The organism is Pseudomonas sp. FG36, assembly GCF_057809275.1.
The window spans coordinates 1-57,671 of sequence record NZ_JBMDJQ010000025.1; the positions used below are offsets into that span (position 1 = coordinate 1).

Genomic DNA, 57,671 nt, shown 5'->3' on the forward strand with positions numbered 1-57,671 from the left:
CCCCACCATGTCAAGGTGGTGCTCTAACCAACTGAGCTATGTGCCTGTCGTGTGGTGCGCATATTAGTGATCGACTGCGCACCTGTAAAGCGTTTTTTTCAAAAAAATCAAAAACTTTGCGAAGTTCATCCGAACCGCCCCGGCGACCTGCGGGCAAGGCTTTTACCGGCCGATCTCGCATGCGGCTCGCCCGCTGGAAGCGACCAAAAGCAAAAAGGGCGATCCTTGCGGATCGCCCTCTTCAGATTTGGTAGGCACAATTGGACTCGAACCAACGACCCCCACCATGTCAAGGTGGTGCTCTAACCAACTGAGCTATGTGCCTGTCGTGTGGGGCGCATTCTACGCGATCCAGATACCCTGTCAACTGTTTTTTTCACGCTAAGCTACTGAATCTTAAACTATTTATAGAAAGGCCGAGGTACAGGGGGGCGTAAAGGATTTTCACCGGACGACTAGCGGGTGTTTATTATTATTGATAGCATCGGTACATTCGTTAAAAATATAAAACACGAGGTTCCTTGAGCATGGCAAACACCCCCTACCCCCAGTCCTACTACGCCGCCTCGGCCAACCCGGTGCCGCCACGTCCGGCGCTGCAGGGTGAGGTGGAAACCGATGTGTGCATCATCGGTGCCGGCTACACCGGCCTGTCCAGCGCCCTGTTCCTGCTGGAGAACGGCTTCAAGGTGAGCATCGTCGAGGCCGCCAAGGTCGGTTTCGGCGCCTCGGGCCGCAACGGTGGCCAGATCGTCAACAGTTATAGCCGCGACATCGATGTCATCGAGCGCACCGTCGGCCCCAAGCAGGCGCAACTGCTCGGTCAGATGGCCTTCGAGGGCGGGCGCATCATCCGTGAGCGCGTGGCCAAGTACGACATCCAGTGCGACCTGAAGGACGGCGGCGTATTTGCAGCGCTGACCAGCAAGCAGATGGGCCACCTGGAATCGCAAAAACGCCTGTGGGAACGCTTCGGCCACAACCAGCTGGAGCTGATGGACCAGAAGCGCATCCGCGAAGTCGTGGCCTGCGACAGCTATATAGGCGGCATGCTCGACATGAGCGGCGGCCATATCCACCCACTGAACCTGGCCCTGGGCGAAGCCGCCGCGGTCGAGTCGCTGGGTGGCATCATCTATGAGCAGACCCCGGCCGTGCGCATCGAGCGTGGCGCCAACCCGGTAGTGCACACCCCGCAAGGCAAGGTGCGCGCCAAATTCATCATCGTCGCCGGCAACGCCTACCTGGGCAACCTGGTACCGGAGCTGGCTGCCAAGTCGATGCCCTGCGGCACCCAGGTGATCACCACCGAGCCGCTGGGCGAGGAACTGGCCCGCACCCTGCTGCCGCAGGACTACTGCGTCGAGGACTGCAACTACCTGCTCGACTACTATCGCCTGACCAGCGACAAGCGCCTGATCTTCGGCGGTGGCGTGGTATACGGTGCGCGTGACCCGGCGAACATCGAGGCGATCATCCGCCCGAAGATGCTCAAGGCCTTCCCGCAGCTCAAGGACGTCAAGATCGACTACGCCTGGACCGGCAACTTCCTGCTGACCCTGTCGCGCCTGCCGCAGGTCGGCCGCATCGGCGACAACATCTACTACTCGCAGGGTTGCTCGGGCCACGGCGTCACCTACACCCACTTGGCGGGCAAGGTGCTGGCCGAAGCCCTGCGCGGCCAGGCCGAGCGTTTCGATGCGTTCGCCGGCCTGCCGCACTACCCGTTCCCGGGCGGCCAGATGCTGCGTGTGCCGTTCAGCGCCATCGGTGCCTGGTACTACAGCCTGCGCGATCGCCTGGGCTTCTGATGTAAAGCCATCGCGGGGCAAGCCCGCTCCCACAAGGCCAATCTTGTGGGAGCGGGCTTGCCCCGCGATCATTTCAGCCTCACCGTCCGAGGCTTGTGACAGCCTGCTTCGCCGCGATCTCCTGCCCCGAACGGGCCAGTTCATCCGCCGCCTGCAGCCAGCGCTGGCGATCCACCTGGGCCGGCAATTGCCGCGGCGATTGCACCAGCACCGCCCAACGCCCTTCCTTGCTCCACGCCGACTCGAAATCGTCGAAAGCCATCAACTGGCGCCGATGCATGCCCGAGCGCAGCAATACCCGCTGCTTGTAGCGGTCATAGCCGATCAACACCGCATAGCGCGGCTCGCTCCACCAGGCCGAACCTTCCTGATAACGCAGCAGCACCGGATAACCGGCCGCCACCTGGGCGAGCAAGGCATCCAGGTGCCTGTCCAGCGGGTAGACGACCCTGCCGTATTCACGGGCAACCCGAGGGATGCCGTCTTCCAGGGACTCGGCGGCGGATGGCAGGCCCAGCGACTTGTCGAGCAGGCCCGGCGTGATCGGCGCGCCCTGCTGCGACAGCACGGCGGCCAGGGCCATCGAGCCACTGTGGTTGGCGTTGCCGCCGTAGAAGGGAACGCTGCTGATCTCGACCCGCTGCGGCAGGCCCTTGAGCGCGGCCGGTGGCGCGCTGGCGCAACCCGACAACGTGGCCGCCACCAGGCAGGCGGCCAACAGGCGACGTGGGCCCAGGGCCCGGGACGTGATGAGTTTTTGCAACATGGACACTCGCATGATCCAGCGCCAGGCAGGCGGTGCCCGGCCATGAGTGCCGATCATAGGGCGCGGGCGGCTTCGGGTATAGCCCGGGGAGCCCTTGGAACGAAACGGCCCGAGCACTAGACCTTCGGTCAATGGAGCGTCACAGGTAACAGGCTAGACTAAAGCAGTGTCTGGATGGCGGGCCTGGCTCGCCAGAGAGAAGGAGGCACACATGAGCCTGACAATGGCGATTCTAATGCTGGTTGGCATGTGGCTGAGCGTCGCAGCCGCCATGCTCTGGGGCGTACTGCGCATCGTGCGCCGGCATGCGCACCCACATCACCTGCCCCCTCAAGCCCTGGTCAAACCACAACCTGTGCGCCGTGCGCGTCGGCATGCCGGGGCGCATTGAACTGAAGCTTTCCTGAAACGCATCGCGGGGCCAGCCCGCCGCCACAAGCTACATGTCTTGTGGCGACGGGCTGGCCCCGCGATGGTTCACGCCAGGTCAGCCCTCGGCAGCCTCACGCTTCAAGCGCGCCCGGCGAGCCATGATGTTGAGGATCTCGATCGCGGTCGAGAACGCCATGGCAGCGTATACGTAGCCTTTCGGCACATGGGCGCCGAAGCCTTCGGCGATCAGGGTCATGCCGATCATGATCAGGAAGCCCAGGGCCAGCATCACCACGGTCGGGTTGTCGTTGATGAACTTGGCCAGCGGGTCGGCGGCCACCAGCATCACGATCACGGCACTGATCACGGCGATGATCATGATCGGCAGGTGCTCGGTCATGCCCACGGCGGTGATGATGCTGTCGATCGAGAAGACGATGTCCAGCAGCAGGATCTGGAAGATCGCCGCGGTGAAGCCGATGGTCACGACGTTGCCGGCCTTGGACTCTTCCTTGGCGCCATGTGGGTCGACACTCTCATGGATCTCCTTGGTCGCCTTCCACAGCAGGAACAGGCCACCGGCAATGAGGATCATGTCCTTCCACGAGAACGTGTGGCCGAACACCTCGACCACAGGCTCGGTCAGCTGGACGATCCAGGCCACGGTGCTGAGCAGCGCCAGGCGCATGACCAGGGCCATGCTGATACCGATGCGCCGCGCCTTGGAACGATAGGCCTCGGGCAGCTTGTTGGTGAGGATGGAGATGAAGATCAGGTTGTCGATGCCGAGCACGACCTCCATGGCCACCAGGGTGGCGAGGGCTACCCAGGCGGTGGGGCTTGCGGCGAGTTCCAGCAAATATTCCATTGGTCAGTCCTGCTCTCAGATGTCCTGGGTGTCTTTCTTGTCGTCTTCGGCCTTGGCTTTCTCGCCATCGCTGCCGATGGCGTCGCTCAAGGCCTGCTGGGCGGCGTCATTGGTCTTGTCGATGGCCTGCTTGGCCGTTTCAGCGGCCTGGTCAAGCATCTGCTGGGCGGATTTCTCGGCCTGGTCGCAGCCAGTCATGGCGAACAGGGCCAGGGCCAGCACCAGCGGTGTGCCAATGGATTTGAGTTGTAGCATGAGGTCCTCGCTTGTCGAATGCCGGGCGGCGCTTCATGCGCCTGATGGGGTGGCATTCTAGTGGGGCTGAAACATCCGGAAAATTCGTATTTTCAGCGTGTATACTTCGGCTTTTCCGAATCGAGGCGAACATGCTCAACTATCGCCAGCTCCACTATTTCTGGGCGGTGGCCAAGACCGGCAGCATCGCCCGCGCCAGCGAACAGCTCAACCTCACCCCGCAGACCATCAGCGGCCAGATCAGCCTGTTCGAGCAGACCTGGAACCTGGAGCTGTTCCAGCGCGTCGGGCGCCAGCTGGAACTGACCGAGACCGGGCGCCAGGCCCTGGTCTACGCCGAGCAGATGTTCCAGATCGGCGGCGAACTGGAGGCCATGCTGCGCGCCGGACCGCAGGAGCAGATCCTGTTTCGCGTGGGCGTGGCCGACGTGGTGCCCAAGTCCATCGTCTACCGCCTGCTGGCACCGACCATGGAGCTGGAGGAAGTACTGCGCATCAATTGCCGCGAGGACAAGCTCGAACGCCTGCTGGCGGACCTGGCGATCCAGCGTCTGGACCTGGTGATTTCCGACAGCCCCATGCCCAGCCACCTGGACATCAAGGGCTACAGCCAGAAGCTGGGCGAGTGCGGCCTGAGCTTCTTCGCCACCCCTGCGTTGGCCGAGCGCCTGAAGCTACCCTTCCCCGCCTGCCTGGACGACGCGCCGCTGTTGATCCCAGGCCAGGAAACCGTGCTGCGCAGCCGCCTGCTGCGCTGGCTGGCCGAGCAGCAGGTGCAACCGCGGATCGTCGGCGAATTCGACGACAGCGCGCTGATGCAGGCCTTCGGCCAGTCGGGCAGCGGCATCTTCGTCGCCCCCAGCGTGATCGCCGAAGAGGTCTGCCGCCAGTACGGCGTGCGCCTGATCGGCCAGACCGAGGCGGTGAACGAATCGTTCTATGCCATTTCGGTGGAGCGCAAGGTCAAGCACCCGGGGATCCTGGCGATCACCGAGGGCGCGCGGCGCGAGCTGTTTCACTGGTAGGCCCGCGCCTACAGGAGCCAGCGCGGTCTGTGGTAAAGTCGCGCGCTTTCACGTAACTGGATTGCGCTGCACATGACCCCCATCCTCCGCCTCATCAACCGCACCGGCCTGGTGACGCAGATCTGCATCGGCCTGGTGGCCGGCATCGCCCTGGCCCTGCTCGCCCCCGACGTGGCCCGCGACCTGGGGTTCCTCGGCAAGGTCTTCGTCAGCGCCCTGAAGGCTGTGGCGCCGATCCTGGTGTTCATCCTGGTGATGGCCTCGATCGCCAACCACCGCCATGGCCAGGAAACCCACATCCGCCCGATCCTCTGGCTGTACCTGCTGGGCACCTTCGCCGCCGCGGTGGTGGCCGTGGTGGCCAGCATGCTGTTTCCCTCGAACCTGGTGCTGAGCACCGGCGAAGCCACGCTGAGCGCCCCCGGCGGCATCACCGAGGTGATGCAGAACCTGTTGCTCAGCGCCGTGGACAACCCGGTCAACGCATTGCTCAACGCCAACTTCATCGGCGTGCTGACCTGGGCCATCGGCCTGGGCGTGGCCCTGCGCCATGCCGGTGACACCACCCGCACCGTGGTCGAGGACCTGTCCAACGGCGTGACCCTGATCGTGCGCATGGTGATCCGCTTTGCCCCGTTGGGCATCTTCGGCCTGGTCAGCGCCACCCTGGCGCAGTCGGGGCTGGATGCACTGCTCGGCTACCTGCACCTGCTGGCCGTGCTGATGGGCTGCATGCTGTTCGTGGCCCTGGTGATGAACCCGTTGATCGTTTACTGGAAGATCCGCCGCAATCCCTACCCACTGACCCTGCTGTGCCTGCGCGAAAGCGGCATTACCGCGTTCTTCACCCGCAGCTCGGCGGCCAACATCCCGGTCAACCTGGCGCTGTCGGAGAAACTTGGCCTGCACGAGGACACCTATTCGGTGTCGATCCCGCTGGGCGCGACCATCAACATGGCGGGCGCTGCAATCACCATCACCGTGCTCACCCTGGCCGCCGTGCACACCCTGGGCATCCCGGTCGACCTGCCGACCGCGGTGCTGCTCAGCGTGGTGGCGGCGGTCTGCGCCTGCGGCGCCTCGGGCGTGGCCGGTGGCTCGCTGCTACTGATCCCGCTGGCCTGCAGCCTGTTCGGCATCCCCAGCGAGATCGCCATGCAGGTGGTGGCGGTCGGCTTCATCATCGGCGTGCTGCAGGATTCGGCCGAGACCGCGCTGAACTCCTCGACCGACGTGCTGTTCACCGCCGCGGCCTGCCAGGCCATGGAGCGGCCCAGCACCTGAAGCCCCAGCCGTGCCAGCTCCCACGCCACATGGGAGCTGGCTTGGCCGGCGACGCCAGCAGTGATTGCTTAAGCCCGGCGCTTTACCTAGGCTAGTGGCCTTTTCCTCGCAATGAGACAGGGCCATGTCAGAACACGAAAGCACCCGCGAAGGCCGTTTCAACAGCATCGAGATCCGCGTGCTCGGCTCACTGATCGAGAAACAGGCCACCAGCCCGGAAACCTACCCCCTGACCCTCAATGCCCTGGTCTTGGCCTGCAACCAGAAGACCAGCCGTGAACCGGTGATGAACCTCTCCCCCGGCCAGGTCGGTCAGGCCCTGCGTGCCCTGGAGAACCAGGAAATGGCCCGGCTGCAGATGGGCAGCCGCGCCGACCGCTGGGAACAGCGAGTGGACAAGGGCCTGGAGCTGGTGCCGGCGCAACTGGTGCTGATGGGCTTGATGTTCCTGCGCGGCCCGCAGACCCTCAGCGAACTGCTGACGCGCAGCAACCGCCTGCATGAGTTCGAGGATGTCGATCAGGTCCAGCACCAGCTCGAGCGCCTGATCTCGCGTGGCCTGGCCTTGCACCTGCCGCGCCAGGCCGGCCAGCGCGAAGACCGCTACACCCACGCCCTGGGCGACCCGGCCGAGATCGAGGCGATTCTCGCTGCCCGCCAGCAGGAAGGCGGCACGCGCGCCAGCGCGGCGGACGAGCGCATCGAGGCGCTGGAAGCACGGGTCGCTGCGCTGGAGGCGCGCCTGGCCCAGCTCGAAGGTTGATTCAGGGCTTTTCCGCGTCGGGGAAGTTACGGCAACTCTTGCGCTCGGCCAGCTCCCGCTCACTGGGGCGCTGGTCGACGAACACGGTGCGGCCGTCGGCGTAGATTTCCAGGTAGCCCCAGTGCAGGTCCCGCTCGGTCTGCCCGGGCTTGGGCGGGACGAGCCACCAGGGTTCGCGGCTGATCAGGGTCATGGCGGGCTCCAGCGAATGTCTGGGGTAACTATAGACAGGCCGGCCAGACGGGGATTATTCCTCAAGGAGCAATTATGAAGTGCCAGGAGCACCGATTCTCCCCGCCAGCCGAACGAACTAATCTCGATCCTGCAAACCAAGCCCACCGACCTTGAGGATTGACCACGATGTCTCGCCCACCACTGCCCCCCTTCACCCGTGAAACCGCCATCGAGAAAGTCCGCCTTGCCGAAGACGGCTGGAACAGCCGCGACGCCGCCAAGGTGGCCCTGGCATACACCACCGACACCCACTGGCGCAATCGCGCCGAGTTCTGCAGCAGCCGCGAAGAGGCCCAGGCCTTCCTCACCCGCAAGTGGAACCGCGAGCTCGAATACCGCCTGATCAAGGAGCTCTGGGCCTTCACCGACAACCGCATCGCCGTGCGCTACGCCTATGAGTACCGCGACGACAGCGGCCAGTGGTACCGCGCCTACGGCAACGAGAACTGGGAGTTCGCCGAGGACGGCCTGATGCGCAATCGCCACGCCAGCATCAACGAACAACCCATCAGCGAAGCCGAGCGCAAGTTCCGCTGGCCACTGGGGCGCCGTCCGGACGATCACCCAGGCCTGAGCGACTTCGGTTTCTGAAGACCGACACCGGATCAGCGGGGCCGCTCGACGGCCTCGTTTCAGGTTTGGGAAACGGACTACGCGGCCTGGGGAAACAGTGAGCGCAGCGCTGTGCCAGACTTTGCGGCGAATCCATTTCAGGACAGCCCGATGACCCTCCTTGATGCCTTTTTACAGCGTCGACGCTATGATGCCTCCCATGTGCGCAAGCGGTTTCGCATTGCGCGGAGGTGTCCAGCGATGGCTGCAAAAGCGAAGAAGGTCTCCGAACGGGACCTCGATACCCTTGAACAACAGATTCCCCAGCACGCCAGCGAGGCTACGCATTCGGCCTACCTGCGTGCCCTGCAGGCCAGCCAGCGCGGCGTGCTGTGTGTCGATGACGGTGAACTGGTGCGCGTCGGTGCCGATGGTGCCCGGACCGTGCTGGGCCAAGCCAGCCCCCGGCGCAAGGTCCGGGTCGGCGAAATAATCAGTGTACGCAGGGTCGATGACCAGACGGCCGGCGGGCGTGCCTAGGCTGCGTGTTTTTGCGGGCCCCAACGGCTCGGGCAAGAGCACCATCAAGGCCAGCCTGCCTGCGGCGCTGACACGCCTTTTCGTCAATGCCGACGAACTCGAGCAAGAGGCAAAGGACAGCGGCTTCGTCGACCTCGCCCCGTTTGGTATTCAGGCCACTCAGGCCGAACTGCTGACGTTCCATCTCGATCATCATCTGATTGCCTCCCGGCAACTGGCCATGCACGCCCGGCAACTGCAACTGCTCGACAACCGGATCGACTACCGTGCAGTGCCAGTGGACTCGTACTTCGCCTCGGTGATCGCCGATTTCATCCGCCAGCGCCTGCTGGAGGCGAAGCAGAGTTTCACCTTCGAAAGCGTCATGTCGCACCCGAGCAAGATCGAATTCATGCGCCTGGCACAAACCCAGGGCTATCGCACCTACCTCTATTTCGTCTCGACCGAAAACCCGCGGCTCAATATCGAGCGGGTCGCCATTCGCGTGCGCGCGGGCGGCCATCCCGTCAGGGACGATCTGGTGCGCAGCCGCTACGAGCGCTCCCTCGACCTGCTCCCGGAGGCCATCGCCGCCAGCCATCGTGCCTATGTGTTCGACAACTCCGGGCAGAGCGCGGTGTGGCTGGCGGAAATCACCGATGGCGTGCAACTGGAGTACCGCAACGAAGAGATACCCGACTGGTTTTTCGAAGCCTACGTGGATGAAGTGGAGCAGCAAGCAGAGACCTAGGGGTCTGTACGAAATGTGTCTGCGCGAAGGCCAGACAAGGCGAAACGGGGGGAGGAAGCGCAGTGTACTGGAGTACATGAGCATTCCGCGCCCCGTTTCAACGCAGTATGAGCGAGTGCAGATACATTTCGTCGAGAGCCTGGCGCAGCGCCGCTGACGCGACGCTGCGCCATTGCCTCAGGACGCCAGGATAAAGTCCGCCGCCGTCACGCTGGTCGCATCCCCCACCCCGACCAGGCGAATGGAGTCTGGCCCACCGAAACTCACCAGCGTATCGGCGCCCACATCGGCAATGCTGACACTGACGGCAAAGGTCGCTGCGGTAATGCTCAGCGCCGTGATATCCAGCCGGTCCTGGCCGCCTGCCGGGGCGGCGTCGAAACCGAACACCTGGTCGGTGCCGAAGCCCGCCGCGAACTGGAAGATGTCGTTGCCGTCGTTGGCGACCAGCGTGTCGTTGCCAGCCCCGCCACTGACGATGTCGTCACCGGCACCGCCATCGACGAAGTCATTGCCGTTGCCACCCTGCACCACATCGTTGCCGCCCCCGCCCAGCACTGTGTCGTCACCATCGCCACCGGCCAGCACATCGATGCCGACGCCACCGTCGAGGTTGTCGTTGCCGGCCCCGGCCTGCAGCGTGTCATTGCCGACACCACCATTGAGCGTGTCGTTACCGTCACCGCCGTCGAGGCTGTCATCGCCACCACCACCGTTGAGGCTGTCCGCGCCAAGGCCACCGATCAACTGGTCGTTGCCGGCATCGCCATTGAGCGTGTCGTTGCCCGCGTTGCCGATGAGGGTGTCGTTGCCGCCGTCGCCGGTGAGCGTGTCATTGCCGACACCGCCGGTGATGACGTTGTTCAGCCCGTTGCCGGTGCCGACGAAATTGCCGACGCCGGTGTAGGTCAGGTTCTCGACGTTGGCACCCAGGCTGTAGCTGGCCAGCGCGGTCAGCACGGTGTCGATGCCACCACCGCCCGCCTCGACCACCACATCCGAGGCTGAGTCGACAATGTAGGTGTCGTTGCCGGCACCGCCCACCATTCGGTCACCACCTGCCCCGCCATCGAGCCGGTCGTTGCCGGCAGCACCCGTGAGGGTGTTGGCCAGTGCGTTGCCGGTGCCGGTAAAGTTGCCGCTACCGGTGTAGGTGAGGTTCTCGACATTGGCGCCCAGTTGGTAGCTGAGCAGGCTGGTCTGCACCAGGTCGGTGCCGCCACCGGCCACCTCGATGACACTGTCGCCGGCAGTGTCGACCACGAAGGTATCGTTGCCGAGGCCGCCGTCCATGGCGTCCGCGCCAAGGCCACCGTTGAGGGTGTCATTGCCGTCCTCGCCGAACAGGAAGTCACCATCATCGCCGCCGTTGAGGATGTCGTTGCCCGCCCCGCCGAACAGCTGGTCGACAGCGCCCAGGCCATTGAGCGTGTCGTTGCCGCCCAGGCCGCGCAGCACATCGTTGCCGGCGCCGCCGGTGAGGGTGTTCGCCGCGTTGGTGCCCACCAGCGTGACGCCGCTCAGCAGGCGCACCGCGGTGGTCGCCGCGGAGGTCACCGTCTCCTGCGCGCCAAAGCCGTCGGTGTAGCGCACGATCACCCGTAGTTGCTGGTTGCCCTGGGCGAAGCCCGGGGTGTAGCTCGCTGCGGTGGCGCCGGCGATGTTGACGAAGTTGCCAGCCACGCCCTGCTGCCACTGGAAGCTGAAGGCTCCCAGCCCGTCGAGGTCGGCGATGCCGGCAGTCGAGGCGGTCAGCAGTTGCCCCTGGTCCGGCGTGGTGTCGCTGATCAGCACCGTGCCGGTCGGCGCGTCGTTGACGTTGGCCACCGGGCCGAGAATGTCGCTGGCGGCGCGCTCGGCCACGCCAAAGGTGTCCACGTAGCCCACCTGCACCCGCACATGCTGGCCAACCTGAGGCTGGCCAAGGGTGAAGGTGCTGGCGGTGGCACCGGCAATATCGACCCAGCCCCCACCGTTGTTCATCTGCCACTGGAAGGTGAACGGCGCGCTGCCGATGCCGTCGGCGTCGACGATGGTCGCCGGGTTGGCGCTCAGCACCTGGTTCTGCACCAGCAGCCCGGCCACGGCGGGCCCGCTGCTGGGCGCGCTGTTGGCCGAGGAGTCGACGATTTCCAAGGTACCCTTGGCGTCCTGGTACACCGCCCGCACCCGGATATTGAGGCCAGCGACATCGTCCGCCACTCGATAGGTGCTGCCAGTCGCCCGCGAGGCTTCGCCGGCGGCGACGACAGTGATGTCCTCATAGACGCCCGTGCCGGGGATGCTCTCGACCTGCCAGTAGTAAGCCACCGGCCCGTTCAGCGCATCGCTCGGGTTGGCCGCGCCCTGGTTGTCGGCATCGTGCACCGCCAGGTTGCTGACCCGCAGCAGCTGCCCGGCCACGGGCGTGTCGTCGCGCAGACCGCTGGCATCGTCGACAATCGCCAGGTGACCGGTCGGGCCGTTGTTGACGGCGCTGCCCACGCCCGAGGCCTGGGCACCGTCGGCAAACTGCAGGCGCTCGATACCGGTCAGGCGATCGACGCCGTCGCGTCCGACCACCGTGTCGGTGACGATCACCGTGTTGCCCTCGACGACAATGCGGTAGTCGGTGGCGATGCCGGAGAACAGCGCGGTGTCGTACTGGTCGGTACCGCTGAGGATCTCCCGCACGATCACCAGCTGTCCGGGGTTGTAGGTGCCCTTGAGCATCAGCGGCACCATCGGCTCCATGCTGTCGAACGAGGCGATTTCTGCCCCGCTGCCGTCGTTGTTGGCGCGCACGCTGATGCGCACGTTCAGCCACTTGTCGCCATCGAGGATGTCGTCGCCGCCACGCCCTTCGATCAGGTCGCTGCCACTGCCGCCGAGGATGATGTTGCCGCCATCGTAGAAGGTCGCGCCGGCGGGCAGCAGCCCGGCAAGGCCGTTGATCAGGCTGATGTTGGTGAGCACGCTACCGGTGGCCCCGGCAGTCGGCAGCGAGGTGGCGTCCTCGTTGTCGCCGCGCAGGAAGTCGCCATGCGCCGAGCCCGACAGGCCTTCCAGGATGTCGAAGCGCACCAGCGCCGAAGCCCCCGAGCCCGGAACCGGCGGCACATCGAAGAAGCGGTCGCTGTAGTCGATGCTCACGCCTTGAGCCAGGCCCTTGAAGGTTGCCCAGTCATAGCCCGAGCCGCCGATATAGCGATCGCCAAAGCCGAGGCTGCCGACCATGATGTCGTCGCCGCCCTCGCCGTTGAACTTGTCGTTCTCGTTGCCGCCGACGAACACGTCGTTGCCGATCACCGGATCGTTGCCGAGCGGGTCGAAGTTGTCGCCGGGGGCGCCGTCCGAGGTGCCCTTCTCGATCCAGTCGTCGCCCTCGTTGCCCATGTCCTGCTCGTTGGCCTTGCTGCCGAGGATAAAGTCGTTGCCCTGGCCACCGATGGCTTCGGAGGCATCCTCGCCGGTGACGATGAAGTCGTTGCCGAAGCCGCCGATGATCAGGTTGACGCCATTGCCGCCATGCAGCACATCGTTGCCGTCGCCGCCCTGGATGTTATCGTCACCGCCCATGTCGCTGATGATGTCGTCGCCAGCGCCACCGCGCAGCTGGTCGTTGCCGTAGCCCCCTTCGATACGGTCGTTGCCGCCATCACCCCAGACCGTGTCATCGCCTTCGCTGGAGACGAGGATGTCGTCGCCCTGGGTGCCGCCCAGCACAATGTGCTGGTCACCGGCATAGCGGATGTAGTTGCTGTCGGGGCCATCGGTCAGCGGGCTGTCGCGGAACACCACCTGCTGGCCGTTTTCCCCCAGCGGGTCGGCGTTGCCCAGGCCATCGTTGTACTGCTTGCCGCGGTCCAGCTCCAGGTAGAACCCGGGGTCGGAGAACACCAGCCCCGGCAGGTGGGTGGCCGAGGTGTTGGCCATGATCAGCTTGGCGAACGAGTTGCTCTCAAGCTCCGCGTTCATCGACAAGCCGGCGGTGCGCTCCAGGTAGTAGAAGCGGTCGCCATCCTGCAGTTTCTCCAGCTGGTTCTCGAACACGAAGTTGAAGGTGCTGCCGAGCATGCCGCCGAACGGCGTCTTGGCCTCGGCCAGGCCGCCGATCCACAGGTCGATGGCATCGACGCCGGTCACCGTCACACCCTTGAGGTCATCGGCGGTGCCCATCACCCCATCCTTGCCCGCCAGGGTCACGTTGGCCCAGGTACCGCTGCCGTTGAGGAAGTCCAGGCGGTCGCTCGGCGCGCCGGGGCCGCCGAGCACCAGGGCCAGCGCCGCGGCACGCTTGTCGTCCAGGGTATGGGCCGAAGTGATGCTGCCGTGGGTGCCATAGGCCGCGATGAAGTTGATCAGCGATTCCGGATGCTTCAAGTGCTGCACCAGGTCGACCCAGCTGGTATAGGGTTTGAGCTGGGTGTCGCCGGTCTGCCCGAAGATGTCGCGGCGCACCGCGTTGAGCGAGGGGATGCCGACATCGCGGCCCCGGGCGATGTTGATCGCCGGCAGGTCCAGTGGCAGGCCGAGCAGGTTGTTGCGTAGCGCCTCGGTGACGAACTCGTCGATCTCGTTGCCGGCCTGGCGGGTCACCCCACGTACGATGGCGCTGGTCGCCTCCTCCGGTGTCACGCCGCTGGCGGCATACGCCAACGGGTTGAGGAACGCCGCGATCAGGCCCATCTGCTGCTCGGGGTTGGCGCTTGCCGGGTCACCGATGACCTTGAAGTCGATGTCGAAACGGTCGACGGTTTCGGTCAGCATCGAGTGACCGAAGCGGTACACGGTGTGCGCGAACTCGGCGACGATCGAGGCATCGAGGTCGACGTCGTAGACCTGGGTCGGGGCGAAGAACAGGTCGACGCGCGGCTGGATGGTGCGGGCGAACTCCTCGAACACCAGGTGCTGGTACTGCATCTCGGTGCCGAACTTGGCCGCCTGGAACAACCGCTCGCCGTTCCACACCAGCGCATCGATCTCGGCCTGGTTGACGGGCAAGGCACTGACCGGAGTTAGCAGCCACTCGTTGAGGAAGGCCAGGTCGCCCGAGTCGAGCACGGTGTCCTGGGTCTGCGCCACCAGCCGGTTGTGCTCGGCGTGGAAGATCGCATGCACGGCGGTCAGACCGATGTTCTCGTTGACCCGGCCATCGCCGGCGATGTAGTGCGCGTCCAGCAGTTCGTTGTCGTAGGCCAGGTTGGCGCCGGTATGCGGGTTGACCGGGACGGCGTTGCCGGTGGCAGCGTCGGCGTCCGGGGCCAGCACTCCACCGGTGAACACTGGCACGGCATTGTGGGCGATATCGGCAAGGAACTGGTGGCCGGTGCGCACGGCGTTGGTCAGGTCGATCGGCGCCAGCGGGTTGCCTTCGACCAGCACGTCGTCAGCAGTGCCGCCCAGGCCGTCGGCGCCCTTCATCACCACCATCGGATAGCCATGCGGCCCTTTGATGAAGTTGCCATAGGCGTCGGTGGCCAACAGCGGCACATTGTCGACGTCGGCGTCGGTCAGGCGGAGGCCGAGAACATCGTTGGCCTGGGCCTTGACCACCTTCCAGGTGGCCATGCCACCGATCTCGCTGTCGTCGCCGGTACCGAACTTGCCGTCGGCGCCCAGGTCACGATTGGTGATCAGCCGGCCGGTGGCGATGGGGCCACTGGCGGTGGGCTGGTAGCCGCGCAGGAACACCTGGTGCGAGGGGTGCGAGCTGTAGGTCTGGTTCTGGTCCACGAACGGCGTGGTGGTGTTGCTGTGCTCATGGATGTCATCGGCGTTGCCGAGGATGCCGTCCGGCCCTGGCAGGTTGGTGGCTCGGGTCAGCACCATGAAGTTGGCGGCGCCGCCTGGCACGTACAACGGATCGTCCGGCTGCAGGGGGATGAAGATGGTCCCTGAACCGCCCTTGGTGACCAGGTCCAGGCCATGGTCGAAGAACTGGCCGAAGAAGGTCATCCAGGCGTTGAACGGCGCCGACAGCCCGGCATCCGCCGAGGTGTTCTCGAACAGGAAGACATCATGGTCGTCGCTGGTGCCGAACTGGCCGTCCATGCCCGGGCTGGCGACCACCCGCACACCGTCCTTGAGCTGGTCGTCGTTGCCGGGGGTGCCGAAGTCCAGCACGCCGTTGGCGCCGGGGTCGTAGGCGCTGGCGTAGGCCGCCGGGTTGTTCGAGGTCTGGTCGACGATCAGGTTGCTGATAGTGCGTGGCTGCGAGTCGAACACGTAGCCGCTGGTCTGCTGGTAGGACGAGCCGGGAATGGCCGGCGAACCCGGACCGAAGAACCCGGCGGGCGCGCCCTCGGCAGCGTTGAACACAGGGTCGGTCAGGCGCGGGAAGACATGGTCGGCGGCGCCGTAGCCGGTGTGGTCGTGGCCATTGAGGTTCATCAGGTTGTTGTTCGAGCCGTCGACCGCACGCAGGCCCAGGGGCGCGCGAATGTTGGGGATCAACGAGAGGATGTCCTGCCCGGCGGCGTCCGCCTCGGCGATCTTGATCTGGGCCAGGATGAAGTTGAGGTCGGAGCGGACCATGTGCAGGCCATCGCCCCCCGCGCTGGCATCGACCACCGGCGTCGGCGTGGTCGGCACCACGGGAGCGCCGGCCTCGACCACGCTGGTGGGCGCGCTGAACAGCACTTCGGTGGTGCCATGGCCGTCCTGGTAGATCGCCTTGACCCGCAGCGACAGCCCGGCCAGGTCCGGCGACACCTTGAACGCGGTGCCATCGGCGCTCTGGAACGCCAGGTCGCCGGCCGGCAGCAGGATGATGTCCTGGAACACGCCGCTGCCGGGATCGGCCTCGAATTGCCAGTAGTAGGACACCGAGGCATTGGCCAGGGTACCCAGCGGGTTGCCCGCCGTGACATTGTCGCCATCACGCACGCCAGCCATGCTCACGCTGAGGATATCGCCGACGGTGATCGCACCACCGTTGCCGTCGCTGAGGCTCGGGCTGCCGGTCGGCTGCGCGTTCAGCCCCGGCACCAGCACGCGCTGGGCATCGGCGAACTGCAGGCGCTCGATATGCAACAGGGTATCGGTGCCGTCTCGCCCGGCCACGGTGTCGGCCACGGTCCACACATCATCTGCCAGGTCGGCGGTGCCACGGGTGTCCTGGGTCACCACATACTCCGCCTGCACCCCGGAGAAGATCGCGGTGTCGAAGGCGGCGCCGCCGGTCGAGGTGCCGGGCAGGATCTCGCGGATGGCCTTGAGCTGGCCCGGGTTGTAGGTGCGATCGAGCATGAACGGGATCATCTCGACCATGCTGTCGAAGCTGGCGATCTCGGGGCCGGTGTGGTTGACGTCGCCCGGGGCATACACCGCGATGCGCACGTTGAGCCACTTGTCACCATCGATCAGGTCGTCGCCGCCACGGCCTTCGATCAGGTCGCTGCCATTGCCGCCCAGCAGAATGTTGCCGGTGGCGAAGCCGGTAGTCGGCAGCCCGGCGTCGGCGAGGAACTGCGCCAACCCACGGATCAGCGCAACATTGCTCAGGGCGCTGCCCGTCGCGCCGCCATGGTTGAGGATGGTCACCGCATCGACGTCATCGCCCTTGAGCACGTCGGCGAAGCGCGAACCGGACAGGCCCTCGACCTCGGCGAAGCGGTCGAGGATCGACGCTGGCGAGGCGCCGACCGGGTTGAACACCCCGGCGTTCTGGTTCGGCGCATTGCCATGGGGCTGCGCCAGCGCGGCCAGGCCCAGGTCGGCGGTGACGCCGACCTGGTCGTTCTTGTAGGTGACCCAGTCGAAGCCGGACATGCCGTCCATCTTGTCCTGGGCATCGCTGCCGACGAAGATGTCGTCACCGCCCTCGCCGATCATTTCATCGAAGCCGCCGCCACCGACGAAGATGTCGTTGCCCACCACTTCATCGGTGAGCAGCGGCGCGAAGTTGTCGCCCGGCGCGCCGTCCTGGGTACCCTTCTCGATCCAGTCGTCGCCCTCGTTGCCGGTGGGCGGCAGGTTGGTCTTGGCACCAAGGATGAAGTCGTCGCCCTGGCCGCCGAAGGTGGTGCTGATGTCTTCGGTGGTGATGATGAAGTCCTGGCCATCGCCCCCCAGGATCAGGTTGCCGGCGGCGAGCATGCTGCCGGCCACGATCACGTCGTTGCCAGCGTTGCCCTCCAGGCGGTTGTCGCCGAACGCATCGGTGATGATGTCGTCGCCTGCGCCACCGAGCACGGCATCGTTGCCGGCGCCACCTTCGAGGTAGTCGTTGCCGCCGTCGCCATACAGCGTGTCATCGCCTTCGCCGGAGATGATGATGTCGTCGCCCGCAGTGCCGCCGAGCACCACATGGTCCTCGCCGGTGTAGTGCAGGTAGTTGCCATCCGGCCCCACGGTGTCGGGGTTGTCCCGGATCACCAGCGGCACGATCTCCACGCCGTTGATCTGCAGGCCGCCGGTAGGGTCGGCGCGACCGTCGCCGCCCAGCCCGGTGAACTGGTTGGCCTGGTTGACCTCGAGGGTGAAGGTCGGCGTCAGGAACACGGTATTGGACAGGTGGGTGACATCCGAGTTGGCCATGATCAGCTTGGCGAACGAGTTGTTTTCCAGCTCCGCGCCGAAGTTCAGCCCGGCGGTGCGCGACAGGTAATAGAAGCGGTCGCCGTTCTGCAGGGCCTCCAGCTGGGTCTCGAAGACGAAGTTGAAGGACGAGCCGAGCATGCCGCCGAAAGGCATCTTCTGTTCGGCCAGGCCGCCGACCCAGAAGTCGATGGCGTCGACCCCGGTCACCGTCACCCCGGTCAGGTCGTCCGCGGTGCCCAGCACGCCGTCCTTGCCGGCCTTGGTCACGTTGGCCCAGGCACCGGTACCGTTGAGGAAGTCCAGGCGGTCGGAGGGCGCGGCGCTGCCGCCCAGCACCAGGGCCAGCGCTGCGGCGCGCTTGTCGGCCAGGGTGGTCGCCGAGGTGATCGAGGCGTGAGTGCCATAGGCGGCGATGAAGTTGACCAGCGACGCCGGGTGCTTGAGGTGATCGGCGAAGTCGGCCCAGCTGATGTAGGGCTTGAGCTGGCTGTCGCCGGTCATCGCGTAGAACTCGCGCCGCGCCTCGTTGAGCGAGGGGATGCCGGTATCACGGCCACGCGCCAGGTTCAGTGCCGGTAGGTCCAGGGGCAGGCCGAGCAGGTTGTTGCGCAGCGCCTCGGTGACGAACTCGTCGATCTCGTTGCCGAGCTGGCGGGTCACGCCACGGATGATCGCCCCGGCCGCTTCATCAGCGGTGGCACCACTGCCGGCGAAGGCCAGCGGGTTGAGGAAGGCGGCGATCAGGCCCAGTTGCTGGTCCGGATTGTCCGGGTCGCTGAGAATCGGGTTGAACGCCGGGTCGAAGCGGTCGACGGTCTCGGTCAGCATCGAGTGGCCGAAGCGGTACACCACATGGGCGAACTCGGCGAGGATCGCCGGGTTGATCGAGGTGTCGTAGCCGTTAGGCGCGAGGAACTCGTCGATCTGCGGCTGGATGGTACGGGCGAACTCCTCGAACACCAGGTGCTGGTACTGCATCTCGGTACCGAACTTGGCGGCCTGGAACAGGCGCTCGCCGTTCCACACCAGCGCGGCCACCTCGGCGGGCGTGGCGGGCAGTGCGACCACGTCGATGGCCAGCCACTCGTTGAGAAACGCCAGGTCGCCGGAGGCAAGCACAGTGTCCTTGGTCTGCTGGACCAGGCGGTTGTGCTCGGAGTGGAACACGTGGTGCACGGCGGTCAGGCCGATGTTCTCGTTGACCCGGCCATCACCGGCGATGTAGTGGGCGTCAAGCAGCTCGTTGTCGTAGCTCAGGTTGTTCCCGCCCGGGCCCATGGGCTGGGCATTGCCCACGGCACTGTCGGCATCGGCCTGCAACACCCCGCCGACCAGCACCGGCTCGGCATTGTGGGCTATGTCGTCGAGGAAGCCGTGGCCGGTGCTCACGGCATTGGCAAGGCTGATAGGCGCGGCGCGGTTGCCTTCGACCAGCTGGGTGACGTCGTCGGCGGTCCCGGCAATGCCGTCGGCACCATTGCCCACGCGGATCACCACCTGCGGCATGCCGTTGGGCCCGCGCAGGAAGTTGCCGTAGGCGTCGGTGGCCAGCAGCGGCACCCGGTGCACGTCGGCGTCGGTCAGGTTGATGCCGAGGATGTCGCGGGTCTGGGCCTTGACCACGGCCCAGGTAGCCATGCCGCCGTTCTCGCCGTTGCCATCGTCGCTGGTGCCGAACTTGCCATCGGCGCCCAGGTCACGATTGGTAATCAAACGCCCGGTCGCCACCGGGTGGCCGCTCGCGTCGAGGGCGTACTCGCGCAGGAACACCTGGTGCGAGGGGTGCGAACTGTAGGTCTGGCTCTGGTCGACAAAGGGCGAGGTGGTGTTGGGCTGGCCATCGTCGGCGGTACCGAGCACGCCATCGGCACCGGCCGTGCGCACGGCGCGCGGTAGCACCATGAAGTTGGTCGGGCTGTTGGCCACGTACAGCGGGTCGTCCGGTTGCAGCGGGATGAACACCATCTGGCTGCTGCTCTTGGTGACCAGGTCCAGGCCGTGGTCGAAGAACTGGCCGAAGAAGGTCATCCAGGCGTTGAAGCCGGCGGTCAGGCCAGCATCCGGCGACTGGTTGGGGATGAAGAACACTTCTTTGTCGTCCGCGGTGCCGAACACCCCGTCGATGCCGGGGCTGAGCACCGGGGCGGCGCCGCCGTTGGCATCGACCGCGGCCGGGTTGTTGGCGGTCTGGTCAACGATCAGGTTGCTGATGGTACGCGGCTGGCTGTCGCTCACCGTGCCGGTGCCGGCATAGGCCGCCCGGTACTGGGCATCCATCAGGCGCAGGAAGGCGTTGTCGGCGGCGCCGAACTCGCTTTGCCCGGCCACCAGGTTGTTGTAGCTGCCGTCGACGGTGCGCAGGCCGAACGGCACCTGGCTGTTGGGCAGCAGGTCGATGAGGCTGGCGCCGTTGGCATGGGCCTCGGCGATGAAGATCTGCTGGAGGATGAATTGCAGGTCGGACTTGCTGAAATTGGCCATGTTGGCTGACCTCGATCTGTCGGGCGGCGGGCAGGCGCAGGCGCTCGCCACGCCCGGTCATTGGCGTGCACGGTTATGCGGTTCGATTGTTAGTGGCGAACACGGGCGCAGCCCGCCGAGCAGGATACGAACCTGGAATTCGCGGGGTTCAGGGCTCGCCGACGATCAGGCGCGGCGCTCCCGGACCCTGGGGGGGCCATGGTTTCGCGAGTGGGAGGGGAACGTCCTGTAGAGCCCATTCACTCGGTACAAGAACAGGAAACGAGTCATGTTCTGCTCCTACAGGAATGTCGACGGAGGATTCGCGGAGGGGTCGGGGCGACAGCAGGCCTGCGGCGAAAGTTCCCACGAACTGATTAAGACTAAAGTTGCGCTGTAAAATCTTGTCAATATTTCGTCAGCAAAAAAATCTTGTCACCGATAATGGTTATCAACCCACTGTTTTTAATAGGAACTTGAAGGAATCCATAGAGCAAAAAGATATTACAAGATGTTTCCGTGGCACCTACTCTGCTGCTTGTGGGCTGCTTGCACTGTATTCGGAAAACGCGCCAAAAGAGCGACCAACCTTTCTGCAAACCAGCAACCACGAGGCTTCTAGCCCGCCCGCCGCAACGGCGAGCGGCTTTTGCGCAGAGGGAGGCTCCCCCCGATGACCAGGCATCCAGGTACCCGCTCCGAGCTGGCCGAGGCACTGTTTCATTTGCGACGCAGTTTCTATGCCCTGGCGGTGTTCAGTGGGGTGATAAACGTCATGATGTTGACACCTGCGGTGTACATGCTGCAGGTGTACGACCGCGCGTTGGTCAGCCGCAACCTCACCACCCTGGGCATGCTGACGGTGCTGGTGACGGGCCTGTTCCTGCTGATGACCGCCCTGGAGCTGCTGCGCAGCCGGGTACTGGTGCGGGTTGGCAACCGCCTGGACATGGCGCTGAACCGGCGCCTGTTCAGCGCCGCCTTCGAGCGCAACCTCAGCCGCGCCGGTGGCAGCCCCGGCCAGGCCCTGCAGGACCTGGCACAGGTACGCCAGTTCCTCACCGGCAATGGCCTGTTCGCCTTCTTCGACGCCCCCTGGACGCCGATCTACCTGCTGGTCGCCTACCTGATCCATCCGTTGCTGGGGCTGGTCACGCTGATTGGCTCGCTGATCCTCGCGGCCCTGGCCTGGCTCACCGAGAAAGCCACCAAGCAGCCGCTGTCCGAAGCCAACCACGCCGCCCTCGCCTGCGCCCACTACGCCAACAACAACCTGCGCAATGCCGAAGTGATCGAGGCCATGGGCATGCTGCCGTCGATCAGCCAGCGCTGGTTCCAGAGCCACCTGCGCATCCTGCAGATGCAGACCCTGGCCTCCGACCGCGCCGCGGTCATCGGCAGCATCGGGCGCTTCGTGCGCATCACCTTGCAGTCGTTGATCCTCGGCACCGGCGCCCTGCTGGCCATCGAAGGCAAGATCACCCCCGGCATGATGATCGCCTGCTCGATCCTCACCGGCCGTGCGCTGGGGCCGGTGGAACAGGTGATCGCCGCGTGGAAACCGCTGCTCGGCTGCCGTCTGGCCTGGAGCCGCCTCAACGGCCTGCTGCAAGACTACCCGCAGCGCCCGCCGAGCATGTCACTGCAACGGCCCGTGGGCATGCTCGCCGTGGAAAACGTCTACGCAGGGGCGCCCGGCACCAGCAACACCATCCTGCGCGGAGTCAGCCTGAGCCTGTTGCCGGGCGAAAGCCTCGGCGTCATCGGCCCCTCGGCCTCAGGCAAGTCGACCCTGGCCCGGCTGCTGGTCGGGGTATGGCCGGCCCAGGCCGGCAAGGTGCGCCTGGACGGCGCCGACATCTTCACCTGGAACAAGCGCGAACTGGGCCCCTGGCTCGGCTACCTGCCCCAGGACGTGGAACTGTTCGAAGGCAGCATCGCCGACAACATCGCCCGCTTTGGCGAGGTGGACAGCGACGCGGTCATCCGCGCCGCCAGGAGCGCCGGCGTGCACGACATGATCCTGCGCTTCGCGCAGGGCTACGACACCCGCCTGGACAGCGACGGCAGCCCGCTGTCCGGTGGCCAGAAGCAGCGCATCGCCCTGGCCCGCGCCTTGTACGGCGATCCCAACCTGATCGTGCTGGATGAACCGAACGCCAACCTTGACGACGTCGGCGAAAAAGCCCTGGTCGACGCCCTGGCCGAGCTCAAGGGCCGCGGCGCCACCGTGGTGCTGATCTCGCACCGCCCCAACGTGCTCTGCGCCGTCGACAAGGTACTGATGCTGCGCGATGGCGGCGTGCAGATGTTCGGCAGCCGCGACGAAGTGTTCGCCGCCCTGCGCACGGCCAGCGTGATCCCCGCTGGCACCGCGACCCCACTGGCCGCCGTCAAGGCAAGGGAGTGACCGATCATGTCCACCACCGCGCATACCGAACTGCTTGCCGCCAACACCGAGCTGCTCGACCTGGACGTTGGCAAACCCGTGCGCTGGGGCCTGTGGCTGGTGCTCGCCGGCTTCGGCGGTTTTCTCCTGTGGGCCTGGCTGGCGCCGCTGGACGCCGGCGTGGTCGCCACCGGCACGGTCAAGGTCACCAGCAACCGCAAAGCCGTGCAGCACCTGAGCGGCGGCACCGTGGAGGCGATTCTCGTGCACGAAGGCGAGCGGGTCGGCAAAGGCCAGCCGCTGGTGCGCCTGGATGCCCTGCATGCCGTGGCCGAACATGGCGCGGTCAGCGCCCAGTACATCGTCAGCAAGACCGTGGAGAACCGCCTGGAGGCCGAGCGTGATGGGCGCGACACAGTCATCTTCGCCCCCGAACTGCTCAGGCAATACGCAGGTGACCCGCGCCTGCTGGCGGCCATGGACCTGCAACAGCACCTGCTCGATACGCGCCGCGCCGGGCTCGCCGGGGAGATAAGCATCCTCGAGGAAAACCTCGCCGCTTCGGCGGTGCAGCTCAAGGGCCTGCAGCAGGTGTACGGCGCCCGCGCCTCGCAGATCGGCTTCCTCGGCCAGGAGCTGCAAGGCACGCGCATGCTCGCGGCCGAAGGCTACGTGCCGCGCAACCGCTTGCTGGAGCTCGAGCGCAGCAATGCCGACCTCTCCGCCGGCCAGGCGGAGAACCTCAACAACATCGCCCGGGTGCGCAGCCAGGTCACCGAGCTCAAGCTGCGCGTCCTGCAACGTCGCCACGACTACCTCAAGGAAGTGCAGTCGCAGCTGACCGACACCGCCAAGGAGAGCACCACCCTGGCCGACCGTTTGCGCGCCCTGGACGACGAGGTGACTCACACGGTCATCCGCGCGCCCATCGACGGCATGGTCCAGGCCCTGGGCATCGCCACCGTTGGCGGGGTGGTGCAGCCCGGCGCGCGGATCATGGAGGTGGTCCCGCTCGACGAGCCGCTGCAGGTCGATGCGATGATCCCGGTGCAGGCCATCGACAAGATGACCCCGGGGCTGGCCGTGGACATCGCCTTCCCCGCCTTCAACCACGCCAGCACGCCGAACATTCCCGGGCGCGTGCTGACCGTCTCCGCCGACCGCCTGCTCGACGAAGAGAGCAAGCAGCCGTTCTACCTGGCCCAGGTGGAGGTCACGGCCGATGGCATGGCCTTGCTCGGCAGCAACCACATCCGCCCCGGCATGCCCGCCACCGTCACCATCAAGACTGGCGAGCGCAACCTGCTGAGCTACCTGCTCAAACCCCTGCTCGAACGCGTCGACGCCGCGTTCAAGGAGCAATGAGATGAACCGCCACTGCCTTGGCCTGTGCCTGCTGGCGCTGGCGTTGGCGTTGCCGGCCGGCGCCATGGACCTGAGGCAAGCCTGGGACCTGCTGCAGTACCAGGGGCCGATCTACCGCGCCGCGGTGCATGAACAGCAGGCTGGCCTGGAGAACCGCGCCATCGGCCAGGCCGGCCTGCTACCGCAGGTCAACGCATCGGCCTACGCCAACCGCATCGACGGCAGCCAGCGCCAGCACGGCATCGACAATGACCTCGACTACGACTCCACCGGCGCCAACCTGCGCCTGCGTCAGCCGTTGTTCAACAAGCAGAAGATGGCCGAGTACCGCCAGGGCCAGCAACGCGCCGACTACAGCGTCGCTGTGTTCGATGCCAAGAGCCAGGACGCCGCCGTGCGCCTGGCCGACAGCTACTTCGACGTGCTCCTGGCCAGCGAGACCATCACCCTGGCCCGCGCCAAGCTCGCCTCCTTCGAGGAACAGCTCACCTCGGCCCGGCGGCGCATGCAGCTGGGTGCCGGCACCGTCACCGATATCGACGAGTCCCTGGCCCGCCGCGACCTTGCCGAAGCCCAGTTGATCGAGGCCCAGGACGACCTGGCCAATGCCAGCCGCAAGCTGGCCGAATACATCGGCGAGACACCGGCGTCGCTGACCACCCTGCAAACAGACTTCGCCACCCCGCCGCTGCTGCCGGACAACCTGCGCGACTGGCTGGCCCGGGCCCAGGCCGACAGCCCATTGATCCATGCGCGCCAGCACAGCTACGCGCTGGCCGAGGAAGAGTTCAAGCGTGCCAAGGCCGGTCACTGGCCAACCCTGGACTTCGTCGCCGGCTACACCGCCGGCAAGAGCCAGTCGATATCCGAGCTCAACCAGCGCAACCACTACAGCTCGATCGGCCTGGAGCTGAACATCCCGCTGTACAGCGGTGGCGGTGTCAGCGCCCTGAGCCGCCAGGCCAGCGCCAACAGCGCCAAGGCCCTGGACGAGCTCGACGCCACACGCCAGGAAGTCATCACCGGCACCACCCGCGAGTTCCGCGGCGTGCAGAGCGGTGCCCTGCGCGTGCACGCGCTGGAGCGAGCGGTCGCCTCCAACGAACGCTCGCTGCTCTCGGCGCGCAAGGGCTTCAGCACGGGCGGCACCAGCACCAATGCCGATGTGCTCAACGCCGAGGAGCTGCTGTTCGTGGCACGGCATGACCTGTTCGAGGCCAAGCTGCATTACCTGATGTCACGGCTGCGTCTGGCGTCTTCGGTGGGCAGCCTGGGGGATGACGACATCGACCAGATCAACCGCTACCTGGGGCCGGAGTTGTTGGTGAACAACTAGGTTGGGATAGAGCCCCGCGACATCTGCCCACAGTTTGGCGATACTGCGCAGCCCTCATCCATGAAAAGGACTTCGCTGATGAAGCGACTGCTTACCCTCGCCCTCCTCACCCTGGCCATCGCCGGCTGCGACAAGGCCGAACAGACCGCCGCGGTGTCTGGCCAATGCGCCAAGGACACCGACTGCAAAGGTGAGCGCATCTGTGAAAGTGGACAGTGCATCAACCCCCAGCCGCAACCCGCGCTGCTGGCCAAACCGGCCACCGCGCCGCTGGCGCCGAGCATCGCCTACGAGCCGCTGCCAGTCGGCGACGAAGGCGCCGGGCCGTTCACCGTGCAAGGCATGGAGCTGGGCACTGCACTGAACTACCAGTCCCGGGCGGGCGTGATGAACGTCATGGAGGCCGTCGTCGCCGATGCCGAAAGCACCGGCTACGTCGCCATCGAAAAGGCCTATACGTTCGGCCCCAACCGCTATGTACTCGTGGTGTCCACGGGCGAAGGCGGCAATGCCTGCCCGGCGTCGACCTATGTCTTTAGCTTCGATACCAGCGGTGAGTACGTGGACGGCAAGGCCGAAGTGGACGGCTGTTCGGAAATGGTCGAAAGCATGGCCGAGGGCAACAAGCTGACCATCAAGAAGGACGGCGCCGCGACCGTGGTGTACAACGGCCAGGTTAAGTAAGTGACTGGTGCGCGCGGCGCCTTGCAGGTCCCGGCAACACGCTCCTCAGCCCCTGAAACAGGCGGACTCAGGCCGGCACCATATTGACCCAGAACCCCAGCACCCGCTGGACCCGGACTGGCAGCACTTCGCTCAGCAGCGTCAGGCTGTCGTCCGGCTGGTCGAGGGACAAGGATCTGCTGACCTGCAATCCCGCGACCCGCGGGTCGCACCTGAGCACGCCGGGACGATAGTTGTCGAGTTCCTCCAGCACCTCGGCCAGGGGCATGCGCTCGGCCACCAGGTGCCCGTGGGTCCAGGCTCCGGCCCCATCCGGCAGCGCGGCTCTCGGGGTGCTGCCCTTGTCGCCGAACAGTTGCTGCCAACCGCCTTCCAGTACCACCGGCGCTGCCGAACCACGCGCGACCGACGCCACGCCATCGAGCATCTGCACCAGGGTGGCGCCGGCCTGTTGCTGAACGATCAAGCGTGCCGCCTGCCCCGGCAGAATGCGTACCTGCGCAGTTCGCAGGCTGACTCCTGCGCCCTGCGTCACCTCCAGCAACACCCGTCCACGTTGCAAGGTCACGGCGCGGCCAACGCTGTCGAGCGCGCTGCGGCTGTCCAGTAGCACTGAGAGCCCCGACGCCAGCCGCCAGCCACGTCGTTGCCCGGTGCCAGTGGCGCAATCGCTGAACAGGGTTGGCAGCGCGCCGCACTGGCTCACGCCATAGCCACTGGCGAGGAGCGCACCGCCCACGCTCAGTCCGCCGAGCAGTGCCCGCCGCGATACCTTCGCCCCGCCACTCCAGGTGCCCAGCGGCTCGGCGTGATTGTTCTGGATCAGGTCCAGTGCCGGCTCGCGGTTGGTTGAAGACATACGACGACTCTCTGGGGAGGGCGAAAGGCGCTTATGATAATTCTTATCATTTACTTTCTACCAGTTGCTTCAGCCCACTCCATAGGCAGGCCTTTCAAAACGCGCCTGCTGCAGACACCTGGAGAGCAAGCCCGGGGCACGCGCCGCTCCAGAACTTTTTCCATTTTGCCGGTCTATTGGGTGAGTGCGTTCCACGGTTGTTCCAACAGCTACCGAACACACGTTCAACTGCCAATCAGAGGTTGTCTTCACTCATGAAAATCCCTGCTCCATACATGCTGCTCGTTGGCCTGTTCGCACTGGCGACCGCAGGCTCGGCAACCGCCGCAGCGATGAAGACTTCGACACCTCCCTCCCATACCCTCGACCTGGCGGACCGCAAGGCCACTGAAACCCCTTGGCCAAGCCTGGCAAGCGCGCCATCGGCACCGCTGCTGGCCCATGACGACCGCTATCGCCACGACGAGCGCTGGCATGACCACCGCGACGACTGGCGCCGGGAGCAGTGGCGCCGCGAGCAATGGCGCCGGGAGCAGCACCGCCGGGCAATGGAGCGGCAACGCTACTGGGACCGCCACCATGATCGCGCCCTGCACCATCGCTATGACGATGACCGCCGCTACTATCGCCGCTGAACAGTCCCACGCATTTCCACCCACAGCGTCACGAAGCTTACAACCATGGCCTATCAGACATGGCCACGTTGCAACAAACGTAGGAGCGGATTCATCCGCGATGCGCCGCGCGGGCGGCGCTCAATCTCGCAGGCGCCGCAACACTCTCGTCGAACCCCAGGAAAAATGGCAATCTAAAGCCCGCAGTGGACCATCAACAGGATGTTCAAGGGAGTCATATCTTCATGGCAGCAATGGATCGCGTTTTTCATGACCTTCACCAGCAAGGGCTGTTGCTGCTGGCCAATGTGTCGGACGCCGGCGGTGCACGCCTGGTCGAACGCCAGGGCAGCAAGGCAGTTGCCACCAGCAGCGCCGCCGTGGCCTGGTCCCATGGTTACCAGGATGGCGACAAGCTGCCCCTGGCGCTGCTGGCCGGCACCGTCGAGTCGATGGCAAGGGTACTCAACGTGCCGCTGACCGTGGATATCGAAGGCGGCTACTCGGACGCTCCCGAACAGGTCGCCAAGGTCATCGACACCGTCATCGCCGCCGGCGCGGTGGGCATCAACATCGAGGACGGCACGCAGCCCCCCGAACAGCTCCTGCGCAAGCTCGACGCCGCCAGAAACGCCGCCAGCCAGCGCGGGGTCGACCTCTTCATCAACGTGCGCAGCGATGTCTACCTGAAGAACCTGCTGCCCGCCGAGCAACGCCTCGAAGAGCTCCTGCGTCGCGCCACGCAGTATGCCGTCGGCGGCGCGAACGGGCTGTTCGCCGCCGGCGTGGTCGAGCCCGGCGAGATCGCCACGCTGTGCCGGGAGGTGACGCTGCCGGTCAACCTGCTCTGGCGCGCAGGCTTGCCCGGCCCTGCCGAACTGCAACGGCTTGGCGTTCGCCGCCTGAGCGCCGGTTCGAGCATCGCCGAGTTTCTCTACGGTGCCATGAGCGGCCTCACCCAGCGCTTCCTGCAAAGTGGGCAGCTCGACACCAGTGGGTTGAAGGCCCACAGCTATGCAGAACTCAACGCTCTGATGGCACCTTCTGAACGGTAGGGAAAGCCTGTGCCTGCTGAAAAGCACCTGACCCTTATTGGTTCGTGGTGGGCTGGTCAAGGCCTTGCTCTACCTGGACGGCAGCGGATGCCCTAAAAGGCAGAGCAAGCGCTCCACCACCGTGGGCTGATCACCTTCGGCCCACTGGACGATTAGCCGGAATCGCCCTAGCATCGGCGCCCCCATGGCCTCACTCACGGACGATCATGCCCCCCGCCGCCCGCCTGCTTGCCCTGTTCGCCCTGTCCACCCTGGTCAGCGCCTGCAGTCTCAATGGTACCTATATCGACAGCGCCCGCCCGGATGCCGCCAAGCTGCGTTACATCTCGGGCAATGGCAGCGCCACCCTCGACCTGTTTGACAGCGCGCGCTGTGAAGCCCGGACCACCGGCATGCTCAACAACCTGTTCGTGCCCGACTCTCGCCGGCGGGCCGACATGAGCGTGCCGCCGCCAGCAAACAGCAATAGCTACTACGAGATCCGCCTCGAACCCGGCCAGCCGGTACATGTTCGCGCCAACACCCAGGGCGCCACCACGGTCTGCTCGGCCTCGTTCACCCTGACACCACAGGCAGGCTCCGAGTATGAACTGAGCTTCGACCAGTCACCTGGCTACTGCCAGGCGGCACTGGTGCGTCTGCAACGGGTCGAGGGCAAGGACCTGCGCCAGCCCTATCCGATGATCGACACCATCCCAAGCGCCTGCCGGGGTACCTCAGCGTTGTTCCCGAAACAACCCACACCGCTGCCCGATACCCCTCGGCGCACCGCGTTGATCGATAGCATCATCCACGACAGCGTCACCCCGGAGATGGAGCAACTGACCACGTTGCGCACTGCCGTCGCCATCCCTCGTCAAACCTCTCCCGAAGCCCAGGTAGCAGCACGCAAGCGGGAACTGGGCCTCGATCTGCCAGAGGCCTACTGGCAGCAGTACCAGCAGAATCTGCAGAGGCTCGCCGAGGCGCTCGCCAACCTCAAGGCACGTACGCTAGAGCGCTACGACGCCGACAGCCGCGCCTACCTGCGTAGCGTGCGCGACGAGCAGCTACAGGTCTGGGCCGGTGGCAACAACGACGCAGGCCTGCGCAGCAAGGCCCAGCGCATGCGCGACATGGCGTACTACTACAACTATGTCCTGCAAGAGACGGTCGCGCAGATCAGCCTCGAACACTTGCGCAGCATGGCTGAACTGGATCAACGCGAAGGGGTTTGCAAGCGCTTCGCCGGATGCTGGAGACTGTAGTCACTCACACGAGCGGAAGTCTGCCCCATGCAAGTGATCGCCGCCCCCTCGAACCTCGGCCTCAGCCCCCTGAGGCCCGGCCACCAACCCGGTACCTGGCGAGCCCCCTCAGCCCTGCTTGCAGCTGGTCTGCTACGGGCGATCAAGGCCAGCACAGTGAGGCATCTGCCGCGCCCAGCCTACTCAGCCGAGGCGCAGCCCGGCACCCGCCTGCGCAATGGCCACGCCCTGCGCGCATTCAACCTCGCCCTGGCGGACAGGGTGCGCGCCGCCACGCTGCAGGACGAATTCGCATTGGTCCTCGGCGGAGACTGCTCCATCCTGCTCGGCGCACTGGCCGGTGCGCGCCACGCAGGCCCGCTGTCGCTCCTCCACATCGACGGGCACAGCGACTTCCGCCACCCCGGCAACTACGACCCGGCACAGAGCCTGGGCGCCGTCGCAGGCATGGACCTGGCCCTGGCGACCGGCCGTGGCGAGGCGCTGGCGACCGACTGGCCCGGCATAACCAGCCCGCTCGTCGCCGATGCCCAGGTTATCCAGCTGGGAGAGCGCGAGAACCGTGACCATGACTTCGCCTGGCCCGACATAAACCATACGGCCATCAACCGGATCGACGTGTTCGAGGCGCTTGCCATCGGCCCGGACGCAGTCATCGCACGGATCCGCGACACGCTCGCTCAGGTGCCTGACCAGGGGCTCTGGATACACCTCGACGTCGATGTGCTGGACCAGGCGATCATGCCCGCGGTCGACAGCCCCGGCTCACCGGGCATCGCACCCGACGACCTGGCGAAAATCCTCATCCCGTTCGTGGCGGATCGACGCTGCCGGGGCATGACGGTGACCGTCTTCGACCCTGACCTGGACCCCGACGGGCGCTGCGCGGCGACGATCGTCGAGCTGCTGGGGCGATTGCCGTTCCCACCGAGCACGACCGATTGAAGCAGCCGCCATTTTGCTTGCGTACCGGTAGTGCCCCGCCCCCGACCCTGTGTATGCTGCTCGGGCGCGGCAAGCGGCCCACGGCGGCTTGCAGGACATCGCGCGGCCGCCCTGCGTGATCGGACCATGACCGGGCTACCCGTATCGGACACCCCCGCCCTATGCCCGTCGACCTGCAAGCGCTCTACCCCAGGCTGATCCACCTGATGCTGGACACCGTGTTCGTGGTCGACCGGGACGACACCATAGTGTTCGTGAGCGATGCCTGCAAGGCCTTGCTCGGCTACCGCGCCGACGAGCTCACCGGCACCCCGATCACCCGCTACATGCACCCGGACGACCTGGAGGCCACCCGCGCCTCGATCGTCCAGGTGATGAACGGCAACGCCCATTTCGACTTTCGCAACCGCTATATCCGTAAGGATGGCGAGGTGGTCCATATCCTCTGGGCGGCGTTCTGGTCCGACGAAGTGGGGGCGCGGATCGGTGTGGCCCGCAACATCACCGCCCTCACCCAGGCCGAGCAGGAACTGCGCTTCCTCGCCCATCACGACCCGCTGACCAAGCTGACCAACCGCTCGCTGTTCAACGACCGCCTCGCCACGGCCCTGCGCATGGCTCGCCAGCAGCACCGGCAGCTGGCCTTGCTGTTTCTCGACGTCAATGATTTCAAGGGCATCAACGATGTGCATGGCCATGCCGCCGGCGACCGCGTGCTGTGCACCATCGCCCACCGGCTGCAGGACAGCGTGCAGGCGGCGGACACCGTGGCGCGGATCGGCGGCGACGAGTTCATCGTGCTGCTGACCGACGTGCCCTCGGAGGATGCCGTGTACGAGATGGTCGAGCAGATCGCCAGGGTCATGGAGCAACCGCTCGGCGCCGAGTTCGGCGAGGTCAGGATGCCCTCCTGCAGCATCGGCGTGGCCTGCTACCCCAGCGATGGCGAGGATGCCGACACCTTGCTCAGCCACGCCGATGGCCAGATGTACCTCAAGAAACGGCGGCGCGTACGCGTGGGGTGAGCCGACCTCATCGCGGGGCAAGCCCGCTCCCACGCGTTCGGGTAATGGTCCGAGCGATTGCTCAGCCCTTCCAAGCCTCCACCACCACCCGCGTGGCTGCCGCGATCGTCTCGCTGTTCCAGGGCGCATCCGCCTTGGCTCCACGGCTGAACACCACCACGATCCACGGCGCCCGGCCTTTGGGCCAGATGACCGCGACATCGTTGGCTACACCGTAGTCACCCGACCCGGTCTTGTCGCCCACCACCCAATCCTTCGGCACGCCGGCGCGGATGCGGGCATCGCCCGTGGTGTTGCCCTTGAGCCAATCCTGCAGCTGTTGGCGCTCGGCAGCAGCCAGGCCGTCGCCCAGCAACAGGCGCTGCAGAGTCACGCCCATGGCCAGGGGCGTGGTGGTGTCACGCGGGTCGCCCGGCAAGGCGGTATTGAGCGTCGGTTCGTTGCGGTCGAGGCGGAACGTCGGGTCACCCAGGCTGCGGGCAAACGCCGTAAGCCCCGGTGGGCCACCGACCAGCTCGAGCAACAGGTTGCCGGCGGTGTTGTCGCTGTACTGCACCGCGGCGGCGCAGAGCCCGGCGACGGTCATGCCGGCGCCGACGTGCTTTTCGGTGACCGGGGAATACACCACCAGCTGTTCGGCGCCGTAGGCGATATGCCGCTCCAGCAAGCCCGGCTCGGCCTGGCTGCGGTGCAGGATGGCGCCGGCGAGGACGGCCTTGAAGGTGCTGCAGAACGCGAAGCGCTCCTCGGCGCGCCAGGCCAGTTGCTGGCCGCTGCCGGTGTCCAGGGCCCACAGGCCGATCGTGCTGCCCGTTGTGGCCTCCAGTTGCTGCAATGCTTTGCGCAGCGGGTCATCCGCCCAGGTTGGCAGGGCCAGCAGGGCCGAGCAGCCGAGCGCGCCCTGGAGCACGCGACGGCGGCTGAGGGTGGGAGTCATACGGGTATTCCTTACGGCAATGAGCAAAACGCGAAGGCTAGAACGTTTTAGCATGCGCGCCAAGCAGAGGATGCGCCCAGGGCTGCCTGCGCGGCGCATGGCACGCGCTTCTCCCTTGACCGCGCCAGGACAATTCTTTTCGCGCCACCGCCCTGGCCACCCTTGCGCTGACCGGCAAAAGGCAGGACAGTAACCGGGTATTCCCGCAAAGAAACGGAGATTCGCCTTGACTACCGATCGCCTGAGCCTGCTCCAGTTCGAGCATCTCAGCCTGAAACCCGCCGCCGCCAGCCAGTTCGCCCTTTCGTTGAAGGAGCTTGAACAGCTGACCCTCCCCGAGCGCTACGCCTTCCGCGCAGCCCACTACCTGGGCGACCTGGCCGAAGCGGAGAACAGCCAGCAACTGGCGGTCGCCAAGGACCAGGGCATCGGCTTCACCCAGGGCCTGCTCACCGCCGCGGCAATCGAAGACGCACTGGCGAAAAGACTGATCGAGGTCTTCAATAACGCCAGCGAACGCGCCCACAAGCTGTTGCCTCAGTAATGCCTTCAAGAGCCCGGCGCCATGCCGGGCTCTGCCCTGCCCCGATCCTGTACTAGGCTCTGTACGAAAAGTCTTGAGACGCAGGTCAGGCAAGGCGAAAACAGCCGAGGAACGCCCGGGGTCGCGCCCGACTGTACTGGAGTACATGAGCATTCCGAGGCTGTTTTCAACGCAGCATGAACAAGTATCAAGGCTTTTCGTACAGAGCCTACCAGCTTCTGCGTCTCGCCTGGCACAGCCCAAGGAGTCCACATGCCCCTGGTACGCATCGACATCAAGCGCCACCCCGACCCGACTCACCTGCACACGCTTGGCCAGATCGTCTACGCCTGCCTGCGGCGCACGATCAATGTCCCCGAGCACGACAACTTCCAGGTCCTGACCGAGCACGACGGTGATCGCCTGGTGTTCGACCCGCAGTACCTGGGCATCCAGCGCTCCGACGGCCAGGTATTCATCCAGATCACCCTCAGCGAAGGCCGCACCCTGGAGCAGAAGAAGGCGCTGTACCAGGCGATCGCCGAAGGTTTCGAACGCGAGGCCGGGGTCCGCCCGCAGGACGTGTTCATCAACCTGGTCGAAGTGCGCAAGGAGAACTGGTCGTTCGGCAACGGTATCGCCCAGTACGCGCTCTGAGATAGAACGGGCACTGGCGACCAACAGCTGGCCCAACAACTGACCTCACCGCGCAGCAAGAGCGTCCTGCTTTGGCATGAGAAACCGGGCGAACAATTCGGATTGTGACCTGACATTCAACTTGGCATAGAGGTTACGCCGATGCACCTTGATGGTCTCGACCGAGAGCGCCAGCTTGCCGGCCACTTCCTTGTTGGAGAAGCCACTCAACAGCAACCTGAGCACATCGCTCTCGCGCGAGGTGATCTGCGTGGCTAGCTGCGCAACCGTTTCCGGCCATGACAGTGGCTCGGCAAGGTGTTCGTTCGCGTCGACTTCAAAGGCCATGCGCTGGTGCATGAGCGCAGTCACCCAGGGCTTGATGATATCGAGCAGGGTAATTTGTTCCTGGCTGAAACGGACCTTGCTGCCTATGGACATGCACAATGTTCTATCGGGGTCGAGCTGGACGTTGTATTGGACTTCATCCGCCGAAATATAATGAGCGAAATACTGTTGATAGTATTCAGTCTCGACGAAGTATTCAGGTGCTATGTCCAGTAAATGAAAGAAGCCACTCTGCGGGTTTTCCCGATTGGCGATATAAAACGGGTCCAGCAGGTAAAGCCCCTTCACATAGCGATGAATGAACGCATCGACCTCCTGCGCATCGGCCACTTCAGGAAGAGCCACCACGTCCACCTGCTGTTGGCTGAAGATCAGCACCACCCAGTTGTCGATCTGCACGTACTCATTCAATACCCGCACCAACGAACTCCAGAACGCGGGGCGGTCCAGTTGCATGATCAGCTTGCCGATCGAACGGTGCCACGCCAGGCCATGAAGGTCGAACGGCATTTTCTACCCCTTTTGGGTTAGGAATTAGCAGGTCAGCGCTACGTAATCGGAGGTATTTACTATCCGGGCCTGCCCGGTATAGTCGCTGTCTGGGCTCAGGACGGGCCAGAAGATACATCGTTTCGATAAGGATGTTGCATGAGAACGTCACGTTTGCGAACCCTTTTTGCCACCTCGCTGCTCGGTGCGGCAATCAGCACCTCGGTGGCCGCGGCCCAGCCCGGCATGCACCTGTACAACTGGTTCGGGCTGCTCGCGCCAGAGACCCCCAAGGCCTTCGAACAGGCAACCGGCACGCGGATGCGCATGGATGCGTTCGACAGCGCCGACATCATGCAAAGCAAGGTAATGGCCGGGCGCACGGGGTATGACGTGGTCGTGGCCACCTCCAACGTATTGCCCAGCCTGATCCAGGCGGGCGTGCTGCAGCCCTTGGACCGTGAGCAACTGAGCAACCTGGCGCATATCGACCCTGCGCTGCTGGCCCAGGTCGCGGTCAATGACCCTGGCAATCGTTACGCGGTGCCCTACCTGTGGGGTACCACCGGCATCGGCTATGACGTCGACAAGGTCAAAGCGGCATTGGGTGAACAGGCGCCGGTGGACAGCTGGGACCTGATCTTCAAGGAAGAGAACATCAGCAAGCTGCAATCCTGCGGCGTGGCGATGCTCGATTCCCCGAGCGAGATCATCTCGATTGCCTTGCATTACCTGGGGCTGCCCAGCAACAGCAAGAACCCGGACGACTACCAGAAAGCCCAGACGCTGCTGCTGAAGATACGCCCCTACGTCCTCTATTTCGATTCCTCGCGAATCGACACCGATCTGGCTGACGGCAATATCTGCGCGGTTGTCGGTTGGGCCAATGGCGCCCTTGCGGCACAGGCCCTGAACGAAAAGACCAACACCGGGCGCCGGATTTCCTACAGCCTGCCGCGCGAGGGCGCGCTGGTCTGGTCGGAGAACCTGGTACTGCTCAAAGACGCCCCTCACCCCAAGGAGGGCATGGCGTTCATCAACTACATGCTGCGGCCAGAAGTCATTGCCAAGACCTCGAACCACACGCTGTACCCCAACGCCAACAAAGACGCCACCGAGTTTGTCGAGCAGAAACTGCGCGACAATCCCTGGATCTACCCGGACGCCACGACGATATCCACGCTGATCCCACTCGAGCCACTGCCGTTGAAACTGGAGCGGATCCGCACCCGGGTCTGGACCAAAGTGAAAAGCGGTGTGTGATCTGAAGTAATCGGGTGTCTGCTACCCCATGCCAGCCCTTGATCGTGTCCATTGGCGTGCAGCGCGCTGCGCGCCAATGCCTGTTGCTCAATTGAGTCCGACCTTGAAAAGAGAACAGTGGATGTCCAGCCCAGCCCAGCAAACTCGATTCAGTTTGACGATCGACGGTATCGATCACGCTTTCCACGTGCTCGCATTCAATGGGGAGGAAGCGCTCGGCAGGCCGTACTTCTTCAATGTGGAGCTGATCGCCGAGCGGGCTGACCTGGATCTCGAATGCCTTTTCGACCGTGAGGCTTTCCTCTCCTTCGACAACAATGGCAACGGCATTCATGGCCGGGTCTACCACATCGCTCAAAGCGGTAATACACAAGAGTCGAAGCGCTACAGCATGACCCTGGTACCGCACCTGTCCTACTTGCGCCACCGCATCAACCAGAGAATCTATGAACAGTTCTCGGTACCGAACATTGTTGCCTTGATCCTGGAGGAGCACGGGATCGTCGGCGACGCTTATCGGTTTCATCTAGGCTCGACCTACCCCGAGCGCGACTACTGCACCCAATACGACGAAACGGATTTGCACTTCATTCAGCGCCTGTGCGAGGAAGAAGGCATCCACTTCCATTTCCAGCACAGTGCCCAGGGCCATGTGCTGGTGTTCGGTGATGACCAGGCGGTGTTCCCCAGGCTGGGGCAACCTGCCGCCTGCAACCAGGACGGCGACAATCCGCTCGATTTTCGTGGCCTGGCGGATCATCAAGCTGAAGGGCAAAGTGACCAGACCCATTTGGCTAGTGGCCATGTGCTGGACATTTGCGGGCATCCGCGCCAGGCGTGGAACGCCCCGTGGCTCCTGACGCGGGTCATTCACCAGGGCAGGCAACCACGGATAGCCGCTGAGCCCGGCGCCACTGACCAGGCGGATGACGTTGCTCAGGGATACCGCAACCACTTCATGGCTGTTCCCTGGGATACGTCGTACCGTCAGCCGTTGACTCACCGCAAACCTGAGCTACCCGGCAACCAGACCGCTGTCGTCATCGCGGTGGAAGACGAGATGTCCCAGCGTGACCGGCGCCTGGCAAAGATACAGGTCAAGTTCCCTTGGGACCGCGAAGACTGGTTCGACGACAAGAGCAGTTGCTGGCTGAGCGCGTCCTCCAGTTGGAGCTGTGCGAGCACACCGCCGCACACGGGCATGGAAGTCATGGTCACCTTTGTGGAAAACGACCCCGATCAACCGCTGATCAGCGGTTGCCTGTGTTGCCGCTGACCGCACGCCCTGCCCGCGCCAGCGACGATTGGTGTACCGTTGCCACGCCGAACCGATGTTCAGCCCCTCCCCTGATCGATGGAGCCCGCTCGATGGCCAACGCGCCGTTCTTTCCCCTGCAGCCCCTGGCGGACGAACTGCTGCCCTGCCTGCCCGGCGCCTGTACCGACGGCTCCCACGACCTCGCCCATGTGCAACGGGTGTGGAGCAACGTCCGGCGCATCCAGGCCAAGGAAGGTGGCGACCTTGAAGTGCTGCTTGCCGCCACCGTGCTACACGACTGCGTGGCGGTGGAGAAGAACTCGCCTCTGCGTAGTCAGGCCTCGACACTGTCGGCCGAGCGGGCCGCCGCGATCCTCACCGACATGGGCTGGCCATCGGCACGCGTCGAACAAACGGCCCATGCGGTGCAGACCCACAGTTTCTCGGCGGGCATCGCGCCGCTGAGCCTGGAGGCGAAGATCCTCCAGGACAGCGACCGCCTCGATGCCCTCGGCGCGGTGGGCGTCGCCCGTTGTTTCTATGTCGCAGGCCGCATGGGCTCGTCACTGTACGACTTCGAGAATCCCACTGCCGAAGGGCGGGACCACCAGGACAACCGGTACGCCATCGAGCATTTCCACACCAAGCTGCTAAAGCTCGCCTCAGGGTTCCAGACTGTCGAAGGGGCTCGGCTGGCGACGCTCCGGCATGAACGGCTGGCGTCGTTCCTGGACGACTTCATGGATGAGATCGGCGTAGCCTGAGCTCGTCTCAGGTCGCCGGCACCTGCAACCCGGTCTTCACATTGCTCATCGACACCAGCGTCTTGAAGCGCTTCACATTGTTGCTCTGGAAGAATAGCTCCCGCGTCAACTGGGTGTACTGCGCCATGTCCCGCACCAGCATGATCAGCACGAAGTCGCATGCCCCCGCCACGTAATAGCACTGCTGCACCTGCGGGCAGGCCATGAACGTGCGTTTCATGGCGTCGAGCAGGTCAAGACGCTCATTCTCCACCTCCACTTCGGTGATCACCGTCAGCGTGTAACCCAGCGCCAGCGGGTCGACCTGGGCCACGGTGCGCTGGATCACGCCGTCTTGGGTGAGTTTCTTCAGCCGGCGGTTAACCGCTGCCGACGACAGGTTCACCTGCACGCCAAGGTCGATCTGGGAAGTGCTGGCATCACGCTGCACGGCGTCGAGCAGTGCGCGGTCGAAGGAGTCAAGGCTCATGTAGGTGGGGTCCTGTCAGGCGTATGCGACTGCAATGAGATTACGCTTTTGGCCTGAAAATCAAACTTTCAGTTCACCACAAGCAAATATCATTTCGCCCACACCGCATGAATGAGGCCCTGGAGAACCGCATGAGCAAACTGCACCTGAACGGCCCGAAACTGCTGGAACAGATCCGTGCACTGGGCGACATCGGCGCCGATGCGCAAAACGGAGGCCGCACGCGTATCGCCCTCACCGACGCCGACAAGGCCGGCCGCGACCAACTGGTTGCCTGGATGCGCGAGCTCGAACTGGAAGTCGCTATCGACCGCATCGGCAATATCTTCGGCACGCTGCGCGCCCCCGACGATGCCGCACCGCTGATGATCGGCTCGCATATCGACAGTGTCACCAATGCCGGTGCCCTGGACGGCTGCTACGGCGTACTGGCCGGGCTGGCGGTACAGCGGGCCTACCGCGAGGCCGGCGTGACGCCCGCACGCTCGATTACCGTGGCGGCCTTCAGCAACGAGGAAGGCGTGCGCTACCAGCCGGACATGATGGGCTCGCTGGTGCATGCCGGCGGGCTCGCGCTGCAGGCGGCGCTGGACACTCTCGGTACCGATGGCACACGCCTGGGTGACGAGCTGCAACGCATCGGCTACGCCGGCGACATGGAACCTGGCGCGATCATGCCCCACGAGTACCTCGAGCTGCATATCGAACAGGGGCCGCTACTGGAAGCCGAGCACACGCAGATCGGGGTGGTCGAGAACCTGCAAGGGATCTCCTGGCAGCAGGTGACGGTAACAGGCAACGCCAACCACGCCGGCACCACCCCGACCCGCTTGCGCCATGACGCAGGCTTCGTCGCCTGCGCCGCGGTCACCGAGCTGCGGCGCCTGGCCCGGGACAGCGGCACGACACTGGCGACCACCGGCTGCATGCGTTTCGAGCCCGACGTGATCAACGTGATCCCACGCCGCGCCACCTTTACTGTCGACCTGCGCGACCCGGACGAACAGCGCCTGCAACAGGCCGAGGCGCACCTGGCGCGGATACTCCGAGCGCTTGCCGAAGCCGAAGGGGTCGCCCTCGAAACCGAGCAGTTGGTGCGTTTCCAGCCGGTGACATTCGACGCCACGCTGGCCAACGCCATCGAGGCCAGCGCCCGGCGCCTGGGACTGAGCCATCGGCGCATGACCTCCGGCGCCGGGCACGACGCGCAGATGATCGCGCGTATCGCCCCGGCGGCGATGATCTTCGTGCCCAGCCAGGGCGGTATCAGCCACAACCCCCGCGAGCATACCGACGACGCCCAGTTGCTCGATGGCGCGCGAGTGTTGCTGGACGTGGTCACCACACGGCTGAACCCCACACGCTGATCCCCGCCTTGTTGCTCTGCCTATTGGAGAATCACATGCTTTTCGCCAACCCCAACGCCACCCGCACGCCCTACCCTCGCGCCCTGCAAGCCCTGATGAACATCCGCCAGGCAAACGAGAGCCGCCAATGGCTGGCGCACTGGCCGCAACTGCGTGCCACGGGCACGCCACTCTACGACCTGCCTGACCTGGCCGCCAAACTGGGTGTCGGCCAGGTGCGGGTCAAGGACGAATCGGTGCGCTCCCCCCTGGGCAGTTTCAAGGCATTGGGGGCGCCCATCGCCCTGGTGCGCCTGATCCTGCGCACCTTCCCCGGGCACGGTTTCACCGCCGCCGACCTGTTCGCCGGCCGGCACGCCAGCCAGCTGGCCGGTTTCAGCGTGGTCAGCGCCACCGACGGCAACCATGGCCGCGCCCTGGCCGCCGCCGCGCAGAGCGTGGGATGTCGCTGCGTCATCGTCCTGCACGCCCACGTCAGCGTGGAGCGCGAACAGGCCATTGCCGCCTACGGCGCGCAGATCGTAAGGGTCGAGGGCAACTACGACGCCTCGGTGGCGCACGCCGCGGCCTTGGCCCAGGCCCACGGCTGGCAGGTGGTTTCAGACACGTCCTACGATGGCTACGAACAGATCCCCGGCGATGTGATGCAGGGTTACGGAACCCTCGTCGCCGAGCTGGTCGAGGCCAGTGGACAAGATCCGGCCTTCACCCATGTGTTCCTGCAAGGAGGCGTGGGTGGCTTGGCGGCGGGCATCGTCAGCTACTTCTGGGAGCTGATGGGTGAACAACGCCCGACTTTCATCGTGGTCGAACCCGAGCAGGCCGACTGCCTGCTGCAAAGCGCCATGGCCGGCCAGCCCCGTGCCGCCAGCGGCTCGGTGGACTCGTTGATGGCCGGGCTGGCTTGCGGGGAAACCTCACCGCTGGCATGGCGGTTCCTGCAGCCGAGTGTCGACTTCTTCATGACCCTGGATGACAGCGATGCCATCGCGGCGATGCGCCGCCTGGCGCAAGGCAGTGCCCGGGACATTCCGTTGCTGGCGGGTGAGTCGGCGGTTGCCGGGCTGGCAGGGTTGGCGCGGTTGATGGCGGTGCCTGCGCTGGCGGCCCAGGTAGGCCTCGGGCGCGATTCGAGGGTATTGCTGATCAGCACCGAAGGGGCCACCGCGCCAGCCCTGTATACCGAGTTGGTGGGGGAAACGCCGGCATCGGTGCTGGCCAGGCAACGGGCGTGGCGCTGAATCAGGATACCCTCTGTGGAAATTCGCTTTACCTGTCTATAACTTCAGGGTTCATCATCGCCCCATTGCATGAGGGGAAGACAGGTGTATCGCATTTCCGAACTGGCGGCGAAGGTGGGACTCAGCCGCTCCACGCTGCTCTACTACGAAAAACTCGGGCTGGTCACCTCACGGCGCCAGGCCAATGGTTATCGCCTCTACCATGAGCAGGACCTGCAGCAGTTGCGCCTGTTGCAACAACTGCAGGCCGGCGGCCTGAGCCTGAAGGAATGCCAGGCGTGTCTGGAGGCGCGACTCGACCGGCCGGCCCTGCTCGAACGCCTGCGCAGCCTCGACGAGGAGATTGCCGCCCGGCAGCGCTCGCGTGAACTGCTCGCGGCCATGCTTGGGTTGTCGTCCATGCGTCCCTGGCACCAGGCCCTCGAGCAGCAGGCGCCCGGCGCCCACCTGGCGTGGTTGCGCAGGCAAGGCTTCAGTGAAAAACAGGCCCTGCGCCTGAAATGGCTATCGCGCGACATGAACCAGCACGAACACTACATGGCCGACTTCGAACGCATTGTCGAAGGCCTCAAGCACCTTGGGCCAGGCTCGGCGCAGGATTCGCTGAAAGCGTTGCGCGCCCTGCCCCGCCCGCCCGCGACATTGCTGGACATCGGCTGCGGCCGTGGCGCCACCAGCGTGCTGTTGGCCGAACATAGTGCGGCGCAGATCACCGCGCTGGACAACGACGAACACAGCCTCGGCTGCCTGCGGGAAACCCTGACCGCCAGAGGCCTGCAGGAGCGCGTCACGCCGCTGTGCGCAAGCATGACCCACCTGCCATTCGCCCCCCAGCGCTTCGACACAATCTGGGCCGAGGGCTGCGCCTACATCATGGGCTTCGACAACGCCCTGGCGTACTGGCGCACCTTCATCAAACCCCAGGGTTGCCTGGTGGTCAGCGACCTGGTGCGAGTGGCCGACAGGCTAGCGCCAACGGCCGAGGCCTTCTGGCAAGCCGCCTACCCGGACCTGCAAAGCGTCGACACCCGCCTGGCCGCCATCACCCGCCAAGGCTATCGCTGCCTGCTGCACTTCCCTCTGAGCGCGCAGGCCTGGACCAACTATCTGGAGCCGCTGCGCGAACGCGTGGCCGCCCTGGCAAACGACACGTTCGCCTCCCAGGCCCTGGCCGACATCCGGCGCGAACTCGAGATCCATCAAAACCACCTGGGCGAGTACGGGTATCATCTGTTCATCATGCAGACACGCTGAACCCGCCCCAGGACATGGAGTCACCATGAACATCGAAAAACTGCAGAACCGCCTGGACTTCCTGCGCCAGGCCGAACAACTCAAGAGCGTGCTGCGCAGCGCCCATACCTCCAGCGGCCGTGCCGAAAGCACCGCCGAGCACACCTGGCGGCTGTGCCTGATGGCCATCACCTTCGCCGACGAACTGGGCGACCTCGACCTGCTCAAGGTCCTGAAGATGTGCCTGGTCCACGACCTCGGCGAGGCCATCAGCGGCGACGTGCCCGCCGTCAGCAAGCAGGGCTTCCCCGACAAGAGCCAGCAGGAGCGCGACGACCTGCTGCAATTGATGGCGAGCCTGGATGCGCCCCTGCGCGAGGAGATCATGGGGCTGTGGGAAGACTATGAAGCCGCGACGTCCGCCGAGGCCCAGGCGGTCAAGGCCCTCGACAAGCTGGAAACCCTGCTGCAGCACAACCAGGGCCGCAACCCACCGGGCTTCGACTACGCCTTCAACCTCAACTACGGCAAGCGCTACACCGCCGCCACACCGCTGTTCGAGGCCCTGCGCGGCCTGATCGACGCCGACACGCGCAGGCACCTGGACAATGGCATCGCCCTGCGCGACGAACGCCCCGAAGACATCGACGCCATCGGCCAATTGACCGAAGCCGCCTTCGCCGACGCCGAGCACAGCAGCCACACCGAGCAGTTCATCGTCACGGCGCTGCGCCGGGCGGGGCAGCTCACTGTCTCGCTGGTGGCCGTGGAAGCCGGCACCGTCGTCGGCCATGTGGCGATTTCCCCGGTCACCCTGGCGTCGGGCGCCAGCGGCTGGTTCGGCCTCGGGCCGGTGTCGGTGTCGCCGGCGCGCCAGGGGCAAGGCATCGGCTCGGCGCTGATCAATGCCGCGCTGGCCCGGCTGCATGGGCTGGGAGGCCAGGGCTGCGTGGTGCTGGGCGACCCGCGCTACTACGCCCGCTTCGGCTTCAAGGCCCAGCCGGGCCTGACCTTGCCGGGCGTGCCTGCCGAGTACTTCCAGGCGCTGGCCTTCGCTGGGGACGTACCGCAAGGCGACGTGCACTACCACGCCGCGTTCGGGGCCAGCGAATAGACCTGACCGCTTCACGGCCAAACCGTGGGCCTGGCCCCGTTGCCAGGCCCACTGCAAATCAACAATAATGCGATAAATTCCCATTTAAGAATTCATCCATGTCGGCCGAGTCTCCTGCCCTGCCCAATGCTGTCGGTACCCTCTACGCCCAGCACAGCGCTTGGCTGCGCGGCTGGCTGCGCAAGCGCATGGGCAACCATTGCGATGCCGCCGACCTGGCGCAGGACACCTTCGTCAAGCTGATCAAGGCCCGCACCGCGCTGGAGATCCGCGAACCGCGCCAATACCTGAGCACCGTGGCCAAGGGGCTGATGATCGACCTGCTGCGTCGGCGCTCGCTGGAGCAGGCCTACCTCGACACCCTGGCCAGCCTGCCCGAAGCCCAGGCCCCCAGCGCCGAGACCCAGGCCATCCTGTTCGAAGCCCTGGTGGAACTCGACCGGCTGTTGCTGGGGCTGGGCGCACGGGTGCGCCAGGTCTTCATCCTGTCCCAGCTCGAAGGCCTCACCTATGCCCAGATTGCCGAGCAGTTGGGGGTTTCCCTGCGCACGGTGAACGGCCACATGGCCAAGGCCATGGAACATATCTGCCTGCTGCAATGGGACGCCAGCGAGTGACGCCGACATCTGCCCAACGCGAGGCGATTCGCGCCGCCGCACGCTGGTACGCACGGCTGGCGTCAGGCACGGCGGACGCGCACGAACAGGCGCGCTGGCAGCAATGGCACGACAGCGATCCCTTGCATCAACTGGCCTGGCAGCGCATGCAGGCAGTCAGCGACAGCCTTGGCCGCGTACCAGGCCAACTGGCCGCCTCGACCCTGCTGGCGGCCGGGCAATCGCGACGTCAGGTGCTCTACGGGCTGGCCTGCCTGCTGGGTGGAGGGACGCTGGCGACCCTGGGTTGGCGCAGCGACCTGGGCCTGGCCCTGAGGGCCAGCCACCACACGGCCGTGGGCGAGCGCCGCACCTTCACCCTGCCTGACGGCAGCCAGTTGACTCTCGACACCGACAGCGCGGTCGACGTGCGCTTCGATAAGCGCCAGCGCCTGCTGATGCTGCATCGCGGCCAGCTGGCCGTCAGCACCGGCAGCGACCCGGCCGCTCGCCCCTTCCTGGTCGATACCCGTTTCGGCCAGGTGCTGGCATTGGGCACCCGCTTCACCGTCAGCGCGCTCGACCAGGGCAGTGAAGTGGCGGTACTGGAAAAGGCGGTGCAGGTCTCCGCAGGCGCCAGTCGGCCGCTACGCCTGGAAGCCGGCCAGCGGGTCGCCTTCGGCGCGACGGGCATCAGCCAGGTACGCGACAACGATGCCTCGGTCGGTGCCTGGCAGGATGGCAGCCTGATCGCCATCGAGCAGCCGCTGGGCGAGTTGATCGCCCAGCTGTCGCGCTACCGCCCCGGTGTGCTGCAGTGCGATCCGGCCGTGGCCAACCTGAAGATCTCCGGCGCTTTTCCGATCAGCGATACCGACCTGGCCCTCGCAGCCCTGCAAAGCGCCTTTGCCGTCGATGTGCGGCGACGCACCCGGTACTGGGTGACGGTAACCGCGCGCGGTTGATTTTTTTGCCAACGCTTGCACTTTCCTGCGCGCTCGTTCGGCCCTTCCTTCCATCTGACACACTCAAGCATCTGGGGAAGGTAAGCATGAGCACGCGGTACACGGCACACTCGGCATTGGCCCTGGCCATCCACTTGTCACTGGGCACGGCACTCGCCCTGCCTGGCATTGCCCTGGCCGCATCGGCCAACAGTACCCAGGTCCGGGCATACGCCATTGCACCGGGCAGCCTGAACGAAACCCTGAGCCGCTTTGCCAGCCAGGCCGGCGTGGCGCTGTCGTTCGATGGCGCACTTACCCGGGCCCTGCGCTCGCCCGGGCTGCAAGGCAGTTACAGTATCGACCAGGGCTTTGCCGTGCTGCTGGCCGGCAGCGGTCTGCAGGCGGTACGCCAGGCCAATGGCGTGTATCTGCTGATCGCCCTCCCGAACGATGGCGCCGTGCAGCTCGGCGCCACGCAGATCGACAGCCAGAGCCTGCAGGCCGATGCCGACAGCTATACCGCCTCCAGCGCCACGGTGGGCAGCAAAGTGGCCACCTCGCTGCGTGAGGTACCGCATTCGGTATCGCTGATCACCCGCAAGCGTATCGAAGACCAGAACCTCAACAGCCTGACCGACGTGATGGGCAAGATGACCGGGGTCTCGGTGCAGAAAGGCGGGATCTCCCAGGCAGCCATGGGCAACGAGAGCAATTTCTTCTCCCGCGGCTTCGCGGTGTCCAACACCACCCTCGACGGTGGGGCGCCGCTGACCAGCTCGATCGCCGGCTACGGCTCGCTCAGCCAGCTGGACATGGCCCAGTACGAACGTGTCGAGTTCCTGCGCGGTGTCGATGGCCTGTATTCCAGCACCGGTGACCCTGGCGGCACCATCAACCTGGTGCGCAAGCGCGCCCTGCGCGAACAGCGCCTGAGCTTCGCCGCCTCGGCCGGCAGCTGGGACAACTACCGCAGCGAGCTGGATGTCACCGGGCCGCTGGTCGACAGTGGCGCCCTGCGTGGCCGCCTTGGCCTGGCCTACCAGGACAGCAAGTCGTTCCTCGACTACGTCGACACCCAGAACTCGCTGACCTACGGCGCGCTCGAGCTCGACCTGACGCCAGACACCGTGCTCACCGTCGGCGGCAGCTTCCAGGACAACGATGGCGTGCCCTACTTCGCCGGGCTGCCGCGCTACAGCGACGGCGCCGACTTGAAGCTGCCACGCCACACGGCCTTCACCTCGAACTGGAACACCGTACGGGAAAAGACCTCCCAGCTGTACACCCGGCTGGAACACAACTTCACCAGCGACTGGTCGCTGACCACGGACCTGACCTACGTCGACATCGACCGCGACTCCACTGGGCTGTACTACTTTGGCGGCGTCGACCCGCAGACCGGCACTGGGCCAACCTGGCACCAGTACCCGAACAAGGGCGGCAGCGTGCGCAAGACGGTGAACAGCTACCTCAAGGGCGGCTTCGATGCCTTCGACCGCCACCATGACGTACTGCTCGGGGTGGACTACACCAACACCGTGGGTTCGGTGATCCAGCGCACCGGCCTGATTTCCGGCATCCCCGTGGACCTCGGCGGACGCACCCCGCCGCAGGACCTGGGCAGCACGCCCAACAAGAAGCAGTTACTGCCCGAGATCCGCCGCTCCGCCTACGGGATGACGCGCCTGGCCCTCAGCGACGACCTCAAGTTCATCCTCGGCGGTCGCCTGACCGACTACAGCTACCAGAACAAGCAGGATTTCTACGACGGTGTGACGCCACCGTCGCGCCCGGCCACGCAGCACAAGCGGGGCGTGTTCACCCCCTACGCCGGCATTACCTACGACCTCAACGCCCAGTGGACCGCGTACACCAGCTACGCCGAGACCTTCACCCCCCAGGCCGGTAACACCGACACCAGCGGCGCCCAGATCGCGCCCGCCACCTCGAAGAACTACGAGATCGGCCTCAAGGGCCAGTGGTTCGACGGTCGCCTCAACAGCTCGTTCGCGGTGTACCGCATCGAGCAACAGGACACCGCCGTCTACGATGAAAACGGCAGCGGCCCGGTCGGTAGCGAAGCCACCTGCTGCTACTTCAATGCAGGCCAGGTCACCAGCAAGGGCTTCGACGCAGAAATCAGCGGTGAGCTTGCTCGCGGCCTGCAACTGATGGCCGGCTACACCTACAACCGCCTCGAGGCCAAGGACGCCAGCGACGGGCGCGGCAGCTTCGAAGGGGTCACGCCAAAACACCTGCTCAAGGTCTGGGGCACCTGGCAGTTGCCCGGTGAACTGCAGGACTGGAAAGTCGGCCTGGGCGCGATCAGCCAGAGCGGCACTTCCAAGCGCGGCACGGTCAGCCCGTTCAACCCGGCCAGCGGCCGCTTCGACGGTGACCCGGTCGACTACAAGTTCCTGCAATCGGGCTACACAATCTGGAGCGCCAGCCTGGATTACCGGATAGACCAACACTGGTCGGCAACGCTCAACGCCAACAACCTGTTCGACAAGAAGTACTACGCGACGGTGGGTAACTCGGCCTACAACAACTTCTATGGCGAACCACGCAACCTCATGCTGACCGTGCGCAGCACATTCTGATCCCACGCCTCGGCGGCAGGCCGGGGCTCCCCGGTGCGAGAGAAAGGCTGGCGGCGTCAGTGCAATCGATGTGCTCCGCAGCCAGCGACCATCGTCTACCTGAACGTTTTCGACCGCGTCTTTCCTCCGCACCAGGTTTTCCGATGCAAGCACTCCTGCAAGAGATCCTCGACCACGTCCGCCCCCTGCTCGTCCAGGGCCAGGTGGCGCAGTACATTCCCGCCCTCGCCCAGGTCGACCCCAACCAGCTGGGCATCGCCGTGCAGAGCCTGGACGGCCAGCTGCACTGCGCCGGGGACGCGCGCACGCCGTTCTCGATCCAGAGCATCTCCAAGGTGTTCAGCCTGGTGCAGGCGATCAATCACAGCGGCGAGGACATCTGGTCGCGGCTGGGCTACGAGCCTTCGGGGCAGGCGTTCAACTCGCTGGTGCAGCTGGAGGTGGAAAAGGGCCGGCCGCGCAACCCGTTCATCAATGCCGGGGCGCTGGTGATCTGCGACATCAACCAGTCGCGCTATGCCACACCTACCCTGTCGATGCGCGATTTCGTCCGCCGCCTGGCGGCCAACCCGCGTATCGTCAGCGACACGGTGGTGGCCGAGTCGGAGTACCAGCACCGCGCGCGCAATGCGGCCATGGCCTACCTGATGCAGGCCTTCGGCAACTTCCACAATGATGTCGACGCAGTGCTGCGCAGCTACTTCCACCACTGCGCGCTGTCGATGAGCTGCGCCGACGTGGCCCGTGGCTTCGCCTTCCTGGCCAACAGCGGCTACTGCCCGCACAGCGGCGAACAAGTGCTCAGCCCACGCCAGGCGCAGCAGGTGAACGCGATCATGGCCACCAGCGGGCTGTATGACGAGGCCGGCAATTTCGCCTACCGGGTCGGCCTGCCGGGCAAGAGCGGCGTGGGCGGCGGCATCGTCGCGGTGGTGCCGGGGCGCTACAGCATCTGCGTGTGGTCGCCAGCGCTGAACGCCTCGGGCAACTCGCTGGCGGGGTTGCGGGTTCTGGAGCTGTTGAGCGAGCGGATTACCGGGTCGGTGTTTTCGGCAGTCTGAGCGAGGTCGCCTAAGGAGGGCTTTCGCGCCAGGCCGACGGGCTCAGCCCGGTCCAGCGTTTGAACGCCCGGCGAAAACCGCGCACATCGCTGTACCCCAGCGTCTCGGCGATGCGCTCGATGGCCATCCGCGGGTTGCCCAGCAGGCTCATCGCCCGCGCCTGGCGCACCTGCTCCTGCAAGCCGTCAAAGGTCATGCCGTGCTCGTTCAGATGCCGGCGCAGGGTGCGGCTGCTCATGTTCAGGTCAGCGGCGACGCTATCGATACGGCAGCCCTGGGGCAAGTCGCGGGCGATGGCGCGCTCCACGGTCTGCAGCAGGCTGGCCTTGTGCTGCAGCGGCGCGCATTCCATCTCCAGCAGGGTGAGTGCCTGGCGCAAGGCCACAGGCTGATGGCCCGGCAAGGGCTGGTCCAGCCAGTGGCTGGCGATCACCATGCGGTTGTGCAGGCAACCGAACGCCACCTCAGGGCCCAACAGGCTAGCGTAGGCCTCCAGGTAGACCGGCGCGGCATGGGTGAACTCGAAGCGCAGCGGCGCGAAGCCGGTGCCGATCAGCGCCCGGCTGTAGACCATCAGGCTGGCGAAGAACTCTTCCACCGCGAACACCTGGATATCGGCATAGGGCAACCGGCATTCCACCTCGACGAAGGTCTCCCGCTCACCCTCATGCAGGCTGTATACCGCGATGCCGCCGCTGGTGTGCTGGTAGCGCGCGCCCACCTCGAAGGCATCGCGCAGGGTCCGGCACAGCGACAGCACATGCCCCAGCAGGCCCAAGGTACCCAGCACGTTGCGATGCCCGACCCATAACCCCAGCCCCTGCCCAGGCAGGGCCTCCAGGGTGCGGCGGATCAGCGTCACTGCCTGGCGGCAGGCGATGCGCTGGGCCGGGTCCTGCAGCTCGCCGGGGGTGAAGCCCAGGCCGCGACACAGCCGCTCGCCGTCAAGGCCACGGTCGCTGGCGAGCTGGATCAGCGTCTGCAACATGAAAGGCGAGGCCAGCGCCTGGTCCAGCTGCGGGTCGAGGGGGGTATGGGGCATGGCGACGACTCCCGAACCGAGACGCCTGGATTCTTGTTGTCGGGGCTGCGCTCGGCGCCGTCATCATATCGCGCAGGGGAAGGCCCTGGCGGCGAGAGTAACAAAATATTGCAGAGTGTCCGGCAAAGCCCCCCTGCCTGGCCGGTAAGGCCCTGCATCCCCGCGCGGCCAGCGCTTATTTGTATAGGGCGGCCGACGCCGCTCGCCCACAACAACAAGAACGAGCCCGACCATGACCCCGACCCGCCGCCCCTGGCTGCCCCCGACAGCCGCCTGCATGCTCAGCGCCAGCCTCGCACTCCCAGCCCACGCCACCGAGAACGGTGTCGACAACATCGGCCCCGGCACCGACGGTTTCTTCGTCCTGCCGCTGAACGTCGATCAACTGCCGGAGCACATGTTCGCCTTCAACCTGTACTACAACCACTACCAGGCGCGAAAGCTGGATATCAGCTCGCTCGGTGGCAAGGTCCCGCAGGTGAAGATCACCTCCGATGCGATCATCCCGCGGCTGGACTATCTCAGCCCGCTGCGCGTGTTCGGCGGTCGGCTCGGCGGCTACGTGGCGCAGCCCTACATGCGCCAGCAAGTGGCGATGTTCGGCCAGCGCAGCCGCCACGAGAGCCAGGGCGACGTTACGGTCGCACCAATCATCCTCTGGGACCTCGGCCCACGCCTGACCCTGGGCGCGGCGCTGGAGATCACCCTGCCCACCGGGGATTACGAAGCCACGCGCCTGGCCAACACCAGCAACAACTTCTACACCTACAAGCCTCTGTTGTCGGCGACCTGGCTGCCCAGCGAACGCAGCGAGCTGTCGGTCAAGGCTACCTACAGCTTCAATGAAGAGAATCACGACACCGACTACCGCTCGGGTCAGCTGTTCCATTTCGACTATTCAGCCAGCTACCGGGTGACCGACAACCTGCGCCTGGGGGTCAATGGCTACTACGTGAAGCAGACCACCGACGACAAGCAGTTCGGTCGAACCGTGAGTTTCATGGGCGAGGATGTCGATGACGGTGTGCGTGGCCAGGTGTTCGCCATCGGCCCGGCGCTGCATTACACCTTCCTCGAGTACGCCAGCATCGAGGCACGCTGGGCCAAGGAGTTCGCGGTGCAGAACAGGCCGGAGGGCGAGATGCTGTGGGTCAAGCTGAGCTTGCCGTTCAGTTTGTGATGCTCCTTCTAGGTGCAAGGCGATAGTCTTGCAGTGCTCTCGAGATTGAGCGCCGCCCGCGCGGCGCTCGATCTCAAAGGGCTCACGCATACACCGGCCACCTCTCGACAATCCGCCCCTCGCGCACCGCCAGCAGGTCGCCGAACTGCAGCAGGATCGCCTCGGACTGGGTCGGTCGCAGGAACACCTGGTCGTCGACCTGCAGCCCGACCGCAGCCGAGCCATTGAGCATTTCCTGGTTGGAGCTGCGCCCGTACAGGCCATTGAAACGCAGGCCCTGGGGCGACTCCGGCTCGGCCAGCCAGTTGCCGCCGTAGATGAAGAAGGTCTCGCGCTGATTCGGGTCCCACCAGGCGAACAACGCCGACTTGCCGTCCAGCGCCGGGATCTGCACCGCCCCCGTGCGCTTGATCACCGGCGTGGCGATGTAGGCCGCAGGCATGTGGTCCTGCAGCGACGACAGGTCATAGTGGCTGGGCTTGAGCAATGCCGAGCCCACCGACACCTCGCTGCTGGTGCGCTCGTGCTCGTGCATGCGATAGCTCGGGCTGCCGGCAGTGTTGAGCGTCAGGTCCGTGCGCCACAGCCCGGGATAGCGGCTACGGGCATGCTCGACGAAACCGTCATACGCCCCCATGACCTTGGCGAACAGCGCCTCGGGTGAACCCAGGATGCCCGGCACACCCATGCCGACAAAGGGGTCGTAGCCCATGAAGCCGGCGAAGGTCAGGTGCCGGGGGTTGGCGGCGATGATGGCGAGCATCCGCTCCAGCTCCGCCACATCCTTTACCCCGCCACGGTGCAGGCCGACATCCAGCTCGATATTGATCCGCAGCCGTGTGCCCAGCCCCTGGGCCAACGCCAGGTACTGTTGCAGGCGCTCGGGGGTGTCGAGCAGCCATTGCAACTGCCTGGCCGGATCGAAAGCGCCGCGGTGCGCTTCGTAGAACAACTGCGCCGAACGCACCGGCAACGGTTTGCCGAGCAGTATGTCGGCATCGGCAAAGCGCACGGCGTCATGGTTGAGGAACGGCTGGTGGAAGGACATCAAGCGGCCGGTGCCGGCGCGCCGTGCGATGTAGTCGAGCAACTGCGGCGAAGGCAGCGACTTTTCCACCAGGCGCAGGTGCTTACCGGCGCGACGCACCGACTGGGTCACCACGTCGATGTTGTGGTCCAGGCGGTCGAGATCGATCAGCATCACCGGGCGCATCGGCCCGTGCTCGCGCAGTTCGCGCTGCAGCCTGGCGAAATAGTCGCTGTGCGGCGCGCCCTGTGCGCCGGGGCGCAGCCAGGCGCCGGCGGCGGCCAGCAGCACGCCGGCACCGGCGGCGCCAACCAGGAATCTGCGTCTGTTCATCTACACCTCCTAGTGGGCCACGCCCAGGATCGAGGCCAGGTGGGCATTGAGGAACTTGCCGGTCGGGTCCAGCGCCTGGCGCACCTCGGTAAAGTCCTTCCAGCGCGGATACAACGGTTGCAGGGTGCGCGCATTGAGGGTGTGCAGCTTGCCCCAGTGCGGGCGCCCGGCGTACTTCCAGAAGATCGGCTCGATGGCGGCGAAGAAGTTGTGGTGGTCCATGCTGTAGTGCTGGTGCACCGAGATCGAGCAACTGTCGCGCCCTTCGAACATGCTCAGCGGGATATCGTCGGCCTTGACGTAGCGGTACTCGATGGGGAACCAGGTGCGCAGGTCGCGCTCGCGGATCAGCGCGAGGATCTCCCGCAGGCAGGCCGGCCCCTGCTCGGCGGGCACCGAGTACTCCATCTCGTTGAAGCGCACGTTGCGCACGTTGGCGAAGATCGCGTACGAGTCATCGACCCGCTCGTCGAAGCTGGCGACATGCCGCAGACTGTTGAGCAACGCCCGCCGCGCGGCAGGAAAGTCACTGCCGTACTTGTCGAGCTTCTCGATCAGGCTGACGAACTCATTGCCGCCTTCACTCGCCGGGTCCCGGGCGGCGGTCGGTGCATCCTCGGTTTCGTTGAGGGCGATGGACAGCGCGTAGTCGGAGTGGGTGATCACCAGCATTTCCCAGTGCTGGTTTTCGCGCGTGTTCTTTTCCACCTCCTCCAGCAATTCGTCGGTACGGGCGATCCACTGCCGCTCGCGCAGGCGAAAGGCCTCGCGGTTCTGCAGGCGGATGCGCGTGGCCACGCCCAATGCGCCGAGGGACACCCGCGCCGCGGCGAACACTTCAGGGTGCCGGCGGCTGTCGCAGTCGAGCACTTCACCGCTGGCCGTGACCAGTTGCAGGCCGCTGACCCGTGAAGAATAGGAACCGAAGCCGACGCCGGTACCATGGGTCGAGGTGGCGATCGCACCAGCCAGGGTCTGGTAATCGATGTCGGCCATGTTCGGCAGCGCCTGGCCGACCGCCTTGAGCGCCGCGCCCATCGACGCCATCGGCGTGCCGGCGGCGAACTCGGCCTGCAGCGTGGCGGGGTCGTGATCGAGCAGGCCGCTGAAGTGACCGAGCGACACCAGGGTACCGTCGGTTGGTACCAGGGCGCTGAAGGAATGCGCCGAGCCGACCGGGCGTACTTTGCCGGTGGCCTGGCCGATGACCTGGACCAACTCGTCCAGGCTCTGCGGCGCCAGCCGCGCCTCGGGCAGGCAGCTCTGCGCGCCGGACCAATTGCGCCAGGGAATCAGCCGTGGCGCGCGCAACAGTTGCGCCAGCGCCGGGTTGCCGGACAGCGCCAGCAAGGCGCAGGCCGCGCCCGCCTGTTGCAGCCAGCGACGTCGAGAGAGGTGGATCGCCATGGGGATACCTTGCGTTCAGTGGAGGGGCTGGCCGGCCATGTAGCCGATCAGGGCCAGGAACTGTGCCTCGGAGCACTGCATGCACAGGCCCATGGGCGGCATGCCCTCGTAGCCGTTGATGCTGTGGTCGAGCAGGCGGTCGGTACCCTGGGCAAGACGTGGCGCCCAGGCCGCCGTGTCGCCGGCCAGGGGGGCACCGGAAGCCGGGTTGGCGTGGCAGGTCTTGCAGGTGCTGGCATAGAGCGCGGCCAACGCCGGGTCGGCGGGGGCGGCCTGGGTGGCGGCGGGTTCGCTGTCGTCCCGGCAACCGCCGAGCAGCAGGGCCAGGGTGGTCAGGGCTGCTGCGCGCAGCAGCGGTGGAAAAAGCGGCATGGTGCTCCCCTCTTCTACCGTGCTTGGGCACGGCGTTTTCTTGTGGTGGGTAGGGGCAACAGTAAGGCGGGAACAGGCTGGCGGTTCAGGGCATTGGCGGCCAGCGAGGGGGGTGGGATCGGACAATCCTGCAAGGCGGGACTGGCCCGCTTGCAGGGAGCAGAAGATGATGAGCGCTACGTGGGATCGGGCTTGCCCGCTCCCACGTAGTCTCTCTTCAGGCTGGGGGCACGAGGCGTGCCCCGTCAGCCCTTGTTGGTCAGGCCGTCAAGCTGACCTTCGACCGTCACCGGCCCGACCTTCAGCTTGCCGTCATCCAGCGACACGCTAGGCAGGCCGGCTTCAGGCAGCTTGGGCAGGTCGAGGGTGGCCTTGACCTGGTAACCGAGCGGTTTCACCTCGGCCCCGACCGTGTTCCCGCCCTGCTCCACGCCCTTGACCTGCAGCCCCAGCTCGCGCTGCGCCGCGATCTGCGACGTTTCCTGGACCCCGGCCTTGCGCAGGAACTCGCCCTGCGCGTTGAACGACGGCGTGTAGCCGAAGGCGGGCTTGGCTTCGCCCTCCTTGGCCTCGCCCGGTTTGCCGACAAGGCCGGCGCCCAGGTCAAGACGCACCGAGGTGGTGGTGTCCTGACGCTCCTGGATGCTGAGCCCGCCGTCGAGCTTGCCGCCGATGTGCTGGCCTTCGACACGGGCGCCGCTCAGTTGCGCCGCGCCCGTGCTGTTCAACGCCACCGTGTCGGCGGCGATCCGGCTGTTCTGCTGGGTGGTGCCCTGCAGATGATCCACGTGCACCTTGCCGCCGAGGTCGAAATCATGGGACGCAGTGGCCTGCTTGTCGGCGTCGGCCGGGGTATTGCGGCTCAGGTTGCCGCCGGCCTTCAGCTCGACGCCCCAGTTGTTGCGGCTCTGGGTGGACTGCGCCGATTCCAGCGCCAGGCCACCCTCGCCTGCGCCGACGTTGACGCCCCTAGCTGCGACCTGCGTGCCCTGCAGATGCACCGACTGGCCGGCCAGGTCCACATTGGCGCGGCTGTTCAGCTGGCCGCCGCTCAGGGTCTGCGAGCGTTCGTTGGTCTGGCCCACATTGAAGTTGCCGCCCAGCTTGCCGCTCAGGTCGCGGCCCTGCTCGCCGGTGGCTGCCTTGCCGCCGAGGTTGAGGCCGCCGCCCAGGTGGCTGCCGCTGACGGTCCGGGTGTCGCTGGCGGCCTGCAGGTCAAGAGCGCCACCGGCCTTGAGTTCGACCGGGCCCGCTACGTCGATGCGCGTACCTTGCAAGGTCTGGTCGCCAGCGCTGCCCAACCGCACCGGGCCGCTGCCGCTGATGCTCGCCACCTGGGCCTTGCTGTCGACACTGTGTTCGCCGGCATGGTCGAGTTGCAGCCCCGCGCCCAGGTCGACCTTGTCGCCCACCGGCAAGGTGCCCACGGTCAGCGAGCCGCTGCCACCGAGGCTGCTCGTGTCGCGACGCTCATGGTTGCTGGCCTGCTCCAGCGCCAGCTTGCCGCCGGTGTTCACTGCCACCGCGACCTGGCCACCGTCGAGGCGGCTGCCTTCGAAGCGGGCATCGCCGCCGACCTGGATGTTCAGGCCATGATTGCCACTGAAGGTGCCGACCACGGCAGTGGAACGGTCTTCGGCCAGGCTCTTGCTCCCCCCCGAACCACTGGCGGTCACATTCAGGTCCTCGCCGGTCTTGGTGTAGACCCGGGCGGATACATCGGCACTCACCTGCTGCTCGCTGCGGCTGTGGGTGTTGCTGGCCGCATCGGCCTGCAACGTGCCGGCCTTGACGTTCAGCGCGCCGCCGTTGGCGTTGTACTGGGTGCCCTGATCCTTCAGCGCACCGGCCACGTCCAGCTGGACGCCCTGGCCGTTGAACTGGCTGACCACCGCGGTGCCGGTCTGCTCGCCCTGCTGCTGGCTGGCATGGCCCACGGCCAGGTCGACGCCCAGGTTCGGCGTGCCGAGCTTGCCCAGGGCATCGGTCAGCGAGGTCTTGCCGGCAAGCACGTCCTTGACATCGCCCAGCGGCAACTTGCCGTCGAGCGCGTCCTTCACCGACACCTTGCCGTCCACCACATCCTTGACCACCCCGGCGATCGGCCGGGCGATGTCCTTGTACTCGACATTGACACCGACATCCGCCGTCCAGTTGCTCTGCTGGTGGCTGCTGCTGGTGGTGTCGCGAGCCGCGCGGTTGTCCACCTGGTTGGCGCTGACGCTCAGGGTGCCGGCGCTGTTGACCTGCGCGCCTTCACTGGCCAGGGTGTCGGCCTTGATGGTCAAGCCGCCGGCGCTGTCGATGCCGGTGGTCTTGGCAGTGCTGCTGTTCGAGGTGTCCTGCTGGGTGCCATGGGCGAAGTCGACCCCGGCGCCGGCACGGTCGAGGCCGGCGGTGAGGTAGACGCCACCCCCGGTGTGGCTGCTGTCGCGGGACTCGCTGCGGCTGTCCTGCTCAGCCAGCAACGACACCTGCTTGCCGGTCAGGGTGGTATCGCCTGCGGTGGACTTCACCGCTGCGCCCTTGACGGTCAGGTCAGCGCCGGCGGTCAGCTGAACCTCGCTGCCGCTGAGGCTGGAACCCTGCTGGCTGACCTGGCTGCCAGTGGCGCTCTGGCGATCGCTCGCATAGCCGACGCCGGCGCGATACTGCCCCGAGCCCGGCGCGGTCTCCTTGGCCGAGGCCACGAAACCACGGCTGCTGCTGGCGCTGCCGTGCTCACGGGTGTCCTGGGCCGAGGCGACCTTCAGGTCGCCCGCCGCGTCGGCGTTCAACGCGCCGGTGGCCTTGACCGTGGAGCCGACCACCTCGATGCCTTCGGCGCTGTTCAGGCCGACGCTGCCACCGGCCACCAGCTCGCTGCGCACGGCGGTGCTTTCCCGGCTGTTCTGCTTGGCTTCGTTGTGGCTGACGCCGAAGAACTTGCTCTGCTGGTTCTGGCTGTCGCGCTGGTCGGTGCGCGAGGCGTTGCTGATCTGCACCTGCTTGCCGGCGATGCGGATGTCCTGGCCGCTGGTCAGCTGGGCACCTTCGGCCAGCACCGAAGCCTTGGCCCGCAGTTCGATATCGCCGCCCTTGAGCTGGCTGGTGACGCTGCGCTGGGTTTCGCTGCGGTTGTCCCAGTCGGCCTTCCAGAAGCCCTTGGTGTGCTTGCCCTGGTCGCTGTTGACCTGGCGTTCGGTGGCGGCGGTCAAGCGCAGGTCGCCACCGCTGTTCAGGCTCAGTTGGCCGGGCGCCTCGATGCTGGCGGCATTGACGGTGACATCCTGGCCGGCATTCGCCCGAGCATCACGCTGGGCCACGACCTGCACCCCATGCTCGCGGGTATCGCTATCGATCTGGGTACGCTGGTAGGTTTCCCAATCGATGCCCAGTGCGCCGCTGCGCCAGTTCTCGCGTTTCTCCTGGAGCTTGCGGCTTTGCACGGTGCTCAGGGTGAGGTTGCGCCCGGCGTCGAGCTTGACGTCGCGCCCGGCCACGTCGGCGGCGGCCAGGGTCAGGTCCTGGGCACCCCGCAGTTGCACATCGCCCTGGCTGCTGCGCACACCCGCGCGGGTCGCTTGCAGCGAGTCGGCCACGGCGGCGCCGCTGATGTTCAGGTCACCCGCCGAGTCGATGCGCACGCCGTCGCGGCCTTCGATCTGCCCCGGCCCGACCCGCACCCCGGCACCCTGTGCGGTGCTGACGATATTGATGCGCCCGGCCTGCATCGCGCCGAACAGGCTGGCGTCGATACGCTGCTCGCCGCTGGCCGCG

At 65.6% G+C, this 57,671-nt stretch carries 45 protein-coding genes, 1 tRNA gene and 1 pseudogene (1 of these 47 running past the window's edge); 32 read left to right on the forward strand and 15 right to left on the reverse strand.

All coding sequences use genetic code 11. The annotated features are described in order from the left end of the window. Positions 1 to 248 precede the first annotated feature (248 nt). Positions 249 to 325, reverse strand: a tRNA-Val gene (locus tag ACODS9_RS18530). 202 nt (positions 326 to 527) lie between these two features. Here ACODS9_RS18530 and ACODS9_RS18535 point away from each other — a divergent pair. After that, positions 528 to 1,811 (forward strand): NAD(P)/FAD-dependent oxidoreductase, encoded by a 1,284-nt coding sequence (locus ACODS9_RS18535; protein WP_046856227.1) that lies wholly within the window; start codon positions 528 to 530, stop codon positions 1,809 to 1,811. A 79-nt stretch (positions 1,812 to 1,890) separates the two neighbouring features. Here ACODS9_RS18535 and ACODS9_RS18540 read toward each other — a convergent pair whose 3' ends face one another. Then, positions 1,891 to 2,634, reverse strand: a complete 744-nt coding sequence (locus ACODS9_RS18540; protein ID WP_489094455.1) for a peptidase C39 family protein — start codon at positions 2,632 to 2,634, stop codon at positions 1,891 to 1,893. Between the two features lie 154 nt (positions 2,635 to 2,788). Here ACODS9_RS18540 and ACODS9_RS18545 point away from each other — a divergent pair, with 154 nt between their 5' ends. Further along, complete coding sequence (locus ACODS9_RS18545; RefSeq protein WP_081941225.1) at positions 2,789 to 2,968, forward strand: hypothetical protein; 180 nt, start codon at positions 2,789 to 2,791, stop codon at positions 2,966 to 2,968. 96 nt (positions 2,969 to 3,064) lie between these two features. Here ACODS9_RS18545 and ACODS9_RS18550 read toward each other — a convergent pair whose 3' ends face one another. Together ACODS9_RS18550 and ACODS9_RS18555 are read right to left on the reverse strand one after the other, a co-directional pair. Further along, positions 3,065 to 3,817 (reverse strand): TerC family protein, encoded by a 753-nt coding sequence (locus tag ACODS9_RS18550; protein ID WP_046856229.1) that lies wholly within the window; start codon positions 3,815 to 3,817, stop codon positions 3,065 to 3,067. A gap of 15 nt (positions 3,818 to 3,832) precedes the next feature. Continuing rightward, on the reverse strand, positions 3,833 to 4,072 hold the full coding sequence (locus ACODS9_RS18555) for a hypothetical protein (protein ID WP_489094456.1): 240 nt from the start codon (positions 4,070 to 4,072) through the stop codon (positions 3,833 to 3,835). 131 nt (positions 4,073 to 4,203) lie between these two features. Here ACODS9_RS18555 and nhaR point away from each other — a divergent pair, with 131 nt between their 5' ends. The 3 genes from nhaR to ACODS9_RS18570 all read left to right on the forward strand — a co-directional run bounded on the left by nhaR (position 4,204) and on the right by ACODS9_RS18570 (position 7,144). Continuing rightward, positions 4,204 to 5,097 carry a transcriptional activator NhaR gene (nhaR, locus tag ACODS9_RS18560; RefSeq protein ID WP_489094457.1) on the forward strand — a complete coding sequence of 298 codons (894 nt, stop codon included), beginning with the start codon at positions 4,204 to 4,206 and terminating at the stop codon, positions 5,095 to 5,097. A gap of 72 nt (positions 5,098 to 5,169) precedes the next feature. Next, on the forward strand, positions 5,170 to 6,381 hold the full coding sequence (sstT, locus tag ACODS9_RS18565; protein ID WP_046856232.1) for a serine/threonine transporter SstT: 1,212 nt from the start codon (positions 5,170 to 5,172) through the stop codon (positions 6,379 to 6,381). Positions 6,382 to 6,505: 124 nt separating this feature from the next. Next, positions 6,506 to 7,144 (forward strand): YceH family protein, encoded by a 639-nt coding sequence (locus tag ACODS9_RS18570; RefSeq protein WP_401105943.1) that lies wholly within the window; start codon positions 6,506 to 6,508, stop codon positions 7,142 to 7,144. A gap of 1 nt (position 7,145) precedes the next feature. On the opposite strand, the gene ACODS9_RS18575 is transcribed toward ACODS9_RS18570, so the two are convergent. Beyond that, positions 7,146 to 7,337, reverse strand: a complete 192-nt coding sequence (locus ACODS9_RS18575; protein WP_046856234.1) for a hypothetical protein — start codon at positions 7,335 to 7,337, stop codon at positions 7,146 to 7,148. Positions 7,338 to 7,504: 167 nt separating this feature from the next. Here ACODS9_RS18575 and ACODS9_RS18580 point away from each other — a divergent pair, with 167 nt between their 5' ends. The 3 genes from ACODS9_RS18580 (at position 7,505) to ACODS9_RS18590 (ending at position 9,200) form a co-directional block, all read left to right on the forward strand. After that, entirely contained in the window at positions 7,505 to 7,969 is a 465-nt protein-coding gene (locus tag ACODS9_RS18580; RefSeq protein WP_046856235.1) for a nuclear transport factor 2 family protein, read from the forward strand. Between the two features lie 222 nt (positions 7,970 to 8,191). Further along, positions 8,192 to 8,470 carry a hypothetical protein gene (locus ACODS9_RS18585; protein ID WP_401105940.1) on the forward strand — a complete coding sequence of 93 codons (279 nt, stop codon included), beginning with the start codon at positions 8,192 to 8,194 and terminating at the stop codon, positions 8,468 to 8,470. Then, positions 8,442 to 9,200, forward strand: coding sequence for an ATPase (locus ACODS9_RS18590; RefSeq protein WP_489094458.1), 759 nt, complete (start codon positions 8,442 to 8,444; stop codon positions 9,198 to 9,200). The genes ACODS9_RS18585 and ACODS9_RS18590 overlap by 29 nt, the downstream gene beginning before the upstream one ends. A 177-nt stretch (positions 9,201 to 9,377) precedes the next feature. On the opposite strand, the gene ACODS9_RS18595 is transcribed toward ACODS9_RS18590, so the two are convergent. Beyond that, positions 9,378 to 20,204, reverse strand: coding sequence for a peroxidase family protein (locus ACODS9_RS18595; RefSeq protein WP_489094459.1), 10,827 nt, complete (start codon positions 20,202 to 20,204; stop codon positions 9,378 to 9,380). 652 nt (positions 20,205 to 20,856) lie between these two features. Here ACODS9_RS18595 and ACODS9_RS18600 point away from each other — a divergent pair. The 4 genes from ACODS9_RS18600 (at position 20,857) to ACODS9_RS18615 (ending at position 25,957) form a co-directional block, all read left to right on the forward strand. Next, complete coding sequence (locus ACODS9_RS18600; RefSeq protein ID WP_489094460.1) at positions 20,857 to 22,593, forward strand: type I secretion system permease/ATPase; 1,737 nt, start codon at positions 20,857 to 20,859, stop codon at positions 22,591 to 22,593. A gap of 6 nt (positions 22,594 to 22,599) precedes the next feature. Beyond that, positions 22,600 to 23,937: an HlyD family type I secretion periplasmic adaptor subunit gene (locus ACODS9_RS18605; protein WP_489094461.1), complete on the forward strand. Its 1,338-nt coding sequence runs from the start codon at positions 22,600 to 22,602 to the stop codon at positions 23,935 to 23,937. Position 23,938: 1 nt separating this feature from the next. Next, complete coding sequence (locus ACODS9_RS18610) at positions 23,939 to 25,273, forward strand: TolC family outer membrane protein (RefSeq protein ID WP_489094462.1); 1,335 nt, start codon at positions 23,939 to 23,941, stop codon at positions 25,271 to 25,273. 78 nt (positions 25,274 to 25,351) lie between these two features. Further along, positions 25,352 to 25,957 (forward strand): hypothetical protein, encoded by a 606-nt coding sequence (locus tag ACODS9_RS18615; RefSeq protein WP_367856509.1) that lies wholly within the window; start codon positions 25,352 to 25,354, stop codon positions 25,955 to 25,957. A gap of 67 nt (positions 25,958 to 26,024) precedes the next feature. On the opposite strand, the gene ACODS9_RS18620 is transcribed toward ACODS9_RS18615, so the two are convergent. Further along, positions 26,025 to 26,816, reverse strand: a complete 792-nt coding sequence (locus ACODS9_RS18620; protein ID WP_489094463.1) for a FecR family protein — start codon at positions 26,814 to 26,816, stop codon at positions 26,025 to 26,027. A 254-nt stretch (positions 26,817 to 27,070) separates the two neighbouring features. On the opposite strand from ACODS9_RS18620, the gene ACODS9_RS18625 reads away from it, so the two are divergent. The 5 genes from ACODS9_RS18625 (at position 27,071) to ACODS9_RS18645 (ending at position 31,702) form a co-directional block, all read left to right on the forward strand. Beyond that, positions 27,071 to 27,451, forward strand: coding sequence for a hypothetical protein (locus ACODS9_RS18625; RefSeq protein WP_198755186.1), 381 nt, complete (start codon positions 27,071 to 27,073; stop codon positions 27,449 to 27,451). Positions 27,452 to 27,675: 224 nt separating this feature from the next. Next, positions 27,676 to 28,485 (forward strand): isocitrate lyase/PEP mutase family protein, encoded by an 810-nt coding sequence (locus ACODS9_RS18630; RefSeq protein WP_489094464.1) that lies wholly within the window; start codon positions 27,676 to 27,678, stop codon positions 28,483 to 28,485. Between the two features lie 206 nt (positions 28,486 to 28,691). Then, a complete protein-coding gene (locus tag ACODS9_RS18635; RefSeq protein ID WP_489094465.1) occupies positions 28,692 to 29,732 on the forward strand; it encodes a hypothetical protein in 1,041 nt (346 codons plus the stop codon). Between the two features lie 27 nt (positions 29,733 to 29,759). Then, the gene (locus ACODS9_RS18640; RefSeq protein WP_489094466.1) at positions 29,760 to 30,677 is read left to right on the forward strand and encodes an arginase family protein; all 918 of its coding nucleotides are present in this window, start codon (positions 29,760 to 29,762) and stop codon (positions 30,675 to 30,677) included. A gap of 161 nt (positions 30,678 to 30,838) precedes the next feature. Then, on the forward strand, positions 30,839 to 31,702 hold the full coding sequence (locus ACODS9_RS18645) for a diguanylate cyclase domain-containing protein (protein ID WP_489094467.1): 864 nt from the start codon (positions 30,839 to 30,841) through the stop codon (positions 31,700 to 31,702). A 61-nt stretch (positions 31,703 to 31,763) separates the two neighbouring features. On the opposite strand, the gene bla is transcribed toward ACODS9_RS18645, so the two are convergent. Continuing rightward, the gene (gene bla, locus ACODS9_RS18650) at positions 31,764 to 32,639 is read right to left on the reverse strand and encodes a class A beta-lactamase (protein ID WP_489094468.1); all 876 of its coding nucleotides are present in this window, start codon (positions 32,637 to 32,639) and stop codon (positions 31,764 to 31,766) included. A 226-nt stretch (positions 32,640 to 32,865) separates the two neighbouring features. On the opposite strand from bla, the gene ACODS9_RS18655 reads away from it, so the two are divergent. Continuing rightward, entirely contained in the window at positions 32,866 to 33,183 is a 318-nt protein-coding gene (locus tag ACODS9_RS18655; RefSeq protein WP_046856247.1) for a hypothetical protein, read from the forward strand. A 252-nt stretch (positions 33,184 to 33,435) separates the two neighbouring features. Then, positions 33,436 to 33,819: a tautomerase family protein gene (locus tag ACODS9_RS18660; RefSeq protein ID WP_489094469.1), complete on the forward strand. Its 384-nt coding sequence runs from the start codon at positions 33,436 to 33,438 to the stop codon at positions 33,817 to 33,819. Positions 33,820 to 33,864: 45 nt separating this feature from the next. Here ACODS9_RS18660 and ACODS9_RS18665 read toward each other — a convergent pair whose 3' ends face one another. After that, the gene (locus ACODS9_RS18665) at positions 33,865 to 34,656 is read right to left on the reverse strand and encodes a response regulator transcription factor (RefSeq protein WP_401105919.1); all 792 of its coding nucleotides are present in this window, start codon (positions 34,654 to 34,656) and stop codon (positions 33,865 to 33,867) included. A 138-nt stretch (positions 34,657 to 34,794) separates the two neighbouring features. Here ACODS9_RS18665 and ACODS9_RS18670 point away from each other — a divergent pair, with 138 nt between their 5' ends. From ACODS9_RS18670 to ACODS9_RS18680, 3 genes are all read left to right on the forward strand, one after another. Further along, entirely contained in the window at positions 34,795 to 35,898 is a 1,104-nt protein-coding gene (locus ACODS9_RS18670; protein ID WP_489094470.1) for a polyamine ABC transporter substrate-binding protein, read from the forward strand. A gap of 121 nt (positions 35,899 to 36,019) precedes the next feature. Beyond that, complete coding sequence (tssI, locus tag ACODS9_RS18675) at positions 36,020 to 37,174, forward strand: type VI secretion system tip protein TssI/VgrG (protein WP_489094471.1); 1,155 nt, start codon at positions 36,020 to 36,022, stop codon at positions 37,172 to 37,174. A gap of 92 nt (positions 37,175 to 37,266) precedes the next feature. Then, a complete protein-coding gene (locus ACODS9_RS18680; RefSeq protein ID WP_401105915.1) occupies positions 37,267 to 37,920 on the forward strand; it encodes an HD domain-containing protein in 654 nt (217 codons plus the stop codon). Positions 37,921 to 37,927: 7 nt separating this feature from the next. Here ACODS9_RS18680 and ACODS9_RS18685 read toward each other — a convergent pair whose 3' ends face one another. Continuing rightward, positions 37,928 to 38,389, reverse strand: a complete 462-nt coding sequence (locus ACODS9_RS18685) for an Lrp/AsnC family transcriptional regulator (protein WP_489094472.1) — start codon at positions 38,387 to 38,389, stop codon at positions 37,928 to 37,930. 131 nt (positions 38,390 to 38,520) lie between these two features. Here ACODS9_RS18685 and ACODS9_RS18690 point away from each other — a divergent pair, with 131 nt between their 5' ends. From ACODS9_RS18690 to glsB, 9 genes and pseudogenes are all read left to right on the forward strand, one after another. Further along, positions 38,521 to 39,756, forward strand: a complete 1,236-nt coding sequence (locus ACODS9_RS18690) for a Zn-dependent hydrolase (RefSeq protein ID WP_489094473.1) — start codon at positions 38,521 to 38,523, stop codon at positions 39,754 to 39,756. Positions 39,757 to 39,791: 35 nt separating this feature from the next. Continuing rightward, a complete protein-coding gene (locus ACODS9_RS18695) occupies positions 39,792 to 40,997 on the forward strand; it encodes a diaminopropionate ammonia-lyase (RefSeq protein ID WP_489094474.1) in 1,206 nt (401 codons plus the stop codon). Positions 40,998 to 41,081: 84 nt separating this feature from the next. Further along, positions 41,082 to 42,251, forward strand: coding sequence for a MerR family transcriptional regulator (locus tag ACODS9_RS18700; RefSeq protein ID WP_489094475.1), 1,170 nt, complete (start codon positions 41,082 to 41,084; stop codon positions 42,249 to 42,251). Between the two features lie 25 nt (positions 42,252 to 42,276). Then, positions 42,277 to 42,834: pseudogene (locus ACODS9_RS18705) on the forward strand (HD domain-containing protein); the annotation flags it as partial. A 9-nt stretch (positions 42,835 to 42,843) separates the two neighbouring features. Further along, positions 42,844 to 43,344: a GNAT family N-acetyltransferase gene (locus ACODS9_RS18710; RefSeq protein ID WP_489094493.1), complete on the forward strand. Its 501-nt coding sequence runs from the start codon at positions 42,844 to 42,846 to the stop codon at positions 43,342 to 43,344. A 98-nt stretch (positions 43,345 to 43,442) separates the two neighbouring features. Then, a complete protein-coding gene (locus ACODS9_RS18715) occupies positions 43,443 to 43,961 on the forward strand; it encodes a sigma-70 family RNA polymerase sigma factor (RefSeq protein WP_489094476.1) in 519 nt (172 codons plus the stop codon). Further along, positions 43,958 to 44,905, forward strand: a complete 948-nt coding sequence (locus tag ACODS9_RS18720; protein WP_401105907.1) for a FecR domain-containing protein — start codon at positions 43,958 to 43,960, stop codon at positions 44,903 to 44,905. The genes ACODS9_RS18715 and ACODS9_RS18720 overlap by 4 nt, the downstream gene beginning before the upstream one ends. 86 nt (positions 44,906 to 44,991) lie before the next feature. Next, a complete protein-coding gene (locus ACODS9_RS18725) occupies positions 44,992 to 47,490 on the forward strand; it encodes a TonB-dependent siderophore receptor (protein ID WP_489094477.1) in 2,499 nt (832 codons plus the stop codon). A 143-nt stretch (positions 47,491 to 47,633) separates the two neighbouring features. Then, on the forward strand, positions 47,634 to 48,551 hold the full coding sequence (gene glsB, locus ACODS9_RS18730; RefSeq protein WP_038705799.1) for a glutaminase B: 918 nt from the start codon (positions 47,634 to 47,636) through the stop codon (positions 48,549 to 48,551). Between the two features lie 10 nt (positions 48,552 to 48,561). Here the strand turns inward: glsB and ACODS9_RS18735 are convergent, their stop codons facing one another. Next, positions 48,562 to 49,593, reverse strand: coding sequence for an AraC family transcriptional regulator (locus tag ACODS9_RS18735; protein ID WP_401105901.1), 1,032 nt, complete (start codon positions 49,591 to 49,593; stop codon positions 48,562 to 48,564). Positions 49,594 to 49,825: 232 nt separating this feature from the next. Here ACODS9_RS18735 and ACODS9_RS18740 point away from each other — a divergent pair, with 232 nt between their 5' ends. Then, positions 49,826 to 50,773: a SphA family protein gene (locus tag ACODS9_RS18740; protein ID WP_401105899.1), complete on the forward strand. Its 948-nt coding sequence runs from the start codon at positions 49,826 to 49,828 to the stop codon at positions 50,771 to 50,773. Positions 50,774 to 50,855: 82 nt separating this feature from the next. On the opposite strand, the gene ACODS9_RS18745 is transcribed toward ACODS9_RS18740, so the two are convergent. The 4 genes from ACODS9_RS18745 to ACODS9_RS18760 form a co-directional block, all read right to left on the reverse strand. Further along, a complete protein-coding gene (locus tag ACODS9_RS18745) occupies positions 50,856 to 52,133 on the reverse strand; it encodes a DSD1 family PLP-dependent enzyme (RefSeq protein WP_489094478.1) in 1,278 nt (425 codons plus the stop codon). Positions 52,134 to 52,142: 9 nt separating this feature from the next. Continuing rightward, positions 52,143 to 53,474 carry a D-arabinono-1,4-lactone oxidase gene (locus ACODS9_RS18750; protein WP_217869815.1) on the reverse strand — a complete coding sequence of 444 codons (1,332 nt, stop codon included), beginning with the start codon at positions 53,472 to 53,474 and terminating at the stop codon, positions 52,143 to 52,145. A gap of 81 nt (positions 53,475 to 53,555) precedes the next feature. Beyond that, positions 53,556 to 53,912 (reverse strand): c-type cytochrome, encoded by a 357-nt coding sequence (locus ACODS9_RS18755; RefSeq protein WP_401105895.1) that lies wholly within the window; start codon positions 53,910 to 53,912, stop codon positions 53,556 to 53,558. A gap of 245 nt (positions 53,913 to 54,157) precedes the next feature. Continuing rightward, on the reverse strand, positions 54,158 to 57,671 hold the 3' portion of the coding sequence (locus tag ACODS9_RS18760) for a hemagglutinin repeat-containing protein (RefSeq protein WP_489094479.1). 722 nt of this gene lie beyond the right edge of the window; 3,514 of the gene's 4,236 nt are visible here — the last part of the coding sequence; the start codon falls outside the window, past its right edge; the stop codon is at positions 54,158 to 54,160.

Bases quoted from the DNA above. Each gene is read 5' to 3' on its own strand.
- ACODS9_RS18645 (WP_489094467.1), top strand. From the start codon at position 30,839: ATGCCCGTCGACCTGCAAGCGCTCTACCCCAGGCTGATCCACCTGATG.
- ACODS9_RS18615 (WP_367856509.1), top strand. From the start codon at position 25,352: ATGAAGCGACTGCTTACCCTCGCCCTCCTCACCCTGGCCATCGCCGGC.
- ACODS9_RS18600 (WP_489094460.1), top strand. From the start codon at position 20,857: ATGACCAGGCATCCAGGTACCCGCTCCGAGCTGGCCGAGGCACTGTTT.
- ACODS9_RS18590 (WP_489094458.1), top strand. From the start codon at position 8,442: ATGACCAGACGGCCGGCGGGCGTGCCTAGGCTGCGTGTTTTTGCGGGC.
- ACODS9_RS18610 (WP_489094462.1), top strand. From the start codon at position 23,939: ATGAACCGCCACTGCCTTGGCCTGTGCCTGCTGGCGCTGGCGTTGGCG.
- ACODS9_RS18605 (WP_489094461.1), top strand. From the start codon at position 22,600: ATGTCCACCACCGCGCATACCGAACTGCTTGCCGCCAACACCGAGCTG.
- ACODS9_RS18665 (WP_401105919.1), bottom strand. From the start codon at position 34,656: ATGCCGTTCGACCTTCATGGCCTGGCGTGGCACCGTTCGATCGGCAAG.
- ACODS9_RS18715 (WP_489094476.1), top strand. From the start codon at position 43,443: ATGTCGGCCGAGTCTCCTGCCCTGCCCAATGCTGTCGGTACCCTCTAC.
- ACODS9_RS18745 (WP_489094478.1), bottom strand. From the start codon at position 52,133: ATGAACAGACGCAGATTCCTGGTTGGCGCCGCCGGTGCCGGCGTGCTG.
- ACODS9_RS18660 (WP_489094469.1), top strand. From the start codon at position 33,436: ATGCCCCTGGTACGCATCGACATCAAGCGCCACCCCGACCCGACTCAC.
- tssI (WP_489094471.1), top strand. From the start codon at position 36,020: ATGTCCAGCCCAGCCCAGCAAACTCGATTCAGTTTGACGATCGACGGT.
- nhaR (WP_489094457.1), top strand. From the start codon at position 4,204: ATGCTCAACTATCGCCAGCTCCACTATTTCTGGGCGGTGGCCAAGACC.
- ACODS9_RS18575 (WP_046856234.1), bottom strand. From the start codon at position 7,337: ATGACCCTGATCAGCCGCGAACCCTGGTGGCTCGTCCCGCCCAAGCCC.
- ACODS9_RS18540 (WP_489094455.1), bottom strand. From the start codon at position 2,634: ATGATCGGCACTCATGGCCGGGCACCGCCTGCCTGGCGCTGGATCATG.
- ACODS9_RS18550 (WP_046856229.1), bottom strand. From the start codon at position 3,817: ATGGAATATTTGCTGGAACTCGCCGCAAGCCCCACCGCCTGGGTAGCC.
- ACODS9_RS18690 (WP_489094473.1), top strand. From the start codon at position 38,521: ATGAGCAAACTGCACCTGAACGGCCCGAAACTGCTGGAACAGATCCGT.
- ACODS9_RS18580 (WP_046856235.1), top strand. From the start codon at position 7,505: ATGTCTCGCCCACCACTGCCCCCCTTCACCCGTGAAACCGCCATCGAG.
- glsB (WP_038705799.1), top strand. From the start codon at position 47,634: ATGCAAGCACTCCTGCAAGAGATCCTCGACCACGTCCGCCCCCTGCTC.
- ACODS9_RS18635 (WP_489094465.1), top strand. From the start codon at position 28,692: ATGCCCCCCGCCGCCCGCCTGCTTGCCCTGTTCGCCCTGTCCACCCTG.
- ACODS9_RS18585 (WP_401105940.1), top strand. From the start codon at position 8,192: ATGGCTGCAAAAGCGAAGAAGGTCTCCGAACGGGACCTCGATACCCTT.
- ACODS9_RS18685 (WP_489094472.1), bottom strand. From the start codon at position 38,389: ATGAGCCTTGACTCCTTCGACCGCGCACTGCTCGACGCCGTGCAGCGT.
- ACODS9_RS18555 (WP_489094456.1), bottom strand. From the start codon at position 4,072: ATGCTACAACTCAAATCCATTGGCACACCGCTGGTGCTGGCCCTGGCC.
- ACODS9_RS18535 (WP_046856227.1), top strand. From the start codon at position 528: ATGGCAAACACCCCCTACCCCCAGTCCTACTACGCCGCCTCGGCCAAC.
- ACODS9_RS18680 (WP_401105915.1), top strand. From the start codon at position 37,267: ATGGCCAACGCGCCGTTCTTTCCCCTGCAGCCCCTGGCGGACGAACTG.
- bla (WP_489094468.1), bottom strand. From the start codon at position 32,639: ATGACTCCCACCCTCAGCCGCCGTCGCGTGCTCCAGGGCGCGCTCGGC.
- ACODS9_RS18740 (WP_401105899.1), top strand. From the start codon at position 49,826: ATGACCCCGACCCGCCGCCCCTGGCTGCCCCCGACAGCCGCCTGCATG.
- ACODS9_RS18640 (WP_489094466.1), top strand. From the start codon at position 29,760: ATGCAAGTGATCGCCGCCCCCTCGAACCTCGGCCTCAGCCCCCTGAGG.
- ACODS9_RS18755 (WP_401105895.1), bottom strand. From the start codon at position 53,912: ATGCCGCTTTTTCCACCGCTGCTGCGCGCAGCAGCCCTGACCACCCTG.
- ACODS9_RS18735 (WP_401105901.1), bottom strand. From the start codon at position 49,593: ATGCCCCATACCCCCCTCGACCCGCAGCTGGACCAGGCGCTGGCCTCG.
- ACODS9_RS18570 (WP_401105943.1), top strand. From the start codon at position 6,506: ATGTCAGAACACGAAAGCACCCGCGAAGGCCGTTTCAACAGCATCGAG.
- ACODS9_RS18725 (WP_489094477.1), top strand. From the start codon at position 44,992: ATGAGCACGCGGTACACGGCACACTCGGCATTGGCCCTGGCCATCCAC.
- ACODS9_RS18545 (WP_081941225.1), top strand. From the start codon at position 2,789: ATGAGCCTGACAATGGCGATTCTAATGCTGGTTGGCATGTGGCTGAGC.
- ACODS9_RS18625 (WP_198755186.1), top strand. From the start codon at position 27,071: ATGAAAATCCCTGCTCCATACATGCTGCTCGTTGGCCTGTTCGCACTG.
- ACODS9_RS18670 (WP_489094470.1), top strand. From the start codon at position 34,795: ATGAGAACGTCACGTTTGCGAACCCTTTTTGCCACCTCGCTGCTCGGT.
- ACODS9_RS18630 (WP_489094464.1), top strand. From the start codon at position 27,676: ATGGCAGCAATGGATCGCGTTTTTCATGACCTTCACCAGCAAGGGCTG.
- sstT (WP_046856232.1), top strand. From the start codon at position 5,170: ATGACCCCCATCCTCCGCCTCATCAACCGCACCGGCCTGGTGACGCAG.
- ACODS9_RS18595 (WP_489094459.1), bottom strand. From the start codon at position 20,204: ATGGCCAATTTCAGCAAGTCCGACCTGCAATTCATCCTCCAGCAGATC.
- ACODS9_RS18620 (WP_489094463.1), bottom strand. From the start codon at position 26,816: ATGTCTTCAACCAACCGCGAGCCGGCACTGGACCTGATCCAGAACAAT.
- ACODS9_RS18695 (WP_489094474.1), top strand. From the start codon at position 39,792: ATGCTTTTCGCCAACCCCAACGCCACCCGCACGCCCTACCCTCGCGCC.